Below are 56284 nucleotides of genomic sequence, written 5' to 3' on the forward strand. Positions count from 1 at the left end.
GAGAGCCGGCCGACCTTCTGGTTCGACCGGCCCGCCTATCCGCTGGAGGATGTCGTCGGCCTCCTCGCCTTTCGGCTGCTGCCGGCAGGGCTGCTTGCCGGCCTCGGCTATCTCGCCTGGCGCGCCATCAGCTAAGCGCGGGCGCCCCGCCTTTACTGCGGGTCCAGCACCGCCTCGACCTCGATCTCCACCTCATAGCCGCCGATGAGATCGCCGACGGCAAGCATCGTGTTGGCCGGGCGGATCTCGCCGAAGACCCGGCCATGCACGCGCGATGGACCTTCCCAGGCGCCGACATCCTGCAGGTAGACCCGCGTGCGCACCACATCCTCCATCGAACCGCCGAAGGCGGTGAGCGCGGCGGCGATCTTGTCGAGGATATAGGTGGTCTGGGCCTCGGCATCGCCCGGTGCGACGCAATGGTCGGCGCCATGGGTGGCGGTCGTGCCGGAGACGAGAACCCGGTCGCCGATGCGCATGGCCCGGCTGAAGCCGGCAAGCGGCTCCCAGATGCTGCCCGACGACAGGCGCCAGCGGTTGGGCCGGCCCGGCACCGGCTCCGGCGTGTAGACGCTGGGGATCTGGTCGAGATGGTGGCTGAGGTCGCCAGACGCGGTGAGGAACGGAGGGCGGCGATACTCGTCGCCGCAGTCGCCGGGGATCGGCGTCATCGCCCCGAAAGCATCCTCCAGCAGGGCGCGGTCCTCGTCGTCGAGCGCAAAGCCGAAGAGGCGGAGATTGTCCGCCCGGTGCTCGCGCTCGCCCACCCGCGCGCCGATGATCACGCCGGCGACGGAGGGCGTTTCAAGCACCCAGCGCGTCGCGACATTGGAGAGGGAAACCCCGTGTTTCTTCGCGATACGGTCGAGCGCCGAGAGCAGCCCTTGAAAAGCCTGCCAGCCGCCGGCCGTGTCGATGAAGCGCTTGTATTTCATCCGGCTCCAGTCGGCGATTTCCGTCGGCTCCGGCTTGCCGAGCCAGCGTTCGGACAGGAACCCGCCGCACAGCGTGCCATAGGCGAGAAGCCGCACGCCCCGCTCCTGGCAAAGGGCGGTCAGGGCGCCGGCTGCGCGCCGGTCGACCACCGAGAAGGACACCTGGTTGGACACGATGGGCAGGTTCTCGGCCAGCGCAACGCGCAGATGGCCGGCATCGAAATTGGTAACGCCGATCTCGCGGATGAGCCCTTCCTCGCGGAGCTTCGCAAGATGCTTGAGGGCATCGAGCCAGCCCGGATGCTCGAAGGTCCACCAGTGGAATTGCAGCAGGTCGACGCACGTGACGCCAAGCCGGTCGAGCCGCTCCTGCACGCCGGCCCGCACGACGTCCTCGGTCATCGGTCCCGGCTCCGGGCACCACTTGGTGAAGGCGAGCGGACGCCCCTCCCCCTCGCCGTGGCGCGCCAGCAACCGGCCGGCAACGAGCTCCGCATTGCCGTAGTGGTCCGCCATGTCGAAGGTGGTGAAGCCGGCGGCCGCATAATCGGCAAGGTGCCCGGCTGCCGCCTCCAGATCGACGGGCGTGCCGTCCTTCTCGATGTCGGCGATCTGCCAGAGGCCGGTGAGAATGCGGCTGATCTCCAGGTCGGGGCCGAGTTTCGTCGTATCGGGACGGCTGGTCATGTGCGGTCGGATCCTGTCGTCGCGGCGGGTGTGCCGCGCCATCTGTGAAGGAAAGGCAGGCGGCGACGCGTGCCGCCCGGTTCGGGAAGCAGCCCTTGCGGGCGGAAGAGAAGGATGGCGCACAGGGCGACACCGATGATCACGGTCTGCAGCGAGGCGGCGCGGGCCTGCTCGCCGGCAGGCGCCAAGGCCTCGACCACCGCGGACGATGCCGCCCAGAGCGCCCAGACCAACAGCGCGCCGAGGATGGCGCCGCGATTGTTTCCGGAACCGCCGACGATGAGCATCGCCCAGACCTGAAAGGTCAACATCGGCAGGTAGTTCTCCGGCGCGATGAAGCCGATGAAATGCGCCTGCGCCGCACCTCCAAGTCCCATGATCGCCCCGCCGAGCGCAAAGGCCTCGATCCGGAAGCGGCGCGGGCTCTTGCCGAGCGCCTCGGCCGCCACTTCGTCCTCGCGGATCGCGCGAAGCGCGCGGCCCCAGGGGCTTTTCGCCAGATGCTGGAGCATCAGATAGAGGCCGAACACAACGGCGACGAGGAGCGCCATATTGGCGAGCGAAAAGGCGAGCGAGCGGCCGGCCAGGTCGCCGAAGGGACGCGGGATCAGGCTGATGCCGAAGGGGCCGCCGGTGATGCCCTCGAGATTGAGCACGGCAAGCTGCACGGTAACGGCAATGCCGAAGGTGGAGATCGCCAGATAATCGGCGCGCAGGCGAATGGTCATCCAGCCGATCAGCGCCGAGAGCAGCCCGGATGCTGCGAAGGCACCAAGCCAGCCGACGAGGATCGGCAGCTCGAAACCGCCGAGGCGTCCCTCCACCGCCGGCGACGTCAGCAGTGCCGACACATAGGCACCGACAGCGACGAAGCCGGCGACGCCGACATTGAACAGCCCCGTCTGGCCCCACTGCACATTGAGGCCAAGGACGATCACCGCATAGGTGAGCGCAACGGTGAGGAAAAAGGCGCAGTAGGCCAGAAGCTCCAGGCTCATGCCGCCCTCCCGAACAGGCCGGTGGGGCGCGCCACCAGAACGACCGTGATCACGGCAAAGGCAACCGCCGCCCGCCATTCGGCGCCTATCGTCTGGACCGCCAGCGCCTCGCACAGGCCGACGATCAACCCGCCGAGCATGGCGCCGGGCACGGATCCGATACCGCCGAGGATGACGGCGGCGAAGAGCGGCAGCAGCAGGTCGAAGCCCATATAGGGGCGGATCTGCACCAGCAGGCCCGACATGGTGCCTGCTGTACAGGCCAGCGCGCCGCCGATGATCCATACCGCGCGCACGATCTTCGCCGTATCGATGCCGACGATGCCGGCCAGCGCCGGGTTCTCGCTGACCGCACGCATGGCGCGGCCGAGATCCGTGCGGGTGAGCAGCAGGTGAACGGCGATCACCGCCAGGAACGCAAGACCGATCAGCAACAGCTGGTCCGGCGTGGCACGGATGCCGCCGGGCAGCGGCATGGCAATCTGGAGTTCACGGGAATAGTAGGCAGGCTTCGAGGTGTAGAGGAATTCGAGCAGGCTGCGCAGCGCCATGGACGCACCGAAGCTCGCCATCACCACGATGATCGCCGTTGCCCCGCGCCGTCTCAGCCTGGCGAACAGGAGATGGTCGACGGCAAGCGCCAGAACCGCCGTGAGCGCCATGGCCAACAATCCGGCAAGGATCAGCGCCACCGACACGCTGAACGGATCGAGCGGGGCAAGGCTGGCGCCGGACACCGCACCGATGGCCAGCGACAGGCTGAGCGAGAGATAGGCGCCCCAGCTGAGCAATTCGCCATGGGCGAAATTGGCAAAGCGCAGGATCGAATAGGTCAGCGTCAGGCCGACGGCACCAAGGCCGATCATCGCCCCGGCCAGCAGGCCCTCGAGCAGGATCTGGGCGCTCATCGTGTCCCCTCCCCGGCGGGTGCGGCGCCGTCCGCATGGGCGCCCAGGAACAGGCGGCCGATATCGGGATCGGCGGCGAGATCCGCCGCCGGTGCATCGTGGCGCAACAGGCCGTCGACCAGGATCACGGCGCGCGAGGCAATCGCCAGAGCCGCCCTGACATTCTGCTCGACCAGGAGGATCGGCACGCCGCTGCGGTTGATCTCGACCAACCGCGCGAACATTTCCGCCACCGCCTTGGGCGACAGTCCCGCAGAAGGCTCGTCGAGGATCAGCACCTTCGGCTCGACCAGGAGGGCGCGTGCGGTCGCCAGCATCTGGCGCTGGCCGCCGGACAGGCCGCCGGCAAGCGCGCCCGGCCGGCTTGCAAGATCGGGATAGGCCGCGAGCATCGCCTCGATGCGCTGCTGGCGCTCCGCCTTGGGCAGGATGGCGGCCGCCACCTGCAGGTTCTCCCGGATCGTCAGAGTCGCGAAGATGTTCTCCGTCTGCGGCACGAAGGCCAGCCCCTTGCGCACCAGCGTATGGCGCGGCAGGTCCGTGATCTCCTCGCCGGAGAGATGCAAGGTGCCGCCATGCAGCGGCACCAGCCCGGCAACCGCCTTGACGAAGGTCGACTTTCCGGCCCCGTTCGGCCCGAGCACCGTGACGAATTCGCCCGGCGCCAGGGTGAAGTCGATACCCTTGACGATAGGCAGGTCCGGCTCGTAGCCGGCGACAAGGCCGCGGGTCGCAAGCGGCGCCGACGATGCGGCGGATGCGGCTGTCGTCATGTCGCCGCCTCCGGCACCACCTCGCCGAGATAGGCTTCCGCCACCTCGCGATTGGCCATGATCTCCGCAGGCGTACCGGCCGCCAGTTCCCGCCCGGACGCCATCACGACGATCCGCCCGCACAGGCGGGCGATCATGTCCATGTTGTGCTCGATGAGGAGGATGCTGACGCCCATGCGGTTGATCTCGACGATCCGGTCGATGATGACGTCGAGCAGGGCCGGATTGACGCCCGCCGCCGGCTCGTCGAGCAGGATCACCGCCGGCTCGGCCATCATCACGCGGGCAAGCTCCAGCAGCTTGCGCTGACCGCCGGACAGGACGCGGGCCGGCTGGTCGACGAGATGGCCGAGGGTCACGAAGTCGATCAGCGCCCTCGCCCGCTCGCGTGCCGCACGCTCCTCGGCCCGCACCGTACCGGGCTGCAGGAAGTTGCGCAGGATGCTTTCGCCGGTCTGGTTCTGCGCCGCAGCCATGACATTGTCGAGGATGCTCATGCCGGCGAAGGGCCGCGGGATCTGGAACGTGCGCCCGAGCCCCATGGCCAGCCGCCGTGCGGCTGGCTGTCGCTCGATCCGCTCGCCCTTCAGGCGGATTTCACCGGCATCCGGCACGAGACTTCCGGCGATAAGGCTGAAAAACGTCGTCTTGCCGGCGCCGTTCGGCCCGATCAGCCCGACGATCTCTCCGCCATGGAGGTCCAGCGACATGCCGTCCACCGCCCGGTTGCCACCGAACCGCCGGGCAACGCCCGTCGCCGACAGGACCGGCGGCGACCCGCCGGCCGATACGCGCGCTGCCCCGTCCGCAGTGCTGCTGACTGACTGCAAGGATCCGCTCCTTATCCCGGCGCCTCGGCGGCGGGGTCTTTTCGCCCCTGTCTGTCACGACCTCCAAAAGGCAATCGACAGCCACCAAAGAACCGCCTCGCGATCCGTGATGTTTGATCAAACATATCTTGATCACAGATCGCGTTTGATTGTAAAGATGGAACAGACGGGTTTTTCAGCCGGCTTCGAGGGAAGTGCGACCACCGCCTTGCGAGGCGCTTCGACCGCATTCCGGCACTCTCACGCCGCAAGACCTGCCCCGGAGGGGGAAGCCAAGGAGGAGGCGATGGCTGCAAGGACGGCTGGCGGATTGCTGCGTGTTGCCGGCGCCGTGCCCGATGCCGGCGACAGCGAAAGCGCGCTCGCCCCGCTCAATCCGGTCGGGCGCCGCACGGTGCAGGACAGCGTCTATGACGAACTGCGCCGATCCCTGATCCAGGGCCTGTTCGATCCCGGCGAAGTCCTGCGCATCGTCGACGTTTCCAACCGCCTCGGCACCAGCACCATGCCCGTGCGCGAGGCCCTGGCCCGCCTGATCTCGGAGCAGGCGCTTGAGGCGATGCCCAACCGCTCCGTCCGCGTGCCGCTTATCTCCCGCGACCGCCTGGAAGACCTTGCCCGCGCCCGCGCGATCATCGAGAGCGAGGTCATCGGCCTTGCCATGCCGAACGTCACGGATGCGCTCGTCGATCAACTCGTGCACCTGACCGATGCCTGCGACGCCGTGCTGGCGACCAAGGGACGCGAGATTTCCGGCGAGGCTGCGGACCTCAACCACGCCTTCCACTTCACCCTCTACCGCGCCGCCGGATCACAGGTGATGATCCCGATCATCGAGAGCCTGTGGCTGCAGTCGGGCCCGTATCTGCGCGCCTCCGCCCGCCTCTTCGATCCCGTCACCGACCGATCCGCCACCCACTTTCACCGCGAGATCGTCGAGGCCGTCACCCGGCGCGACACGCCGGCCGCACAAGCCGCGCTCAAGGCGGATATCGGACGTGCCTTCGACATCCTGCGCAAGCATCTGACCGAAACCGGCGAGGAAACCCGATGAGCCACGAGGCGAACGACGACAGCTTCGAGCTCTACGATCTCCGGGTCGAGGCGGTGATGCCGGAAGACGGCGGCAAGGTCTATTGCGGGGCAAAGCCGGGCGATCACTTCGAGCTGCGCGGCGAGATGCTGCACCTGCCGCCTGGCCAGGGCTTCTCGATCTACTCCATCGCGGCCGTCCTGCCGCTGCTGGCGGCAAAGCAGCGCCCGACCCATCCCAACGACTGGATGACCAGCGACGCGGATGTCGCCTGCCCCGATCCCAACTGCGCCAGCCGGCTGCGCATCACGCGACTCAGCCTGCGCCGTTTCTCCCACGCGGCGACCACCGCCGTTCCCCTTCCAGGTGCCGGCGACGACGGCGCAAACGGCGAGTGACCCCGTGACTGCGATGGAAACCCATGTCCTGAAGGACGATCACGTCATCTCCCGCGTCATCCGCGGCGGCTGGCAACTTGCCGGCGGGCACGGCGCCGTCGACCGAGACACGGCAATCGACGACATGATCGCTTTTGCCGATGCCGGCATCACCACCTTCGACTGCGCCGACATCTACACCGGCGTGGAAGAGCTGATCGGCGCCTTCCGCGAGCGCTACCGCGACTTGCGGGGAGAGGAAGCCCTGTCCCGGATCTGCGTCCATACCAAGCTGGTGCCGGATCTCGACCGCTTGATCGGCATAGACCGCGCGCATGTGGAGGAGCTGGTCGACCGGTCGCTGTCGCGGCTGCGCTGCGAGCGGCTGGACCTCGTCCAGTTCCACTGGTGGGACTACAACGCGCCCGGCTGGCTGGACGTTGCCCTGTGGCTCAAGGAGCTGCGCCAGGCCGGCAAGATCCGCAATATCGGCGTCACCAATTTCGACAGCGACCATGTCGCCGCCATGCTGGCCGCAGGCGTTCCTCTCGTCTCGGCGCAGGTGCAGTATTCCCTGCTCGACACGCGCCCGGCCAAGCGGCTCGCCGGCATCGCCCGCGACAACGGCATCTCCTTCCTGTGCTACGGCACGGTCGCCGGCGGTTTCCTCAGCGAGAAGTGGCTCGGCCAGGCGGAGCCAGCCGCCGAGCTGGAGAACCGCTCACTGGTCAAATACAAGCTGATCATCGAGGATTTCGGCGGCTGGGACCTGTTTCAGGCGCTGCTGGCCGCCCTCAAGCAGGTTGCCGACAAGCACGGCACCGACATCGCAAGCGTTGCCAGCCGCTGCGTGCTGGACCGCGATCAGGTCGGCGCCGTCATCGTCGGTGCGCGCAACCGGGCACACCTTCCCTCCAATCTCGGCCTTTGCGATATCGCCCTGGATGCCGACGACCGCGCGAAGATCGCGGACGTGCTCGCCTCCTCACGCGAACTGGACGGCGACGTCTACACGCTGGAGCGGGACCGCCACGGGCGCCACGGCCGCATCATGAAATACAACCTCAACGACGAGAAAGCGGCATGACGGGCGCGGGCGACCTTGGCGCTGCTGCCGCCCGCGAGATCCTCGCCCGGCACGAATTCTTCGTCGACTGGTTCTCCGGCCGGCTTTCCGACAGCGCCTTTGCCGCCTCCCTTGCCGCCTTCGAACCGGACTTCCATCGCATCGACCCGGACGGCGCCCTGCAGGATCACGCAGGCCTCACTGCGATGCTGGCCGCCGCGCGAGGACGGCTTGCCGACGGGTTCGCGATCACCATCGAGGAGATCGCGGTGCTGAGGGAGACCGGCGAGGAGGCCTTGATGACCTATTTGGAACGGCAGGAGCACGGCGGAAGGACCACTTTCCGCCGCGCCGGCGCGCTGTTCTCCAGAAATGCCGACGCCCCTTTGGGAGTGGCGTGGCGCTTCGTCCAGGAAACCTGGATCAATGACCGTACGGACGAACAACCGGCGGCAGAATGACGAGAAGGGGAACAGCAATGAGCAAGTTGAAATGGACTTCCGCGCTTGCCGGCGGCGTCCTCGCCGCATTGGCGGCAGGTCCGGCGGCACAGGCCTGCGAGGTCACCGTCGGCCTCGTCCTCGAACTCACCGGCCCCGCCGGCCAGTACGGCCAGGCCGGCGCCAAGTCGGTCGAGATGGCGTTCCGCGATCTCAACGAGGCCGGCGGCGTTCTCGACGGCTGCAAGCTTGTGACCGACACCCGCGACAGCCAGAGCCAGGGCAACGTCGCCGTCGATCAGGCGACCCAGCTGGTCAACATCAAGAAGGTGCCGGTCGTCATCGGCGGCATCATCTCCTCGGTGTCGATCCCGATCCTGACTTCGGTCACCGCGCCCGCTGGCGTCGTCCAGGTCTCGCCCGCCTCCTCCTCGCCGACGCTGACCCAGCTCGCCCGCGACGGAAAGACCGGCGGCTACTTCTTCCGCACCATCACGTCCGACGCCCTCCAGGGCACCGCAGCGGCGAAATATGCCATCGACCAGGGGCTGAAGAAGCTCGCGATCGTCCATGTGAACAACGACTTCGGCGTGAACATGGTGCGCGAGTTCTCCTCCGCCTTCGAAAAGCTCGGCGGCACCATCACGTCCACGACCCCCTATAACGAGAAGCAGGCGAGCTACTCCGCCGAGGCATCCGCCGCGATGGCGGGCGAGCCGGAAGCGCTCTATCTCGTCAGCTACCCCGTCGACGGCGCCACCATCGCCCGCGCCTGGATCTCGCAGGGCGGACCGCAGACCTTCCTGCTGAACGACGGCATGAACTCCACCGACTTCATCGAGAGCGTCGGCGCGAAGTTCCTCGACAACGCCTTCGGCACGTCGTCCGGCACCACGCCGACCAAGTCGACGGAGTATTTCTACGGCGCCTACAAGGACTTCTCAGGCGGCATCGAGCCGAGCGCCCCTGCCGCCGACCGCTCCTACGATGCCGGCGCCATTGTCGGCCTCGCCATCGCCAAGGCGGGCTCCGCCGAAGCCGACGCGATCAAGGCCGCCATTCCGCAGGTCGTTGCCGCCGACGGCGAGCCGATCTTCGCGGGCAAGGACGAGTTCGCCAGGGCGCTCGAGCTGATCAAGGCCGGCAAGCCGATCAAGTATGAAGGCGTCATCGGACCGGTCGGCTTCGACGAATACGGCGACATCACCGGCCCGTTCCGTCTGTGGCGGATCTCGTCCGGCGAGGTCACGACCGTCGGCCAGATGTCGGCGGAGGACGTGATGAGCCTCAAGGACGAACTGGCCGGCAAGTAAGCCTGCACACGTCAAAAAGAAGGGCCCGTACCGATGCCGGTGCGGGCCCTGCCCCTTTTTGGCGGATCCGCCGGGCGTCAAACGCCCCGGCCGAGCCTCATGCGGCAAGCCCGAGGAGCGCGCGCGCCTCGGCAACGCTCGCCGGATGGCGGCCGTATTGCGGGCAAAGATCGACGACCCGCTGCACCAGGGCGGCGTTCGACGGGGCAAGCCGGTCCTTGTCGAGACGGACATTGTCCTCAAGGCCGGTGCGGCAATGGCCGCCAAGCTCTAGGCTCCAGCGGTTGAGCTCGATCTGGTTGCGGCCGATGCCGGCTCCCGTCCATGTCGCTTCGGGCATCAGCCGCTTCAAGGTCTCGACATAGAACTCGAAGACCTTGCGGTCGGCCGGCATGGCGTTCTTCACGCCCATCACGAACTGGACATGCAGCGGTCCCTTGAGGCGTCCGTCCTTGACCATAGAGGCCGCCTGGAACATGTGCGACAGATCGAAGGCCTCGATCTCCGGCTTGACGTTGTAGGCGAGCATTTCCGAGGCCAGCCAATCTACGAGATCCGGCGGGTTCTCGTAGACGCGCGTCGGGAAATTGTTGGACCCCACCGACAGGGACGCCATGTCGGGAGCCAGCGGCAGCATGCCGCCACGGGCCTTGCCGGCACCCGAGCGACCGCCGGTCGACAGCTGGATGATCATGCCGGGGCAATGCTTCTTCAGCCCCTCGACCAGCCGGGCAAACCGCTCCGGATCGGAGGTCGGCTTGCCGTCCTCCTCGCGCACGTGACAATGAGCGATCGTGGCTCCCGCCTCGAACGCCTCCTGCGTGCTTTCGACCTGCTCGGTAACGGTGATCGGCACCGCCGGGTTGTCCGATTTCTGCGGCACGGAACCAGTTATCGCCACGCAGATGATGCAAGGGTCGGACATGGTACGCACATACCTCCTCTGGAGAAAGATGCGGCTTGAGGCAAGCCGCGCCCCGGCACCCGCCCCTCCCGGACAGGCGTTTCACGGGAACCTCCGGTCTGGTTAGCAGCTTCGCCGGGGCTCGGCAAATGAGTGGATCAGAACACCCCACGCACCGGCGTCACGACAGCCTGCGGGGCCAGGCTGCCGGCCCCGCCTCCCGGTCTGCCGCCGCGCGCAAGCAGGGCCGCAAGGTCGGAGGCCGGCACGGGTGCCCCGAACAAGAACCCTTGCGCCACCCGGCAACCGGCACCTGTCAGAAGCGTCACCTGCTGCTCCGTCTCGACGCCCTCCACCGTCACGCCGATGTCGAGCCGGGCGGCCAGTTCCAGGATCGAGGTGACGATCGACAGGCTGTGACGGTCGGTATCGAGCGACCTTACGAAACTGCGGTCGATCTTGAGTTCGTCCCACTGGAAGCTGCGCAGATACGACAGCGCCGAATAGCCGGTTCCGAAATCGTCGAGCGAGATCGATACGCCCAGTGCCTTCAGTTTCTTCAAGGTGGCGATCGCCCGGCGCGTGTCCTTCATGACCACGCTTTCGGTCACTTCCAGCTTCAGCCGCGATGCCGGCAGGCCGAAGCGCAGCAGCACATCCGCAACGGTTTCCGCAAGATCCTCGCGGGCGAGCTGGGCGACCGACAGGTTGACCGCCACCGGCAGTTCCATGGAAAGGGCGAGCGCGTCTCGGCAGGCCTGCTCCAGGATCCGCTCGCCGATCTCGACGATCCGGCCCGACGCCTCGGCGATGGGGATGAACTCGCTGGGAGGAACCCAACCGAGCGTGGGGTGACGCCAGCGCGCCAGCGCCTCCAGGCCGACGATGCGGCCGGTCAGCATGTCGACCTGTGGCTGGTAGTGGGTGGCGATGTCGCCGTCCTCCAGCGCCTGGGTAATGCCTTCCTCGATCTGGCGGCGGCGCGTTGCGTCCGCGCGCATGGAGACATCGTAGAGCTGCACACGACCCTTGCCGGTTGCCTTGGCATGGCTCAGCGCCAGGTCCGCGTTTTGCAGCATCGACGAGCCGCTCTCGTCGTCCTGCGCTAGGGCAACGCCGATCGTCGCGTTGACCACCACATTGCCACCGCTCAGGGTATGAGCCTCATGCAGGCCGTCGATGAGCAGCTTGCCCCTGGCGACCGCTTCCTCCTCTCCTCCGGACAGCCGGGTCAGCACTGTGAACTCGTCGCCGCCGAGCCGCGAGACCACGTCGCGCGGGCCCCAGTCGGCAACGATCCGGCGCAACCTGTCGGCCACCGAGCGCAGCAGGTCGTCGCCGGACGCATGACCTAGAATGTCGTTGACCGCCTTGAACCCGTCGAGATCCAGCGCAAGCACGGCAAGTCGCCTGCCGTCACGCGGCCTTCCGGTCGATATCGCCTGTTCCAGTGCGTCATGGAAGGCGATGCGGTTGGGCAGGCCCGTGAGCGGATCGTGTCGGGCCGTGAACTCGAACTCCCGTGCCGTCTGCTCCGCCGTTGCCCTGGCCCGGCGCAGCGAACGGGCCTGGAAGGACATGAACAGCAGCAAGATCGCGCCGGTCCCCACCAGCACTTCCACCAGGATGTTCTGGAGCCTCTGGCGCTCGAGCAATGTGGCACGAATTTCGGCGGCCTCGACCAGATTGTCCATCAGCGCCTCGCCGCCGATGCGATCGATGACGCCCACAGCCTTTTCCAGTACGGCATCGATGCGCGCCAACGCCGCCCGATCCGGCAAGGCGGCATAATCGCTCTCGATCGATGCCACATCCCGCGACAGCTCGTCGAGCATCGCCTTGCGTTGCGGCGATACCGAAACGAAGGCGCCGAACGCGCCCGACGACCAGGTCTCGATACGGCTTGCCAGGATATTGTAGAAGAGCCACGCCTCTTCTGCGTCCGATACCCGCCCGGTCGCCGCGTATTGCGAGATGCGCTGGCGTGCCGTTACCGCGTCGACACGCCCGTTGAGCCCCGACATGGCAATGTCGTAGCGCATCGACTTGTCGACGGCTCCCCCGGTCGTCAACACCGCCTCGGCATGCAACAGGACCGCCAGCACCAGAACCACCAGGACCGTAATGGCCAAATGGCGGAAGCGGTCGCCGACGGATGTCGCGCGCTTGAGGAGGATCGACAGGGTCATCGGCTTACTTCAACTTGATGCGACGCAACTGCCAGATCGAGCGGGAGTAATAGAGTTCGTTTCTCAGCTCCGGGAAACGGTCGAAGGGATAGATGACGAAAAGCGGCCCCTTGTCCCGGACGCCCAAATAGGCGCCATCCGCCTTGAAGGCGAGAAGGATGTCATAGGCCGTCGCGTCGGACACAGGGATCTCGGTGTAGAAATTGTTGAGCGCGACGCCCTCGATCATCTCGCCCTTGCCGCCGACCTTCTCCAGAAGGTCCGAAAGGAGGATTCCCTCGAAGGTCACGACCTTGTCGTGCCACGGCGTCGAGGTGGTGACCTTGCTGACGCCCATTGCCTCCAGATCGGCAACGGTGAAATCGCGAGGGGCGCTGCCGTCGATGTTGCCCTCCACCGTCAGGACGACAGGACCGGACGCGTGGGCAGCGGGGACGGCAAGCAACCACGCGCCTGCAATAAGTGACAGAAAGAACCGTGCAAGTGACATGACCGCTCTCCGTTATTTTACCTATTATTCAATCGAAAGTCGCGGATTGTTTCTTGATGCGCGACGTCGCCGCTTCGATTCAGGCCTCACTATAGTACGATACGGAGGCAAATTTTAGATTAATTACTTTGCACTGCTACGGAAGATTTACATTTTGTTAACCATGCCGCTTCTTCAGCACGACGGCGCCGGCACAAACACCGGTTTGTCGGGGATCCTGCAGCGGGTTGAGACGTTCCTCGAAACACCAACAGCCCGGATGGTTTTTCCATCCGGGCTGTTTGCTTTGGGTTGTGTGAGCGGGCGGGGTGTTCCGCCCGTTTCCTGCGTGCGGGCCTTTGCCGGTCCTTCCCGGGCCTTTCGGCCTGCGGTTGCCTTAGCCGTTGAGTTTTGCGACGGCGCGTTTGGCCATGACGGCGACGAGGTTGGCGCGGTACTCGGCCGAGCCGTGGATGTCGGAGATGAGGTCGTCCGCATCGGTCGTGACGGCGGCTGCGGCCTCCGGCGTGAAGCTCTGCGACAGCGCCTGTTCCAGCCCCTCGTGGCGGAAGACGCCGCCCGCGCCCGCCCCCGTCACCGCGACCCGCACGCCGCCGTCGGTGCGCGCAACGAACACGCCGGCCATCGCATAGCGCGAGGCCGGGTTCGGATACTTGGCATAGGCGCAGGCCGCGCAGGCGGGGATCTCGACCGCAGTCACGATCTCCCCCTCCTCCAGCGCCGTCTCGAACAGGCCGGTGAAGAACTCCTCCGCAGCCAATCGCCGCTTGTCGGTGACGATGGTCGCCCCCAAGGCCAGCATTGCCGAGGGATAGTCCGCCGCCGGGTCGTTGTTGGCGATCGACCCGCCGATCGTCCCGCGATGGCGCACATGCGGATCGCCGATATGGCCGGCAAGCTCCGCAAGACCCGGCGCCAGCCGCCGCACGCTCGGTGAGCCGGCAACCTCCGCATGGGTCGTCGCCGCCCCGATCCGCAAGCCCCCACCCGTTTCAGTGATGCCCTTCAGGTCGGCGACATGCGTCACGTCGACAAGGTCGGACGGCGCGGCCAGCCGCTGCTTCATCGTCGGCAGCAGGGTCATGCCGCCAGACAGGATCTTGCCGTCCTCGCAAGCGGCGATCTTCGCCGCCGCATCGGCGACGCTCGTCGCCCGGTGATAGGTCGTCTCGTACATCCCGGTTCTCCCTCGCCCGGCATCCGACCGGGCCTCTTGCTCGTCTGGTGAGGCGCCCCGGGGGCCAAGGGCCGTCCGGGAGCACCGTCCTCAAGGATTGCGCGGCCTGCTCCGCGGCCCTACTCCGCTGCTTGTTGCCGGCGCAGCGCAGATCACTCCGCTGCTCCTATTCAGCCGCTTCTGCCGGCCGGGCCGCCTGCAGCGCCGCCCACACCGCCTGCGGCGTTGCCGGCATCTCCAGCGCGTTGGTCCCGATCGCGTCGGTGATCGCGTTCATCACCGCCGGCGGCGAGCCGATCGCCCCGGCCTCGCCGCAGCCCTTCATCCCCAGCGGGTTGCCCGGACACACCGTCACCGTCGTCATCAACCGGTAGGACGGCACGTCGTCCGCCCGCGGCATCGTGTAGTCCATGTAGGACGCCGACAGCAGCTGCCCGTCCGCGTCATAGGACGCATTCTCCAGCAGCGCCTGGCCGATGCCCTGCGTCAGACCGCCATGCACCTGCCCTTCCACGATCATCGGGTTGATGATCGTCCCGAAGTCGTCCGCCGCAACGAAGTCGACGATCTCGACCTTGCCCGTCTCCGGGTCCACTTCCACCTCGCACACATAGGTGCCGGCCGGGAACGTGAAGTTGGTCGGGTCGTAGAACGCCCCCTCCTTCAGCCCCGGCTCCATGCCGGCGGGCAGGTTGTGTGCCGTATAGGCGGCAAGCGCCACCTGGAAGAACGGCAGCTCCTTGTCCGTGCCGGCCACCTTGAACGTGCCGCCCTCCAGCGCGATGTCCCCTTCCGAGGCCTCCAGCAGGTGCGCCGCGATCCGCTTCGCCTTCGCCTCCACCTTGTCCAGCGCCTTGACGATCGCCGACATGCCGACCGCGCCCGAGCGCGAGCCGTAGGTGCCCATGCCGAACTGCACCTTGTCCGTGTCGCCATGCACGATCGCGACCGTGTCGAGGCCCACCCCGAACCGCTCCGCAACCAACTGCGCGAAGGTCGTCTCGTGCCCCTGGCCGTGGCTATGCGAGCCCGTCAGCACCTCGATCGTGCCGACCGGGTTCACCCTGACTTCCGCCGATTCCCACAAGCCGACGCCCGCTCCCAGCGAGCCGACCGCCTGGCTCGGCGCAATGCCGCACGCCTCGATGTAGCAGGACAGGCCGATGCCGCGCAGCTTGCCCCGCCGCGCCGCCTCCGCCTTGCGCGCCGCAAAGCCCGCATAGTCGATCGCCGACAACGCCGCCTCCAGCGAGGCATCGTAGTCGCCCGCGTCGTAGCACATGATCACCGGCGTCTGGTGCGGGAACGAGCGGATGAAGTTCTTGCGCCGGAACTCGGCCGGGTCCATCCCCACCTCGCGCGCCGCCGTCTCCATCATCCGCTCAAGCAGGTAGGTCGCCTCCGGCCGCCCCGCCCCGCGATACGCATCCACCGGCACCGTGTTGGTGTAGACCGTCTTCACGTTGCAGTGGATCGCCGGGATCGCATACTGGCCGGACAGGAGCGTCGCGTAGAGATAGGTCGGCACCGACGAGGAGAACAGCGACATGTAGGCGCCAAGGTTCGCCACCGTCTTCACCCGAAGCCCAAGGATCCGGTTCTCCGCGTCCAGCGCCATCTCCGCTTCCGAATAGTGATCGCGGCCATGCGCGTCCGTCAGGAACGCCTCCGTGCGCTCGCACGTCCACTTCACCGGGACGCCCGTCTTCTTCGACGCCCACAGGCACACCATCTCTTCCGGATAGATGTAGATCTTCGACCCGAAGCCGCCGCCCACATCCGGCGCGATCACCCTGAGCTTGTGCTCCGGCGCGATGTTGTAGAAGGCCGACAGCACCAGCCGCGCCACATGCGGGTTCTGCGAGGTCGTCCACAGCGTGTAGTGCTCGTCCGCCTCGTCGTACTGGGCAAGCGCTGCACGCGGCTCCATCGGGTTCGGCACCAGGCGGTTGTTGCGGATCTCCATCCGCGTCACCCGCGCCGCCGAGGCGAAGGCCGCCTCGGTCGCCGCTGCATCGCCGATCTCCCAGTCGTAGATCAGGTTGCCCGGCGCTTCCTCGTGCAGCTGCGGCGCCCCCTCCTTCAGCGCGTCCAGCGCATCGACCACGGCGGGCAAGGGCTCGTACTCCACCTCCACCGTATCGGCGGCGTCGCGCGCCTGCGCCCGCGTCTCGGCGATCACCACCGCCACCGCCTGGCCGACATGGCGCACATGCTCGCTCTCCAGCGCCCGCCAGGCGCCCATCTTCATCGGGCTGCCGTCCTTCGAGTGGATCATCCAGCCGCAGATCAGGTTGCCGACCCCGTCCGCAACCAGTTCCTGCCCGCTCAGCACCGCGATCACGCCCGGCATGGCCCGCGCCGCATCCGCGTCGATCGACACCACCTTCGCATGGGCATGGGGCGAGCGCACGAACACCGCATGCGCCATCCCCGCCACCGTCATGTCGTCCGTGTAGCGGCCCTTGCCGGTGATGAACCGCTTGTCCTCGCGGCGCTGAACCCGTGCGCCGATACCTTCAACCGAACCTGCCATCTCGTCCTCCCTCGCAAGGGCCGCGATGCCCGGCATCCTCCCGCCCGGCACCCGCCCTGCATGCGTTCCTCATGTCGATAGCTTCGACGTGCCAATCGCTTCGAACAGTTCGCTTCGAACAGTCTCCCGGCAGGCCCGCCGCATCGCCATCCCCCGAACGGCGGCAGGCCCCTTGCCTGGGCGGCCTGGGCAGCCTGGGCGGCCTGGGCGGCGGCGCCTCAAACCCCGTGCGACGCCCCCTCCGGTCCCCTGTTCGGCGCCCTATTCGGCCGCCGTCTTCATCCCGGCCATCGTCTCGCTCGCGGCCGCGATCGCCTTGACGATGTTGTGGTAGCCCGTGCAGCGACAGATGTTGCCTTCCAGCTCGGCCCGGATCGTCGCCTCGTCCAGCGGACCCCCGCCATGGCGCGCGATCATGTCCACCGCCGCCATGATCATCCCCGGCGTGCAGAAGCCGCATTGCAGACCGTGATGCTCCTTGAACGCCGCCTGCACCGGGTGCAACTCGCCCCCGGACGCCAGACCCTCGATCGTCGTCACGTCGCAGCCCGAGGCCTGCGCCGCCAGCATCGTGCAGGACTTCACCGCCTTGCCGTCCACATGCACCACGCACGCCCCGCATTGCGACGTGTCGCAGCCCACATGCGTGCCCGTCAGGCCGAGCCCCTCGCGCAGGAACTCAACGAGAAGCGTCCGGTCCTCGACCACCCGCGTCACCGTCCGACCGTTCACGACCATGTTCACTTCGGCCATGCAAATCCTCCCTCGTTCCAAAAGGCCTGTTCCAACGCCCCTTCAGGGCAGGCCGGCCATCTTCAAACCTGTTGCTCAAACCTCAGCGCGCCAAGCTCGGCGCGCCAACTTCAACGCATCAGCGCCAGGATCACGATCACAACCGCAAGCGCGGCAAGACCCCACACCATCGGCCCGCCGAGAAAGCCCCGGCCAGCCGCCGTCTCGACCTCGCTCTCCACCTCGCGCGCCGCCTTCGTCACACGCTCTTCCGCCTCAAACACCGCACCCGAGACTGCCTCGCCGACCTCTTCGGGAAGCCGCGACAGCGCCGCGCTCTTCGCCGCCTCGATCTCACCAGCGTCCGGCTCGTCAAGACCAGCAGAGCCCGCAGCCGCAGCACCAGCAGCACCAGCCTCAGCCGCGCCGCCCTCCACGATCTCCTTGAACTTGCCGAAGAACTCGTCCGCCATCTTGCGCGACGTCGACACGATCAGCCGGCTGCCAAGCTGCGCCAGCTTGCCGCCGACCTGCGCCTTCACCGTGTAGCTCAGAACCGTCTCCGCCCCGTCCTCGGCCAGCGACACGTCCGCCGCCCCCTTGGCAAAGCCGGCAACCCCGCCCTTGCCCTCGCCGACGATCGTGTAGCTCTCCGGCGGGTTCAGGTTCTCCAGCGTCACCGCGCCCTTGAACGTCGCCTTCACAGGACCGATCTTCGCAACGACCGTCGCCGTCATCTCCCGGTCCGAAACCTTCTCAAGCTCCTCGCAGCCAGGAATGCACCGACGCAACACATCCGCATCGTTCAGCGCTGCCCAAACCGCACCGCGACCAGCCAAAATCCGATACTCGCCAACCAAATCCATGAAAGCTCCTCCCGGCCCGGCCGCCGGCGGCTAACGCCTGGCGGGCCGTTTGCCCGGTCTCCCGTCCGGACGCTTTCAGGAAAAGGCAGGACCCGGCGCTTGTACACTGTACTTTCGGTCGAAGCCGAACGTCCGCTTGTCACGGGGAAGCGAGCAGCCCTAGACTGAACTGTCGCCGCAGCGTCATCCGGCAGCCGGTCCTTGCCGGCCGGCCGGACCGGGGAGATGACGGGCGGCACGAGGGAGGAAAGCGTGCAGCCGAACGGCGGCATCGAACACGCCTGCGGTGTGATCGCACTCGAATGCGACGATCCGGGCGATGCAGGATACTGGACCCGCGTGGCTGCCGCGCGGGAGCGCAGTTCTGCAGGCTTTGCCCTGGTGTTCTTCTCCTCGGCCCGTTTCGCACCCGGCATGGTGACAAGCGCACTGTCGCAGGCCTGCCCCGGCCTGCGCTATGCAGCCTGCTCGACGGCCGGGGAGATCACCCGAAGCGGCATTTCCGAAGGCAATCTCATCGTCATCCTCTTCCCGGCTGCCCGCTTCCGGATCGCAGCCCATCGCATCAGCGACATCCGCCGTGCCGGCATGGAGCGGATCGTCGCGCAGGTGGGCGAGGCAAAGCGCTCCTTCGTCGCGCCGGGGAGCGCCGTGCGCATATCGAACACCTTCGCCTTGTGCCTGATCGACGGCCTCTCCTTTGCCGAGGAATCGGTCACCGCCGCCCTTCACTGGGGCCTCGACGATATTCCCCTGCTCGGCGGCTCGGCCGGCGACGACATGCGCTTCGGCGAAACGACCCTGATCCTGGACGGCGAACCGGCAAGCGATGCCGCGCTCCTGGTCCTGGTCGAGACGCAGGTCCCCTTCCATATCTTCAAGACCGACAATTTCGTGCCGACACCGGACAAGCTGGTGGTCACACGCTCCGATCCCGACCGGCGCATCGTTCACGAGTTCAACGCAGCACCCGCGGCGCAGGAATACGCCCGCGTGATCGGCATGGACCCGCAAAGCCTTTCGCCGATGAGCTTTGCCTCGCATCCGCTCGTCGTGCGGGTCGGCGGCGAATACTATTGCCGCTCCGTCCAGAAGATGAACCCGGATGGGTCGCTCTCGTTCTTCTGCGCCATCGACGACGGCATCGTCATGACCGTCGCGGAGCCGGCCGGCATGACGCGCACCACCCGCGCCGCCTTCGACGCAGTGCGCGAGCGCATCGGCGGCATCGACTTCGTGCTCGGCTTCGACTGCGTGCTGCGCCGGATCGACGCCCGCAACCGCCAGGTGACGCATCGCATTGCCGCGATCTATCACGAGAACAAGGTCATCGGCTTCAACACCTACGGCGAACAGTATCTGTCGATGCATCTCAACCAGACCTTTACCGGCATTGCCTTCGGTCTCGGCGAGAGCGACAGGAGCGGCCCGTGAGCATTCTCGACATCGACGACGTCGAACGCCTCAAGCGCATCAACGATGCTCTGATCAATCGCGTCGAGCGCGCGATGGACCAGCAGCGCAACGCCTTCTCGCTGTTCCAGACCGCCATCGCGCTGGAGGGGCAGGTCCGCCGGCGCACGGACGAGCTGACCTCCACGCTGCGCAATCTCGAAAAGACCAACGCGGAACTTGCCCGCCAGAAGGAGATATCCGAGCGCGCCGACCAGTCGAAGACACGGTTTCTGGCGGCGGCGAGCCACGACGTGCTGCAACCGCTGCACGCCGCCCAGCTGACCATGTCGGCGCTTTACGACCTGCAGGAGAGCGAACGCGGCCGGGCGATGGTCATGCAGGTCGAGCGCTCGCTCGACACCATGAACGAGCTGCTGCACACGCTGCTGGACATCTCCCGGCTCGATGCCGGAGTGATGGTGCCCAACCCTGCCGCGGTGCCGCTTGTGCCGGTCATCGAGTCCCTCCTGTCCGATCTCCGGCCGATCGCCGAGGCAAAGGGCCTGCGCCTGCAAACCTCCATCACCGGAGACCACGTGCGCTCCGACCGGACCATGCTGCGCCGCGCCTTGCAGAACCTGATTTCCAATGCCATCCGCTATACCGACCGCGGCGGCGTGCTGATCGGCACCCGTCGGCGCGGCAACATGGTGGCAATCGAGGTGGTCGACACCGGCTGCGGCATCCCGCTCGACCAGCGCGAGCTGATCTTCGACGAATTCCACCGCGGGCCGGCGGCCAAGGACCGCGCGGGCCGCGACGGCGACTGTGCTCTCGGCCTCGGCCTTTCGATCGTGCGCCGCCTCGTCACGGCCCTTGGCCACGACCTCAGCCTGACCTCGGAAGTCGGCAAGGGCAGCCGCTTCCGCATCCTCGCCGAACGCTGCGAGCCGCCGTCAATCGGCGAAATCCGGCCGCAAACGGCTCAGCGGCCGATCAGCGATGCGACCCTGGCCGGCCGCCGCGTGCTGCTTCTTGAAAACGACATCGAGGTGACCCGCGCCATGTCGACCCTGCTCGACGGCTGGGGCTGCGAGCACAGGGTGGCGGCGTCGCAGGAAGGGGCAGAAGAGGTGCTGGACGAAGGGTTCATGCCGGACCTGATCATTGCCGACCAGCATCTCGACCACGGCGACCACGGCACCCTGACCGTTGCCGCACTGCTGCGCCGGCTCCGGCGGCGGCTTCCGGTTATCCTGGCGACTGCGGACATATCGGAGCCTGTCATGCGCCAGGCGGCCGATCTGGGCGCGGAGTTCATGGCAAAGCCGCTGAAACCCGCCCAGTTGAGAGCCCTCATGGCGCATATGCTCGCCTCGGCTCCGTAAGCGGAAACAGGCCGCCAGGTCTTCAGTCCCGGCCGCCGACCCCGCCTTTATCATGACCGAAGGGATCGGCGGAACCGAGCCCCGAATTCTGCTCCAGCTTCGACATCTCGATCACCGCCTGGGTGCGGCTGTGAACGTTCAGCTTGCGTAGGATCTCGGAGACATGCGCCTTCACGGTGGTCTCGCCGACCTGCAACTCGTAGGCGATCTGCTTGTTGAGCAACCCGTCGCAGATCATGCCCAGCACCTTGAGCTGCTGCGGCGTCAGGGTCGCGACGCGGCTGATCATGTCCCTGGCATGCGCATCAATCTGTTCGTCGCTGGCAGCGACAAGATTGTCCGGCACGAAGACAGCGCCATTGATCACCTTCTGGATCGCATCGGCAAGGGCTGCCTTCTTGGCCGACTTCGGGATGAAGCCGGCAGCCCCATAGGCGATCACCTGCGAAACGACCTTGGGGTCCTCGTGGCCGGAGACGACCACGACCGGAAGACGCGGGAAATTGGTGCGCAGGTGCAGCAGCCCGTCCATCCCGCGCACGCCGGGAATGCTGAGGTCGAGAAGTGCGAGATCGAAGCCGCCTTCCGCGGCGAGGATGTCGCAGGCCTCCGGCAGCGAGGCGGCATCCTGCGTGTCGGCATCCGGATAGGCCAACGTCACCGCACTGTGCAACGCCTCTCGAAACAGCGGATGATCGTCGATGATCAGGAATTTCGCCATGGCACCGGTTTGAACTGTCATGTCGGCTTCTCCGACCATCGCACCAAATGCGTGATATTCAAAGGCTTTCCCCGGACGAGCCGGCAAGCGCCAGCCTCCTGGCGACAAGTGTCGCCAAGGGACCGCACTCCGGCAAGCGGACTAAAGAACGAGAGAGGGAAACGAAAGCCCTTGAAAGGGCGCTCAGGCGAAGCGGGTGAAGAGCTCCGCCTCGCTGTTGTCCGTGTCGCCGACCGCCTCGAAACACACGACCGGGCCTTCCGACAAGGCCGCATTGTAGGCAAATCCGTCCGCACACAGGCCAGAGAAGATCTCGATCATGCCTGCCTTGCCGATCTTGTGCGGATGCAGTTCCAGCACGATCCGCTTGAGCCCGCTGACACGCAGGTCGCGGAACAGATCGAGTTCGGCCCCCTCGATATCGGCGATGAGCACCGTGATCTTCTTGTCCGCGATGAAGGCGGAGGCGTCCACCGCCGGCACGCGCACCGTCTCGGTCACGCCCTCCTGATCCTGGCCGATCCCAGAGCGCCAGAACTCGCGGTGCAGGGTGAACTCGACGAAGCCCGCCTTCAGGACCTGAGGATCCGAGACGAACGCCGCGTTGATCACCTCGACCCCGGTCACACCATTCTTGCGATGGGTCTCGCGAATATGCGGGATCAGACGAGCATCGGCTTCCACCGCGGCGTAATAGGCCGGCCCGACATTGCGCATCACGCCGGCGGAGATGAATCCAATACCGGCCCCGAGCTCCAGCACCCGGTCCTCCTTGCGCACGAAACGCGAGGCCATGGAGAGTTCGGAGGCCTCATAGCGGCCGCGCCGAATTTCCTCGATGATCCGATCATTGGCAACGGTCTCGTCCAGAGACAGCACCAACCCGCTGGTGCGATGGGTTACCAGTTGCCCCGACATCCGATCCACTCCCGTCCTGTCCGCAATGCCGTGGTGCTGTGACCCGATCCGCAACCATCTGCATCCGCATTTTTATCAATACTCGCATTGCGAGCAATGCTGCACTTCTTGTCGCAAAGCTTCGAGCCTTGCGCAAGAGGCGCAGTAGATCGCGGCAGGGATCTTCAGAGACGCGTCGTATCGGCGAGATCGACGATGGCGGCAACCAGGGCATCGGCTGCCCGGTCTATGTCTCCACTGTTGTCGATGATGCACGCAGGCGCGACCGGCAGCGCTTCCCCGGCCCTGGCGATGCGGGCGGCGATGTCGTCCGCGCTTTCACGCCCGCGCGCGGCAAGGCGCGCGGCCAGCACATCGGGGGCCGCCACGATCTGGATCACGCAGAGCGTCGGGAACCGCTCCTGCATGCCGGCGAGAACCTTGCGCGACCCGTTGACCACGGCAGGACGCCCCGCTGCAAGGTGCTCAGTCAGCGATGCGGGAAGCCCATAGCCGAGGCCATGCGCGCGCCAGCTATAGGCGAATGCACCGGCTCGCTCGGCCTCCTCGAAGGCCTCTGCCGTCATTGGCACATGCGTCTCGGCATCGGCGCTCGCCGGCCGGGTGATCGACCGCTGCACGAAAAGGATGTCCGGACGCCCGGAAAGGGCCGCCCGCGCGCGCGCCAGCAGCGTGTCCTTGCCGACCCCGCTCGGCCCGACAACGGCGATCAGCGGTCCCGGCCTGCCCAATGCTGCCCCCTGCATGGCTCAGACCACCCGGTTGCCTTCGCGCCAGACTGTACGCACGATCGGGATGTGCTCCTCGACGCGCACGCGCACCAGATCGGCACGCTTGCCGATGGCGATCTCGCCCCGGTCATCGAGCCCGGCGGAGCGGGCCGGCGTGCGCGAAACCATGGCAATCGACTCCGGCAGGTCGATGCCGTCGACCACCTCGCCCAGGAAGAACGCGGACTGGATGAGGCTGAAGGGGATGTAGTCCGACGACAGAATGTCGAGCAGGCCGTTCGCGGCCAGATCGCGCGCCGAGACATTGCCCGAATGCGAGCCGCCGCGCACCACGTTGGGGGCACCCATCAGAACCGCCAAACCCTGGGCCTTGGACGCGCGCGCCGCCTCCAGGGTCGTCGGAAATTCCGCGACCCGGATGCCCAGCTCCACGGCCTCGTCGACATGGGCATCGGTGGCGTCGTCGTGACTGGCCAGCATCACGCCGCGGGCCTTGGCGCGCTCGGCGACGATCTTGCGGTTCTTGTCCGACCAGGTCGCCGACTGCGCCATCCGCCGCTCGCAGAAGTCGTTGAACTCCGCGTCGCTCATGCCGCGCTTGCCCTTGTAGTAGACTGCGTAGGCCTCGAGGCTGACGAACTGGCGCTGGCCGGGCGAATGGTCCATCAGCGAGGCGATGCGCACGCGCGGGTCGTTCTCGAAGATCTCGAAGCTCTCCAGGCAGTTGGGCGCAGACACCTCGCAGCGCAGGTGGATGAAGTGATCCGCCCGCAGCCAGTCTTTCGCCATGCCCGCCTCGATGGCGTCGGCCAGCCGCCGCATGTCGACATCGGTGATGTCGGTGTCTTCGTCGAGCCCGACGCGCAGGGCGTCGAAAACCGTGGTGATGCCGCTGGCGGCAATCTGCGCATCATGGGCGCAGACGGCAGCGATCGGGTTCCAGCGAACCTTGGGCCGCGGCGCGTAATGGTTCTCCAGATGGTCGGTGTGCAGCTCGACCAGCCCGGGGATCACATAGTCGCCGCCCATGTCCTGCGCACCCGGCAGCGAGGAGGGACCGCTGTCGATGCCGGCGATGCGGCCGTCGCGCAGGTGCAGCGAACCCTCGACGACCTGGTCGGCGAGCACGATCCGGGCATTGGTGAGTATGGTATCCATCGGTCCGTCTTTCTCGAAGGGAACGGTCTGTCAGCCGCCTGTTCCCGCAAGGGGTGCCTGATGCAGGCAGATGAAGGGAGCGCCCGGAGCCGGTTCGGCAAAGATCGCCAGCCGATCGAAGGCGACCGGGTCCGCCACCAGCGCCTCGAACTGTTCGTCCAAAGCGCGGTGAACGGCCCTCGCCGTCTCCCCGTCCAGCCGGTCGCTGAGCGTCATGTGGAAGCGGAATGCGTCGAAAATATAGGGATAGCCCCAGGTCTTAAGCAGATCCCGCTGGTGCGGCGACAACCTTTCAGGCCGCCGACGCGCAATCTCGGCCTCGGTGAGGGGCGCCCGAAAGGGGTCGAACTGCCGCACCACCGTGGCAGCAAGCGCATCGAGCTCGTCCGCAGGACCGGCCGGCGTCAGCGCGAAAAACCCGTCGAGGTTCGAAACCTTGAGCTGCAAGGGAGAGAGCGGCGCGGTCTCGGCACAAAAACGGTCGAAGGCTGCAGTCAGCTCCGCCTCGCTCCGCCCCGCGGCCAGACGGAACGGCGCCTTCAGCGTACCGTGGAAGCCGTAGCGCACCGCCGAAGCGATCAGCCCGGCACGCGCATCCGACGAAAAGCCGCCGAGGTCGGTCGCCTCCACGCTGCGGCCGAACACGCTGCGGCCGAGCCAGTCCTCGGCCGCACGTACCAGCGGGTGCCCGGCATCGGGCGTGAAGTAGATCGCGTATCGCATGCGTTCCGCTTTTTTTGGAACCAACGGCCGGCGAGGGCGTATGCGCCAGGGGTGGCAACGCCTCGCTCCGGCCCCGGTGACGGGCAGGACTTGCCGGGAAATATCCCGGCAATAAGCCGTCGAACTTACGTCCGTCCGGTCCGTCCGATCAACAGGCCTCTGAGCCATCCCGACAGGCTATCCATCGCCATCACCATCAGGACGATGAGGATGATGTAGTAGCTGACTTCCTCCCAGTCCTTCTGGGTGATGATCGCCTGGGTGAGCAGCAGGCCGATGCCGCCGCCGACGATGGCACCGATCACGGTGGCGCTACGGGTATTCGATTCCAGATAGTAGAGCACCTGGCTGAGCAGCACCGGGACGATCTGCGGCATGACGCCGAAGCGCGCCTGCTGGATCGGCGAGGCGCCTGTCGACTGGACGCCTTCCACCTGCTTGCGGTCGATGTTTTCCAGCGTCTCGGAGAACAGCTTGCCGAACGAACCGGTGTCGGTCATCAGGATCGCCAGCGATCCGGTGAGCGGACCGGGTCCGAAGGCCCGGCTCAGGATTATCGTCCAGATCAGCCCGTCGACGCCCCGGACGAAATCGAAGAAGCGCCTGAGCACGAAGCGCAGGCTGCGCGCCGGCGTGAAGTTGGACGCTGCGAGGAATGCGAGCGGCAGCGCCACGACCGCCGCTCCCATCGTCCCGAGGAAGGCCATCAGGACCGTCTCGAACAACGCCCATGCCACATCGCCATGCCGCCACATCTGATTGTTCCAGAAGTCCGAGATCATGTGAACGACGTTCGGCCGCGCCGGGTCGATACGCTCGCCGGAAATGGCAAGGTTCGCCAACTCGGGGAAGGACAGTCCGCTGAACGGGCTGTCGAGCGTGAAGAAGAACAGCTCCCAGCCCGGTTCGTAGCGAAACGTCTCGGTGCGATTGCGCGTCATCGAGAAGCGGCCCTCGGGCGTCGTCACGGTGACGCGCGCGGAAGACGCATTGATCCAGTCCGGAATGTCGCCTTCGGGCAGGTCGAGGCGAATGCCCCGCCCTTCCGGTTCGACCCGGACCACGCCGTAGTCCGGGATGGTGAAGCGCGCGCCCTCGCCCTCGTAGACGACCTCGTAGCCCTTGCCGAGGTCGATGCGCGTGATGCCATCCTGCATGCCCACCCAGTCGGGCAGACGGCCGGGCGGATAGGTCCCCTTGTTCTCGCCTTCGATGGCGACGGTGACGGCGCCGGAGCGGTTGTCCCGCGTCACATGCGTCTTGTGGCTCCAGAAGTCGGACAGGAGGATTGCGACATTGTCGGTCCTTGCATTCGCGGCAATGCCGGGAATGTCGAAGGCAAAGAATACGTAGGTCAGATAGACGAGAACCACCGCGGGAACAGCGAAGGCGACTCTCCGCTTGCGGTCGAAAGCAGCCACCGCCGCATCGCCAAGCGTGCCGGCGGGCGTCGTGGAGATCATGGCGGTCATGTCAGTGCCCCTTCACCAGCTTGTGCCGGAAATGGCTCGACACCTGGTCGATGACGACGATGGTGGCGAAGAGCAGCAGGAAGATCGCGACGACCTGATCGTAACGGCCCTGCCCCCACTGCATCGCCGTCTTGAGGTCGTAGCCGATGCCGCCCGAGCCGACGAAGCCGAGAATTGCGGAGGCGCGCACGTTGATCTCGAAGCGCAGGAGCGCATAGGAGAGCCAGTTCGGCGTGACCTGCGGCAGCACGCCGAGCCACATGGCCTGGCTCCAGCTTGCGCCCGCAGACGACAGGCCCTCGACCGGCTTGCGGTCCGCATTCTCGCTCACTTCCGAAAACAGCTTGCCGAGCGCTCCCGTCGTGTGGAAGGCGATGGCGATCATCGCCGGCACCGGCCCGCCGCCGAGGATGAAGATGAGCACCAGGGCGATGACGATCTCCGGGATCGCACGCATGGCATCCATCGTCCGCCGGAACAGCGGAATGAGCCTGGGGAAGCGGGCAAGGCCGCGCGTCGACAGCAGCGACAGCAGCGCCCCGCCGCAGGCGCCGATCAGCGTGGCGACGCCGGCAATGTTGACGGTCTCGATCAACGAGGGAAGAAACTTCCACATCAGGCCGGGCAGGTTTGCGGCCTTGGCCACGGCTTCCGAGACCACTTCGGAGGGGAAGTCGAAGAATTGGTGAATACCGGTCCAGAAACCGCCAGCATTTCGGGCATCGGCAAGCTGAAAACCCGACACCATCAACAGCACGAAGACGAGCAGCAGGATGCCGCTGTACATCTGCCGTTGGCGGGCATGGGCGAGATAGTCGGCGCGGATATCGCCCGGCCTGGCGGAAGCCGTGTCCGTCATGAAGTCCTGCTGCAGGTGCCTGTGGCCAAAGCGCACGGGCGGGACCGAAGTCCCGCCCGGCAATCAAGAAGATCGTTCGATCAGTTGCTCTTGGCCTTGCGGACCGCGATGATCGACTCGTAGGCATCGTGGGTGATCGGGGCAAAGCCCGCGGTCTCGCCGGCCGCCACGTTGTAGGCGCACTCCGGATCCTTGCCGTGCATGTCCTTCAGCAGGGCGGTGACCTTCTCCTTGACGTCGGCCGGCAGGGCACGGCGCAGGACGATCGGACCTTCCGGGATCGGCTTGGAGCGCCAGATCTCGACCAGGTCGTTCATGTCCACGAGACCGGCATCGACCGCCTTGCGCAGAGCACCGGAATTGTAGCCGTCGATCCACTCGCCCTGGCCGTCGGCCCAGGTCACGCCGCCGTCGACATCGCCGTTCTTCACGGCGACGATGGTCTGCTCATGACCGCCGGTGAAGACGACCTCGCCGAAATAGGCGCCGTTCTCCATGGAAGCGCCGGTCTGCTGCGGGATCTCGATGGACGGGATAAGGTAGCCGGAGGTCGAGTTCGGGTCGCCGAAACCGAACTTCTTGCCCTTCATGTCTTCCAGCGAGGCAATGCCGCTGTCCTTGCGGGCAAAACCGATGGAATGATACGAGAACGAGCCGTCGAGATTGGTCTTGACCAGGACGACGTCGACCGCTTCCGGGTTGGTCAGGTAGGTCTTGGCATAAGCCGAGGCACCGAGCCAGGCGAGATCGATCGAGCCGCCGAGCAGGCCCTGGATGACGCCGTCATAGTCGGCGGGGGTGAAGATCTTGGTTTCGACGCCGAGCAGGTCCTGGACATAGGCGCGCAGGCACTCGTTGGAGGCCAGACGGTCCTGGGCGTTTTCGCCGCCGAGCACACCGATGCGGAACTCGGTGATGTCCTGCGCCGCAGCGCCAACGGACATGGTCGCAACCGCAGTGGCGGCCAAGAGAAGCTTCTTGAGCATGTGACGTCTCCTGAAAGAGTCGTTGGATGATTCTTGTGTTTGACCGCGCGCGGACACCGCGCCGGATCCTGCGGCTCAGGCGGAGGCGGAGGCCGTCCGCAGCAAGGCCGGGGATGGGGTGGTCACCGCCGCCGGCACCGGCCGGGCGTCGATGCTTGTCGAGGTGATGGCCTCGGATATTTCATTGCCGTCGCCGTCGGTCCCGTAGATCTCGCGCACCGCGTCGGCCGTCAGTTCGTCCGCCGTACCGTCGAACACGACCCGCCCCTGCGACATGCCGATGATCCGCTCGCAATAGGTGCGTGCGGTATCCAGCGTATGCAGGTTGGTGATGACGGTGATGCCCTCGCGTTCGTTGATGTCCTTGAGCGCATCCATGACGATCTTGGCGTTCAGCGGATCGAGCGAGGCGATCGGCTCGTCGGCGAGCAGCACCTTCGGCGACTGCATCAGCGCCCGCGCAATCGCCACGCGCTGCTGCTGGCCGCCCGACAACGCCTCGGCGCGCTTCAGCGCATGCTCGGCAACGCCCAACCGCTCGAGAATGTCGATGGCGCGCAGGATGTCGGCCTTGGGAAAGAGGTTGAAGACGGTCGCGAGCGTCGAGCGGGCATTCAGCGTGCCGTGCAGCACGTTGGAAACGACGTCGAGGCGGGGAACGAGATTGAACTGCTGGAACACCATCGCGCAGTCGCGCCGCCAGGAGCGCAGGGCAGCTCCCGACAGGGCCGAGACCTCGGTGTCGCGGAACATGATCCGCCCGCCGTTCGGATCGACGAGCCTGTTGAGCATCCGCAGCAGCGTGGATTTCCCCGCACCCGAACGGCCGATGACACCGACCATCTGTCCGTCCGGAATGTCGAGCGTCACGGCATCCACCGCGGTCAGCAGTCCGAACTTTCGCGTCACACCGTCGAGCTTGAACATCTGCGCCTCAATCCTGATGATTGAAGCTTGCGTACTCGGTATAGATGACAGGGAATCTGCGGTTTTATGACAGTTCCCTGACGTTTGCCGGATACAGCGCAGTAATTCGACGGCTCACGACTTCACTGGCCAGTCTCGTAACGCTCCAGGAACGCTTCCGCATCGAGACTTCGGAAGTCTTCGAGCGTTTCGCGCAAGCGTTCATGGCTCCAGTCCCACCAGGCAAGCGCCTGCATTCGCGCGACGGTTTCCGCGGAAAATCGCTCGCGGATCAGCCGCGCCGGGACACCTCCGACGATGGTGTAGGGCGCGACGTCCCGCGACACGACGGCCCCCGATCCGATCACCGCGCCATTGCCGACCGACACGCCGGGAAGGATGGTGGCACCGTGGCCGATCCAGGCGTCATGGCCGATCCGGACCCTCAAGGCCCGCCGCCGCCGGAAGAAGTCCGCTTCCTGGTCCGCATCGTCCCAGTAGTCGTTCGCCCGATAGGTGAAATGGTGCAGCGTTGCCCGCTCCATCGGATGGTGGGTGGCATTGATCCGCACGCAGGCAGCGATGTTTGCGAACTTGCCGATCTCGGCATTCCAGATCATCGCGTCGCGCATCACGTAGGAGTAGTCGTCCATGCGGGTCTCGCTGATGCTGACCCGCGCATCCACCTCGGTATAGCAGCCGAACTCGCAGTCGCTGACCTCGGCGGTCGGATGGATGAACGGAGTTTCGGAAAGTCGTGCCATGCCCCGTTCCTCAGGCTGCGCGCGCCGGCGCGAAGCCGCGCACGTCGATGATCCGGTCTGCAACGGCCTCGCGCACTTCCTCGTCGTGGAAGATGCCGATCTGCGCCACGCCCCGCGCCTTCTTCTCCGCGATCATTTCGATCACGACACGCCGGTTGGCCGCATCGAGCGAGGCCGTCGGCTCGTCGAGCAGCAATACCGGGTGATCGGTGATGAAGCCGCGAGCGATGTTCACGCGCTGCTGCTCGCCGCCCGAAAAGGTCGCAGGCGGCAGCTGCCAGAGCCGTAGCGGCAGATTGAGCCGCTCGAGCGTTGTTGCAGCCCGCTCCCGCGCGACATCCGCGTTGATACCGCGCGCCACCAGGGGCTCGGCAACCACATCGATTGCCGCGACACGCGGAACCGTGCGCAGAAACTGGCTGACATAGCCAAGGGTCTCGCGGCGGATGGCCAGTACAAGCCGCGGCGAGGCCGTGACGAGATCGACCATTGTCTCGCCGTGACGGATCAGGATCTCCCCGCCGGTTGCGGCGTAGTTGCCGTAGAGCATCTTGAGGATGGAGCTCTTGCCCGCGCCCGAAGGACCGCCGAGCACGACGCACTCACCAGCGTGCACCTCGAAGGACGCCTCCTCCACCACCGGCAGTTCGAGGCCGCCCTGCAGGTGCATGCAGAAGGACTTCGACAGAGCACTCGACCTTACGGCAATGGCATTTCGATTGACGGGATCGGACATGATCACCCCTGCAGAATGGAAGAGACGAGAAGCTGGGTGTAAGGCGCCTGCGGATCGTCGAGCACGCGGTCGGTCAGCCCTTCCTCGACCACGCGGCCATCCTTCATCACGATCATCCGGTGCGACAGCAGCCGGGCGACCGCGAGATCGTGGGTGACGACGATGGCAGCAAGGCCGAGGTCGTTGACAAGACCGCGAAGCAGGTCGAGCAGACGCGCCTGCACCGAAACGTCGAGCCCGCCGGTCGGCTCGTCCATGAAGACGAGACGCGGCCCGGTCACGAGATTGCGGGCGATCTGCAATCGCTGGCGCATGCCGCCGGAGAAGGCGCGCGGCTGGTCGTCGATACGATCCGCGGCGATCTCAACCCGCGACAGCCAGTGGGTGGCCGTGTCGCGAATGCGCCCGTAGTGCCGCTCGCCGACGGCCATCAGCCGCTCGCCGACATTGGCACCGGCCGAGACGGTCATGCGCAGCCCGTCGGCCGGGTTCTGGTGCACGAAGCCCCAGTCCGTGCGCATCAACAGGCGCCGCTCGGCCTCGCTCATCCGGTAGAGATCGCGGCTTTCGCCGTCCCGCATGCGGTAGCTGACGCTGCCAGCACTCGGCTCCAGCCGGGTCGAGATGCAGTTGAGCAGCGTGGTCTTGCCCGAGCCGCTCTCGCCGACAATGGCCAGAACCTCGCCCGGATAAACCTCGAACGAGACATCCCGGCAACCAACCCGTTCGCCGTAGTAGCGCGACAGTCCCTCGACACTCAGAAGCGGCGTTTCATCCAGCATCGTCATCACACCGCCTCCCCTTCGGTCTTGCCATGGCCCATATAGGCCTCGTCCGGCGACAGACGGCCGCGGTGACCGTCGGCCCGGCGGCTCTCGCAATGGTCGGTATCGGAGCAGACGAACATCCGCCCGCCGCGGTCGTCGAGGATCACCTCGTCGAGATAGACACCCTCGGCACCGCACAGGGCACAGGGCTCGTCGAATGTCTGGATCTCGAAGGGATGGTCCTCGAAGTCGAGACTGACGACCCTTGTATGCGGCGGAATGGCGTAGATCCGCTTCTCGCGACCGGCGCCGAACAGCTGCAGGGCATCGCTCATGTCCATCTTCGGATTGTCGAACTTCGGCGTCGGCGACGGGTCCATCACATAGCGACCCGACACCAGCACCGGATAGGCATAGGTGGTCGCGATATGGCCGTGGCGGGCGATGTCCTCGTAGAGCTTGACGTGCATCAAGCCGTATTCCTCGAGCGCATGCATCTTGCGGGTTTCCGTCTCGCGCGGCTCCAGGAAGCGCAGCGGTTCGGGGATCGGCACCTGGTAGACCAGCACCTGCCCGGCCTGCAGCTTTTCCTCCGGGATGCGGTGGCGCGTCTGGATGATCGTCGCCTCGCGCGTCTTCGTGGTCACCGCGACATTGGCCACCTTCTGGAAGAACGCACGGATCGACACCGCGTTGGTGGTATCGTCCGCCCCCTGGTCGATGACCTTGAGGACATCCTGCGGCCCGATGATCGAGGCGGTCACCTGCACGCCGCCCGTACCCCAGCCATAGGGCATCGGCATCTCGCGGCTGGCAAAGGGCACCTGGTAGCCGGGAATGGCGATGGCCTTGAGGATCGCCCGGCGGATCATCCGCTTCGTCTGCTCGTCCAGATAGGCGAAATTGTAGGTGGCGAGGTCCTCGCCAAGTGCGGTTGCAGCGCTCATTCGGCGGCCTCCTGCGTGTCGCTTTCGCTTCCCCGCCGCGCCTCGAATTCCGCTCGCATCCGGCGGACGAGATCGAGTTCCGCCTGGAAGTCGACATAGTGCGGCAGTTTCAGATGCTCGACGAAGCCCGTCGCCTGGACGTTGTCGGCATGGGAGATGACGAATTCCTCGTCCTGCGCCGGGGCGACGCGGTCTTCGCCCAACTCGCCCGCGCGCAGCGACCGGTCGACCAGCGCCATCGCCATCGCCTTGCGCTCCGATTGGCCGAATACGAGGCCATAGCCGCGGGTGAACTGCGGCGGGAGCTTCGCCGAACCGGCGAACTGGTTGACCATCTGGCATTCGGTGACACGGATGCGGCCGAGCGAAACGGCAAAGCCGAGTTCCGGTACGTCCATCTCCACCTCGACCTCGCCGATGCGGATCTCGCCGGCGAAGGGATGCGTGCGTCCGTAGCCGCGCTGGGTGGAATAGCCGAGAGCCAGCAGAAAGCCCTCGTCGCCGCGCGCAAGGGCCTGAAGACGCAGATCGCGCGCCATCGGGAACTCCATCGGCTCGCGCGTCAGGTCGCCGGAGGGTTCCTGCGGCATCTCGGCCGGGTCTCCCGCATAGGCCCGCTCGATCAGGTCTTCCTGCGCGAGAATGTCGGCGACGCGGGTCAGCGGCTCGCCTTCGCTGTCGCGCGCCGGGGCAGGCTCCACCGCCTCGTCGCCGGCAAGCGCAGGATCGAGCAGGCGGTGCGTATAGTCGAAGGTCGGACCGAGAACCTGCCCGCCCGGCAAGTCCTTGTACGTGGCCGAAACCCGCCGCTCGGCGACCATCTCGCCGGTCTCGACCGGCAACGAGGCACCGAAGCGCGGCAAGGTCGTGCGATAGGCGCGCAGAAGGAAGATCGCCTCGATCATGTCGCCCCGCGCCTGCTTGACGGCCAGCGCGGCAAGCTCGGGCGCATAGAGAGAGGCTTCCGCCATCACCCGGTCGACGGCCAGAGCCAGCTGCTCGACGAGCTGTTCGACGGTGATCGAGGGAAGGGACCGGTCGCCGCGGCGGCGGTCGGCCAGCATCTTGTGGGCGTTGGCGATGGCCGCCTCGCCGCCCTTGACTGCGACATACATCAGCCCGTCTCCGTCTCGTTGGCATGCCTTGCGACCGTGCTGCGCGGCAGCGCCATGATGCGCAGTCCGGCGACGAGCACGATGTCGACCCCGCGCGGAAAGAGCGCCCGGTTCGCAGTGCGCTGCGCCGCGAAATCCTCAGGCAGGCCGGCTGGGCTCACCACCCGCTGCCCGTCGATGCCGGGACCTTCCAGGATCAGGTGCGCGCCGCCCTCCAGCGCATCCACCTCGACCACCAGCGTCGTCGAGCGGTCGGGATATTCCTGCGTCCCCAGGGCAAGGGCGTCCAGCGCCGGCATGGCGACGGCCCGCGCGAAAGCGAAGGTGGACTTGTCCGCCTCCTGCACCACCGGCGCACCGCACTGGAAGGACAGCCAAGCCCGCACACCCTCGCTGTCGGCGCCATCGCCCAGCCAGACCGGCGTATCGGGATCGCACATCGACACCGCGATGGCGCCCGAGCCCGACCCCAGGGGAGCGGGCGGTGCGACGGAGACGGGAAGATCGTGAAGGGTGCCGGGGCGTGCGGTCGCATCCATCAGGGCGCGGAAGACGCCCTGCGCCTCGAACACCGGATCGTTGAAACCGCCGGACACGGCGAGCGTGGAAAGAACGGCTTCGGACATCAGTCGTCTCCGCGAACCATGGTGAAGAAGTCGACGCGCGTTGCGGCGGCCTCGCGCTTGACGCGGGAGACCTCATCGGCGCGGGCGGCGGCCAGCGGCGCCAACACGTGCGCCTCGATGTCGTCGCGGCGCGCGCCGTCGCTCCACATGGCCGCAAGCACCGCAGAAAGGCGCGCCTTTGCCCTGTCCTGTCCCAGCGCATAGGCGTGGCCGACGGTGCCGCCGGCGAGCCGGACGGTGGCCCGCGTCACCGCCGCCTCTCCAAGGTTGAAGGGAGCACCGTCGCCGCCGATGCGGCCGCGCACCATGACCAGCCCGATCTCGGGTCCGCGCACCGGCATCGCCTCCGGCAACGCGCCGAGCGCCGCCGCGCAGGCCGCGATCTCGCCGCCGGGAGAGGCCGCCAGAACGTCCATCAGCCGCTTGAGGCCAGGCCCCGCCTCGCTTTGCGTTTCCGCTTCCCTCATGTGCCGCTCCGTTTTCAGTTTCGCACTCGCCCGGGAGGCTCTCATGCCCCGCAATGGCAGCAGCCACCTTCGCGCCCAGTGTCCCTACACCTGCCGTCTATATTTGTCTAGTATTATAGACAACCGACAATACAGACCCTACAAGCTCCGCGTGACGGCGGCATGACAGGGCAAGCCCCACCCCACCGCTCCCCGGTCAGCGAAACCCGGTCGCTTCGGCTCCGCTTCTGTTGGCTGTCGACCTCCTGGCTTGCTAGAAGGGCTAGGTCGTGGACTCATAATTGTGCCGGAAACGGCGTTTGGCCCGGCAATGATGTGCCAGGAGGAGCGTGATGGCCGGGGCAGCCCCCCCCGCCCGAGCGGCCCGACGCCGCAGATCGAAGTCGGGCCGACGCCCTCCGGGTCTGCGCGAACCTGCCGGCAACGGCGTCGCAAGACCTTGAAAACCGGACGGTTTCCTGCGGGCTTGCTCCTTGTATCCGATCAGGTTCGCGCAGACCGTTTCTCGCCAGAATTATGAGTTCACGACCCAAAGCCGAAGCGGCGGCGAAAGGACACGCATGAGTGGAATTGAACGGCAGACGGGGGTCGCCCTGTGGCGGCAGATCGCCGACGAGATTCGCGCCGGCATCGGCAATGGCGATCATGACGACACGGGACGCCTGCCGACCGAGGCCGTGCTGGCCGCGCGTTTCGACGTCAACCGCCACACGGTACGGCAGGCCCTGGCGGCGCTTGCCCGGGAAGGCGTCGTGGAGACCGTGCAGGGGCGCGGCACGACCATCGTTCCGCGCCGCCGCGTGACCTATCCGATCGGCACCCGCACCCGCTTTTCCGCCGGCCTCGGCGGTCAGGTGGCCCAGGCCGTCACACGACTGGTCGGCGTCTCGCAGGAAAACGCGACGCCCGAGCTTGCGGCGCAGCTGCGGCTGGCTGCCGGCGCTCCCCTGCTTCGGCTCGAAACGCTTGGCGAGGCGGACGGCGTTCCCCTGTCCCGTGCGGTCCACTGGTTCGACGCGGACCGGTTCTCCGGGTTGCCCGAGGCCTATCGCCGGGAAGGCTCGATCACACGGGCGCTGGCGGCCTGCGGCGTGGCGGACTACGTGCGCCAGTCGACGGAGATTTCGGCAGCGCCGGCAACCGCCTCCGACCGGGTGGATCTTGCCCTGCAGCCGGGGGCCGTGGTGCTGCTCACCCGTTCGCTGAACGTCGACGGGCAGGGATATCCCATCCAGGCCAGCCACAGCCGCTTTGCGGCGGACCGCGTCAGTCTTTCGGTCGCAACCGAGCCCAACGGCTGAAATTGACGTTACGTTAGAATTTGCCGCACCTTGCGAAAGATCAATGCGTTGCATTTTTATATTCGATAATTAGAAATAAATAATAAACTCGGCGCAGCGCCGCGTGCTGCTGCCTTCATTGGGACGAGAGGACAGGCCTTGCTTGCAAACAGACGACAGTTTCTCGCCCTTGTGGCCGCGGCTTCGGCCGCAGCGACACACAGCGGGCCGATACAGGCCCAGCCCGTACCGACCGGCGCACGTATCGTCATCCTCGGCGCCGGTGCAGCCGGAACCGCGCTTGCGAACCGCTTGACGGCCCGCTTGCCGGGCGCGCGGATCACACTCCTCGACCCGCGTCAGGCGCATCTTTATCAACCCGGCTTCACCCTGATCGCCGCAGGCCTCAAGCCCGCCTCCTACTCGGTCTCGATGACGGCGGAGTGGTTGCCCCGCAAGGCGGAATGGATCCAGGAGGCAGCTGCAGAGATCGATCCGGAAGCCAGACGTGTCGTCACCACGTCGGGCCGCGCGCTTACCTATGACTTCCTCGTGGTCGCAACCGGCCTGAAACTCGACTACGAGGCCATCGAAGGCATGTCGACCGATCTCATCGGCAGCAACGGCATCGGCTCGGTCTATGCAGGGCCCGACCAGGCGGCCGCCACCTTCGCCGAAATGAGCCGCTTCGTGGAAAAGGGCGGCACCGCTCTCTTCACCCGGCCGGCAACCGAAATGAAATGCGCCGGCGCACCGCTCAAATACGCCTTCCTCACGGATGACGCCGCGCGTCGCAAGGGCACGCGCGACAAGGTGAAGATCATCTATGCGGCCCATTCGGGCGCGTTCTTCTCGGTGCCGATCGTCAACGAGAAGGTCCGGATGCTGTTCGAGGACCGAGGCTTCGAGACGGTGAAAAACCATGTGATGGTGGCCATCGACCCAGGCCGCCGCATCGCCACCTTCGACACCCCCGAGGGGCGCAAGGAGGTCGGCTACGACTTCACCAACGTCATTCCGCCAATGCGGGCACCCGATGCCATCCGCTTCAACAGTCCGCTGTCCTGGCAGCAGGGACCATTCGCAGCGGATGGCTGGCTCGAGGTCGACAAGCACACGCTGCGCCATCTGCGCTATCCCAGTGTCTTTGCGCTTGGCGACGTGGCAGGCGTGCCGAAGGGAAAGACGGCCGCCAGCGTGAAGTGGCAGGTGCCGGTCGTGGAAGACCAGCTGGCTGCGCAGATCGCCGGCCGCGAAAGCACCGCCCGCTACGACGGCTACACCTCCTGCCCGCTGATCACCCGGGTCGGCCGGGCCATGCTGGTGGAGTTCGACTACAAGGACAATCTCGTCCCGTCCTTCCCCGGGCTCATCGCTCCGCTGGAGGAACTCTGGGTGTCCTGGCTGATGAAGGAAATCGCCCTCAAGGCCACCTATAACGCAATGCTGCGCGGACGCGCCTGACAGGAGGACGCCATGAAGGAAATGACGCTTTCCACCCTGCTGGCCGTGTTCGAGGAAATGTTCGGCACCGGCCTGTTCTGGACCCTCGTCGCGGCGGCCGCGCTTGTCACCGCGGCATTCCTCTTCGTTCTGCTGCGTGAACGGCGGCTCGTCGGCCGCTGGCTTCTGCGGGCAGAATTACTGGCACCGGTCGGCGCCATCGCCGCGATCTTCTTCGTGCTGACGATCACCAACTCGGGATTTTCCGACCTGGGAGGCCCCATCGACGTGATCGTCATGATCCTGATCGGCGCCGCAGGGGCGGTCGGGCTGACGATCCTCGCCTATGTGATGCAGGCACTGCTGCTCGGCCACAGGCAACGGTAAGCCGCGCTGCCAGTCCGGGCGCGTCTACTAGGAAACCGTCAACCGCCCGGCCAGCCGCTCCAGCATCGCAAGGCACGCCTGGAGCTGATCGAGCGACACGAACTCGTCCGGCTTGTGCGCCTGCGCAATCGAGCCCGGGCCGCAGACGACGACCGACATTCCAAGCTGCTGGAAAAGGCCCGCCTCGGTCCCGAAGGAGACCACATCGGCGCTGTTGGCGCCCGTCAGCTCGGCGACGATGCGGCGCGCCTCGTTTTCCTCGACCGGCTCGAGGCCAGCGACCTCGCCCACCACCTCGCGGCGGATCAAGGCCTGCGGATGCACGCTGCGCATGGCCGGCAAAAGCTCGTCGTGGACATAGGCGTCGATGGCCTCGCAGACGAAGGCCCGGTCGGCCTCGGTGACCGGGCGCATCTCCCAGTCGAGGCTGGCGAGGCCGGGGATGACGTTGTGCGCCACCCCTCCCATCAGCCGCCCGAGCTGCAGCGTCGTCCAGGGCGGATCGAAGCGGCTGGCGGCCGGCGCCCTCCCCTTCAACTGTTCCTTCAGCTCCATCAGCCGCATGCCGTAGCGCAGCGCGTATTCCACCGCATTGACGCCTGCATCGGGAACCGAGCCGTGCCCCTCCAGGCCGCGAAAACTCGTGGTGTATTCGCAGCAGCCCTTGTGCCCCTCGATGATCCGCATCTCGGTCGGCTCGCCGATCACCGCGAGTGACGGCCGCACGCCCATTCCGGGCAGCTCGCTCACCAGCTTGCGCGCGCCAAGGCAGCCCACTTCCTCATCGTAGGTCAGGCAGATGTGGACCGGCCGCGACAGGTTCGCCGCGGCAAAGAGCGGGGCCGTCGCCAGCACCGCGGCGATGAACCCCTTCATGTCGCAGGTGCCGCGCCCGTAGAGCAGCCCGTCCGCCTCGCGCATGCGGAACGGGTCGGAGGACCAGTCCTGGTCCGCCACCGGCACGACATCGCTATGGCCGGACAACACGATGCCGCCATCCTCGTTCGGACCGATGGTCGCGAACAGGTTGGCCTTGCTCCCGGTCTCGTCGACCATCACCCGGGTCTCGGCGCCGAGGTCTCCCAGCCGGTCTGCGGCCCAGGCGATGAGCTCCAGGTTGCCGTCGCTCGAAACGGTGGCGAAGGAGATCAGCTCCCCGAGCAGGGTCTTGGTGTCGTCGATCAGTGCCATGCCGGTCCGTCCCGCCGCCTCAATCCTTGACGAAGAGCGCGCGCGGGCGGTTGCACAGGCACTCCGCCGGCCCGTCTTCGCGGATCAGGATGCTCTCGGTGATCTCGAGGCCCCAATTGTCCATCCAAAGGCCCGGCATGAAGTGGAAGGTCATCCCCGCCTCCAGCACCGTGTCGTCGCCCGGACGCAGCGAGATGGTCCGCTCGCCCCAGTCCGGCGGATAGGAAACGCCGATCGGATAGCCGCAGCGCGCCGCCCGGTCGATGCCGGCCCGCTCCAGCGGAGCGCCCAGCGCCTGCGCGATGTCGCTGGCCCGGTTGCCGGCGCGCGCTGCCTCAAGACCTGCCTCCAGTCCCTCGACCAGCGCCTTTTCCGCGTCGAGCAGATATTGCGGCGGCTTGCCGAGATAGACCGTCCGGCAGAACGGCACGTGGTAGCGCCGATAGCAGCCGGCGATCTCGAAGAACGTCGCGGTGTCGGCGGCGATGTGGCGCCCGTCCCAGGTCAGGTGGGGAGCGGCGGCATCCGATCCGCTCGGCAGCAGGGGAACGATGGAGGGATAATCGCCCCAGGCATCCTCCGTGCCGCGGATCGCATCGGCATAGATGTCGGCGACGAGGTCCGTCTTGCGCATGCCGGGGTGGATCCGGTCGAAGATGCCGTCGATGATCTTCTCCGAGATCCGCGCGGCCCGGCGCATGAACACCAGTTCCTCGTCGGACTTCACCGCACGCTGCCAGTTCACCAGCGCCGTCGCATCGACAAAGGTCGCCTGCGGCAGTTCCTCCTGCAAGGTCAGGAAGGCCTTGGCGGAAAAATAATAGTTCTCCAGCTCCACGCCGATCCGCGCGGTGCCGTGGCCGGCCTCGCGGATCAGCTCCGCCAGGGTCTGCATCGGGTGGCGGACGGTCGACTGCACATAATGGTCCGGATAGAAGGCGACCCGCTCGTCCGGCATCCAGACCGTGCGCACGGCACCATTGGCGTCCTGCCGGCGCCCCCACCAAACGGGATCGGCATCGTGGAAGACGAGCACTCCCTGGTGGACGTAGAAGGACCAGCCGTCATAGCCGGTCAGCCAGGACATGTTGGCAGGGTCCTCGACGAACAGCACGTCGATGTCCCGCTCGCGCATTGCCTTGCGCACCTTTTCAAGTCGCCTTGAGAATTCCGCGTCGGAAAACGGAAGTTCAGTCGCCGGCATTCCTGTCACTCCCCAACGGCCGGATGCTCGCATGGCGACCCGGCAAATCATCGGTGCACTCTGCACGCTCTCCCCACCATTTGAAAACCCGTCAGAATAAGGCGTCCCGGCCGCAGCTTGAACGCTGCGGCATCCTCTGGCAGATGGACTCTCCTGCCCCAATCCCGCTATGACGCCTGCATGATCCGCCTCGACGACCGCGACATCGCCATCCTGAAGGTTCTTTCCCGCGAGGGCCGCCTGTCCAAGGCGGAGCTGGCGCGCCGGATAAACCTCAGCCCGACCCCCTGTTGGGAGCGCCTGAAGCGGCTCGAAAAAGCCGGGGTCATCGAGGGCTATCGGGCCGATGTCGCCCTGCGAAAGACCGCGCCCCATGTCACGGTCTTCGTCACCCTGGAGCTGGAAAACCACAGTTCCGCGGCCTTCCAGGCCTTCGAGCGGGCCGTGGAGGCCTATCCGGAGATCGTTCAGTGCTGGGCCCTTGGCGGCGGCTTCGACTACCTGCTGCAGGTGGTCACGCGCGACGTCGACAGCTATCAGCGGCTGATCGACCGCCTGCTCGACCAGGGCCTCGGGCTCGCCCGCTACTACACCTACATCGTCACCAAGCCGGTGAAGACGGGGCATGCCCCTCCCTTCGATCTGCTGCTCGGCAAGGGAGACTGATCGGTCTGCCGGCCAGCCGCAAAAAAGACGAATCGTCTACACGGGCGGCCCGCTTCAGACGCTTGTTCCCCCTTTTTTGCCCCATCCTCTCCCTGTCGCGGCCCCATGCTGCGCACTGACCCCAGTCATATGCGGGAGACGGAACATGACGGCACCGAACACCAGGTCGGCGGAACGGACCGCCCCCCTTCTCGACGACGCCCGTCTGCTCAGGCAGTTTTCCTACATTGCCGGCCGCTGGTCCGCGGCAACGGACGGCCGCACCTTCCCGGTGCGCAACCCGGCCGACGGCAGCCGGCTGGGCGACGTGGCGAGCCTGTCCGCCGACGAGGCGCGCGCCGCCATCGATCCTGCCCATAAGGCCTTCTCCGTCTGGTCCGCCCTCCTGCCGCAGGAGCGGGCGCAGTTGCTGCGCCGCTGGTTCGAGCTCATCTGCGACAACCGCGAGGATCTCGCCCGGCTGATGACGCTGGAGCAGGGCAAGCCGATTTCCGAAGCGCGCGGCGAGATCGATTATGCCGCCGCCTTCATTGAATTCTATGCCGAGGAAGCCCGCCGGCCCGACACGCAGAGCGTCACCTCGCACCTGCCGGATGCGGAGATGGAGACCTGGCTCGAGCCGGTCGGCGTCGCCGCTCTCGTCACGCCCTGGAACTTCCCTTGCGCGATGATCACCCGCAAGGCCGCAGCGGCCCTTGCCGCCGGCTGCACCGTCCTTGTCCACCCCTCGCACGAGACCCCGTTCTCGGCGCTTGCGCTGGCGGAGCTGGCCGAGCGCGCCGGCTTTCCGGCAGGCGTGTTCAACGTGGTGACCGGCGATGCGGCGACCATTGTCGGCGCCTGGATGGACGATGCTCGCGTGCGCGCCGTGTCCTTTACCGGCTCCACCGAGATCGGGCGGCTGATCTACCGGCAGGCGGCCTCGACGGTGAAGCGCCTGGTGCTGGAACTGGGCGGCCATGCCCCCTTCCTCGTCTTCTCCGATGCGGATCTGGAGCGCGCGGTCGCGGAAGCGGTCAAGGCAAAGTTCGCGACCTCCGGCCAGGACTGCCTCGGTGCGAACCGCTTCCTCGTCGCCCGCCCGCTCTACAAGGCCTTCTGCAAGCGCTTCGCCGAGGCGAGTGCCGCACTCACCGTCGGACCGGGTCTTGAGGACCCGGCCATCGGTCCCTTGATGAACGAGCGCGCGGTCGCCAAGCAGGAGGCGCATGTCGCCGATGCGCTGGAGCGCGGGGCAAAGCTTCTCGCCGGTGGCAAGCGCCTTCCCGCCGGCCCGCTGTTCTACGCACCGACCGTGCTGTGCGACGTGCCCGATGACGCGCTGATCATGCGCGAGGAGACCTTCGGCCCCGTCGCAGCGATCCGCCCCTTCGACAGCGAGGAGGAAGCTGTCAGGATCGCCAATGACAGCGAGTACGGCCTGATCGCCTATGTTCACAGCGAGGACCCGCGCCGCATCTACCGCCTGTCGCGGGCCCTGCGCTACGGCATGATCGCCGTCAATCGCACCAAGGTGACCGGCGCGCCGATCCCCTTCGGCGGCATGAAGCAATCCGGCATCGGCCGGGAGGGCGCAGCAGACGGCATGCGCGCCTTCATGGACCTCAAATATGTCTGCCGCGACTGGGCCTGATGCCCGCCGGCCTCAACCAAGGGAGCTATCCATGCTGACCAACGACCAGCTCGACAAGTGGGACCGGGAGAACTTCTTCCATCCCTCCACCCATCTGGCGCAGCATGCGCGCGGCGAAAGCCCCTCGCGCATCGTCACCGGCGGTGACGGCGTGTTCATCCAGGATCGCGACGGCAATCGCCTCCTCGATGCCTTCGCCGGGCTTTACTGCGTCAATGTCGGCTACGGCCGCACGGAGATCGCCGAAGCCATCGCCGCCCAGGCGAAGGAACTCGCCTACTATCACGCCTATGTCGGCCATGGCACCGAGACCTCCATCACGCTGGCGAAGATGGTCGTGGAACGCGCGCCTGCGAACATGTCGAAGGTCTATTTCGGCCTCGGCGGTTCGGATGCCAACGAGACCAACGTCAAGCTGGTCTGGTACTACAACAACATCCTCGGCCGGCCGGAGAAGAAGAAGATCATCTCGCGCTGGCGCGGCTATCACGGCTCCGGCCTGATGACCGGCTCGCTCACCGGGCTTGAGCTCTTCCACAAGAAGTTCGACCTGCCCTTCGCCCAGGTGCTCCACACCGAGGCGCCCTACTATTTCCGCCGTCCCGACCTCGACATGAGCGAAGCCGACTTCACGGCCCACTGCGTCGCCGAGCTGGAAGAGCTGATCGCCAACGAGGGCGCCGACACCATCGCCGCCTTCATCGCCGAGCCCGTCCTGGGCACCGGCGGCATCGTGCCGCCGCCCGCCGGCTACTGGGAGCAGATCCAGCGCGTCCTGAAGAAGCACGACATCCTGATGATCGCCGACGAGGTGGTCACCGGCTTCGGGCGCCTCGGCACCATGTTCGGCTCCGATCACTACGGCATCGAGGCCGACATCATCACCATCGCCAAGGGCCTCACCTCGGCCTATGCGCCGCTGTCCGGCTCGATCATCTCCAAGAAGGTCTGGGAGGTGCTGGAGCGCGGCACCGACGAGAACGGACCGATCGGCCACGGCTGGACCTATTCCGCCCACCCGATCGGCGCTGCTGCCGGCGTCGCCAATCTCAAGCTGATCGACGAAATGGGACTCGTGGCCAATGCCCGCGAGACTGGCGCCTATTTCAACGAGGCTATGCGTGCGGCCCTTGCCGACCATGCGAAGGTCGGCGACGTACGCGGCGAAGGCCTGCTCTGCGCGGTGGAATTCGTCGACGACAAGGCCTCGCGCCGCTTCTTCGACGCATCCGCGAAAGTCGGCCCGGCGGTTGCCAGCGCCCTCTTGAAGCGCGGCGTCATCGGCCGCGCCATGCCCCAGGGCGACATCCTTGGCTTCGCGCCGCCGCTCTGCCTGACCAGGGCCGAGGCCGACAGCATCGTCGAGGCGACGCGCGCCGCAGTTACCGAGGTCTTTGCCTGAACCGGCAAACATCCATCGCGATACAAGAAGGGCCGGAGCACACGCTCCGGCCCTTTTTCTTTTTTGAAAGGCGGATCAGGCGGAAAGGCCCGCTTCCGTAGGTCCGTTGCCCGTTCCCCCGCCCGGCTCATCCGGCTCCAGCAGGTCGGCAACCGTGTGAAACGCGCGGATGATCGATGCCTGATCCTCGGTGCTCATCGCCGCCATGCCGGAGAAAAACCGCTTGTGAATGAGCGGCGGAGCCTCGGCGAGAACCCCCTTGCCGGTTTCCGTCAGTTCCGTGTGGACGATGCGGCGATCCACGGTGCTCCGGCGCCGGGTGATGAGACCACGCAATTCGAGCTTCTCCAGGATCGTTACCGTCGTCGGCGGGCTGATATTCGCAACGCGCGAGATCTCCGCCGTCGTCGCCGCCTCGAAATCGCGCACGGCGTTGAGCACGACGATCTGCGGGATCGTCAGCCCCGTCTCGCGTGCCACCCGCTTCGACCGGACATCCATCGCCTGCACGATCCGCCGGATCGAGCGAATGACATCGCTTGCATCCTTTTGGGCGGCTGCGCGTTCATCCGTCACGGGTCTCTCCTTGCGTTGGGCCTTGTCCAGCGGCTTGCACAGATAATTACACCACAAAAGATTTGATTTCAAATGATTTGTACTCTAACTAATGACCCAAGCCAGCCACCGGATGCGGTGGGCCCTGTGCCCGCCCCGATGGCAGAAGTCATCCGCAAGCCCCGGAAAACCGGACCTTGCGGCAACACGATATGCAGCAAAGGGGCTTCCTTTCATGTGCGGTATTGCCGGCGAATTTCGCTTCGATGGACAATTTGCGGATGCGGAGGCGGTTGCCCGGATGACGGAGCGTCTGGCGCCGCGCGGTCCCGACGGATCCGGCGTGATGGCACAGGGGCCCGTGGCGCTCGGCCATCGGCGGCTGAAGATCATCGACCTGTCGGAAAAGGCGTCCCAGCCCATGGCCGATCCGGCGCTGGAGCTGTCCATCGTCTTCAACGGCTGCATCTACAACTACCCGGAGCTACGCAAGGAGCTGGAGGCCAAGGGCTACAGCTTCTTCTCGCATGGCGACACGGAGGTGATCCTCAAGGCGTTCCACGCCTGGGGCGCCGACTGCGTGAAGCGCTTCCACGGCATGTTCGCCTTCGCCATCCATGACCGCCGCGACGGGTCGGTCACGCTCGCCCGCGACCGCTTCGGCATCAAGCCGCTCTATCTTGCGGAAAAGGGCAAGCGCCTTCGCTTCGCCTCCACCCTGCAGGCGCTGCTGGCCGGCGGCGACGTCGACACCGGTATCGACCGGGCGGCGCTCACTTGCTTCATGAGCTTCCATGCGGTGGTGCCCGCTCCGCGCACCATCCTGTCGGGCGTGCGCAAGCTGCCGCCGGCGACCGTGCGCCGGATCGAGGCCGACGGGCACTCCAGCGAACACCGCTACTGGAACGCGTCCTACACCCGCCGCGAGGAAGACAGCGGCCTGTCCGCCGACGACTGGCGCGACCGGGTGCTGGAAGCGCTGCGTCTCGCCGTGCGCCGCCGCATGGTCTCGGACGTTCCGGTCGGCGTCCTGCTGTCGGGCGGCGTCGACAGCTCGCTGATCGTCGGCCTGCTGGCCGAGGAGGGCCAGAAGGACCTGATGACCTTCTCCATCGGCTTCGAGGAAGCCAATGGCGAGAAGGGCGACGAGTTCGTCTATTCCGACCTGATCGCCGAGCGCTTCGGCACCGATCACCACAAGATCTTCGTGCCCTCGGCCGATCTCATGACCTCGCTCCCGGACACCATCGCCGCCCAGTCGGAGCCGATGGTCTCCTACGACAATATCGGCTTCTTCCTGCTCAGCCGCGAGGTGTCCAAGCACATCAAGGTGGTGCAGTCGGGCCAGGGCGCCGACGAGGTGTTCGGCGGCTATCACTGGTATCCCCCGCTGGCCGGCTCCAACGATGTCGTCGCCGACTATGCCCGCGTCTTCTTCGACCGCTCGCGCGCGACGATGGGCCGCCACCTCTCGCCCGAGTGGATGGCGGACAAGGACGAGGCCCTCGACTTCGTCGCGGCTCACCTGATGCAGGGCGGGGCTGAAACCCCGGTCGACCGGGCACTGCGTCTCGATGCCGAGATCATGCTGGTCGACGACCCGGTCAAGCGGGTCGACAACATGACCATGGCCTGGGGCCTGGAGGCGCGCGTTCCCTTCCTCGACCACGAACTGGTCGAGTTGGCCGCGCGCATTCCGCCGGAGCTGAAGCTGGCGCAGGGCGGCAAGGGCGTCCTCAAGGAAGCCGCCCGCAAGGTCGTCCCGCATGAGGTGATCGACCGCAAGAAAGGCTACTTCCCCGTGCCCCAGCTGAAATACATCCAGGGCCCCTATCTCGACATGGTGCGGGATGCCCTGACCTCCGCTCCGGCGCGGGAACGCGGGCTGTTCCAGAAGGACTATCTCGACAGCCTCTTCACCGATCCGACGGCCCACATCACGCCGCTCCAGGGCTCCGAGCTCTGGCAGGTGGCCCTGCTGGAACTCTGGCTGCAGACCAACGACATCTGAGGACACGACGATGACGGCAAGCAAGACCGGCGGCTCCGGGGGGAAGCGCGGCGAAGGATCGGGGCGAACGCCCCGTGAATCCCGCCAGAAGGACGCACGGCACCGGGACGCCTATTCGCATCGGCTCAAGCGCATGCGCGAGCACGGCCTCAAGCCGCCGATCGACAACCAGCCGAGCGATGCGCCGGCGGTCACCGCCAACTGCGCGCTCGACCTCGGCTGGGGACGCCTGATGTTCGGACAGACCTTCTCGGAGCCCGAGCGGCTCGTGGCGACGCTGGAGGGCGAGTTGCCCGACCGCCGCGACATCGCCGTCTATGTGCGCGATCCGCATGTGCTGCTGGCCAACGCCCCGCAGGAGATCTTTCTCGATCCCTCTCATACGTTCCGCCTCGACCTCTCCACCTACCGGGCGTCCAAGCGGGCGCCCTCCGGCTTCTTCCTGCGCCGGCTCACCTCGCAGGCGGATGCGGACGAGATCAACCGCATCTACGCTGGTCGCGGCATGGTCCCCGTGCCGCCGGACTTCTTCTGGTCCAAGCGCGATGCCCGGTCGATCTGCTATTTCGTGGCGGAGGACGAGGTCAGCGGCGAGATCCTCGGCACCGTGACCGGGGTCGATCACCTTCGCGCGTTCAACGATCCCGAGCGCGGCGGCTCGCTGTGGTGCCTTGCGGTCGACCCGCAGGCGCGCCATCCCGGCGTCGGCCAGGCCCTCGTACGTCATCTGGCGGAGTATTTCGCGGCGCGCGGCCTTGCCTATCTCGACCTGTCGGTCATGCACGACAACGAGCAGGCCATCGCGCTCTACGAAAAGCTCGGCTTCCAACGAGTGCCCTATTTCACCGTCAAGCGGAAGAACCTCATCAACGAGACGCTCTACACCGGTCCGGATGTCGACGATGCGCTGAACCCCTATGCCACGATCATCGTGCGCGAGGCGCGCCGCCGCGGCATCCGCGTCGAGGTGACCGACGCCGAACACGGCTTCTTCTCGCTGTCCCAGGGCGGTCGCACGATCCGCTGCCGCGAGAGCCTCAGCGAGCTGACCAGCGCCGTGGCCATGTCGATCTGCGACGACAAGACCGCGACGCGAAAGGTGGTCGAGGGCGCCGGCGTGCATGTGCCGGCACAGATCCTCGCGAGTGCCGGCGACGACGCGCTGGAAACCTTCCTGCGCGAACACGGCAAGGTCGTCGTCAAGCCTGCGCGCGGCGAGCAGGGACGCGGCGTTGCCGTCGGCCTGACCTCCATGGACGACATGCGCGCTGCCATCGATGAGGCCCGCCAGCTCTGCGACACGGTGCTGGTGGAGGAGTGCGTCGAGGGCCAGGACCTTCGGCTGATCGTCATCAACTACCGGCTGGTCGCCGCCGCCGTCCGCCGCCCTCCGACCATCGTCGGCAACGGCCGCAGCACCATTCGCGAGTTGATCGAGGCCCAGAGCCGCCGCCGCGGCGCGGCAACGGGCGGCGAATCCCACATTCCGCTCGACGCGGAGACCGACCGCACCATTGCCCAGGCCGGCTATACGCTGGACGATGTCCTGGACAGCGGCACCCAGCTGCAGGTGCGCCGGACCGCGAACCTGCATACGGGCGGCACGATCCACGACGTCACCGACATCGTCCATCCGGCGCTTGTCGAGGCGGCGGTGCGCTCGGCCCGCGCCATCGACATTCCGGTAACCGGCATCGACCTGATGGTCGCCTCCCCCACGGAGGCCGACTACCGGTTCATCGAGGCGAACGAACGGCCGGGCCTGGCAAACCACGAACCGCAGCCGACGGCAGAGCGCTTCGTCGACCTGCTGTTCCCGCTGTCCATGCCGGCCACAGCCCGCCAGGTCGTCGCCGACCAGCATGCCAACCAGGGGGCTACATGACACGACTGAGCATCGATACGGACTATCTGGCCGAGACCCTCAAGGCGCTGCTCGCGATCCCGAGCCCCACCGGCTACACGGACACGGTGGTGCGGTATGTCTCGGCCCAGCTGGAACAACTGGGGCTGCCGGTCGAGCTGACACGCCGCGGCGCCATCCGCGCGATCCGACGCGGCCGCCAGGACCGCGGCGCCCGGGCGCTCGTCTCGCATCTCGACACGCTCGGTGCCCAGGTAAAGTTCGTCAAGGACAATGGCCGGCTGGCGCTGGTGCCCATCGGCAACTGGTCCGCACGCTTCGCCGAAGGCGCACGCGCGACGCTGTATTCCTATTCCGGCGCCTATCGCGGAACCATCCTGCCGCTCAAATCCTCCGGCCATACCTTCAACGAGGAGATCGACACCTCGCCCATCGGCTGGGATCACGTGGAGCTGCGCGTCGATGCCCTCGCCTTCGGCCGTGCCGACCTGGATCGCCTCGGCATCGAGGTCGGCGACATCATCGCCATCGACCCGCAGCCGGAATTCCTGGACAACGGCTTCATCATCTCCCGGCATCTCGACAACAAGGCGGGCGTTGCAGTCATGCTCGCCGCGTTGAAGGCCATGACCGAGGCCGAGGCGGAAACGCCCGTCGACATCCATTGGCTGTTCACGATCGCCGAGGAAGTCGGCGTCGGCGCCTCCTCGATCATCACCCACGACGTTGCCTCGCTGGTTGCCGTCGACAACGGCACCACGGCGCCGGGTCAGAACTCGAGCGAATTCGGCGTCACCTTCTCGATGGCCGACCAGACAGGCCCGTTCGACTACCATCTGACGAAGAAGCTGGTGGAGCTGTGCCAGGAGCACGACATCCGCTACCAGAAGGACGTCTTCCGCTACTACCGCTCGGACTCCGCCAGCGCCATCGAGGCCGGTGCCGACGTGCGCACCGCGCTGATCACCTTCGGCGTCGACAGCTCGCACGGCTACGAGCGCATCCACATGCATGCACTGCGCTCGCTGGCCGAACTGATCACCGCCTATGCCTCCAGCCCGGTGGAAATCCCCCGCGACTACGAGGAAACGGCCGGCGTCTCCGGTTTCACCCGCCAGCCGACAGCCGAAGCGGAGCAGACACTGACGCCGGACGCGGAGAACACCGACCTGCCGCAGGCCTGAGCCGCGGCAGATGCCTCAGAGCGTCAGTCCGCAAGTCTCGAAGGCGGCGCGGGTCGCCTCCCGCTCCGCATCGGTCAGCTGCAGCAAGGGCGGGCGCACCGGCCCGCCGACCTGGCCCAGGAGCTCCTGCCAGTATTTCTGGTGCGCCTGCGGCTTGCCGCCGGGCCGCGTGCCGCGCAGCGCCTTGCGCACCGGATCGAGGCTGGCGCTGACCGCCTTCGCCCGCTCCGCATCGCCGGCAAAGGCCGCCTGCGTGTAGTCGTGCATGCGCCGGTCCTTCGCGGTCTGCAGCAGATAGGGCGGCGAGGAACACAGGTAGAGCTGCCAGCCGAGCTCGAGAATATTGTCGAGCCACTCCTCTTCGGAGGCGGTGGAGACGAGAATCTTGTCGCCGACCATTTCCGTCAGCTTCACATACATCGGCCGCGGCACGCTGTACTTGATGGCGACGATGTTCGGCAGCTCCGCCACGCGGGCGCACAGCTCCGGGCTCATCAGATAGCCCGAATCCGGGTGGCTCCACATGGCGATGCCGATGTTCACCCGCTCGCAGATCGCCTTGTAGTACTCGTAGACCGTGTCGTCCTGATCGCTGATGAAATGCAGGATCGGCGCATGCACCACGATGTAGTCGGCGCCCACCGCTTCCGCGTGCCGGGCAAGCTCGATCACCGTGTCGAAGTTCTGGTCCGAGCAGGACATGATCGTCCCCGCCTTGCCCGCCGTCTCCTCCACCGCGATCTCGAAGTTGCGCTTGCGCTCGGCGAGCGACATGGAGAAGAACTCGCCCTGCTTGCCGGCGATGAAGAGCCCGGCGATGGCAAGATCGTCCACCCAGTGGCGGATGTTGGACCGCAGGCCGTCCTCGTCAAAGGAGAAATCCTCGCGGAACGGATTGAGCGCCGCTGCCCAGATCCCCTTCATGTTGGCACGGGCATAGGCCTTGGCGTCGAGCCTCGAATAATTCATTTCGGTCACCTCGTTGGAGCCGAGCGCAGGGCGCGCCACAGCGCCTCGGCGGTCAGCGGCATGGACTGGATCGCGGCGCCATGGGGGCGCAGCGCGTCGTTGGCGGCATTGAGGATCGCGGCCGGGGCACCGATGGTGCCGGCCTCGCCGACCCCCTTGGCGCCGAGCGCGTTGGCGGGCGATGGCGTGGACATCTTGCCGATGGAAAGGTGCGGCATGTCGGAGGCACGCGGCAGCGCGTAATCCATCAGCGAGCCGGTCAACAGCTGACCGTCGGCGTCATAGACGATCCGCTCCATCAAGGCCTCGCCGATCCCTTGCGCAAAGCCGCCCCGGATCTGGCCCTCGACCATCATCGGGTTGATCACCGTGCCGATGTCGTCGCAGCAATGCGCCTCTTCGATGGTCGGCGTTCCGGTGTCCGGATCGATGGTCAGAAGAACGAGATAGGCGCCGTAGCCCCAGGCCTCGCCCTTGGCCTCGTAAACCACCTCGGCACTCACCGGCTTGCCGCGGTCCGCGCCATCCGCAAGCTTGCCCAGAACGGCATCGCAGGCCTCGGCGAGCGCGCTTCCGCCGATCGGCGTGCTGCGGCTGGCCAGGGCGCCGATGCCGGTCGGGCAGTCTTCGGTGGACCCGTGCAGCACGCGCACCCGCTCAAGCGGCAGGGACAGCCGGTCGGCCGCAATCTGGGCGAAGGCCGTTTCGCGGCCGTGCCCCTGGCTGCTACCACCGCTCGCCACCTCTGCGCGCCCATCCGGATGCAGCGTCACCCTCGCGCTTTCCCAGCCCGTCCCGCAGGGCTCGACATAGAAGGCAAGGCCGAGGCCGGCGACGCCGCCCTCTGCCCGGATCCGGTCGCGCCGCCCCTTCAGCCGGTCGTAGTCCGCATCCCCTGCCAGCTTGTCGAGAAGTTCGGCATAGCGGCCGGAATCGAGCTTTGTACCGGTCGGCCCCGCATGCGGCAGCCGGTCAGGTGCCAGCAAATTGCGGCGGCGGATTTCCAGCGGATCGATACCGCTGGCGCTTGCCGCCTCGTCGACGAGCCGCTCCATCAGGCAATTGGCCTCCGGACGCCCCGCACCGCGATAGATGCCAACCGCCGCGCTGTGCGTGAGCTTTGCTCGGGAATGGATATCGACCGCAGGAATGTCGTAGCCGCCCGGCAGGATCCGCCCTGCATTCCAGGCCGGAATGCCGGCGCTGTTGGGCAGCCAGTGGCCGAGCGGGCAGTCCACCTCGGCCGCCAGCGCCAGAAAGCGGCCCTCGGAGTCGAGCGCCAGCCGCCCCCGGCTGCGCGCCCCGCGGCCGTGGGTTGCCGACATCAGGTCCTCGCTGCGGCTCGACGCCCAGCGGATGGAACGGCGAAAGCGGAAGGCGGCCCAGACGGCGAATACCTCCTCGGGATAGAGCGAGGCCTTCATGCCGAAGGCACCGCCGACATCCGGCGCCCGGACCGCGATTCGCGCCTCTTCGATGCCGAGTATCCGGCAGAGCTCACGCCTCGCCCGGTGCGGTGTCTGGCTCGAATACCAGACCAGCGCACGATCCCGCTCCGCGTCGTAGTCGACGGCAATCGCACGCGGCTCGAGAGGAGACGGCGCAAGACGCGGATGCTGCACCTCCACCTCGACCACAAGGGCGGCCGCGGCAAAGGCTGCGTCAACGTCGCCGCTGGACCAGTCGCCGCGAAAGCCCGGCACATCCGCGCCGGAATAGTCCGGCGCCGCGCCGTCCTCATCGATGTCGACGCCGACCAGGTCCGCGGCATCCTGCGCAAGGGAACGCCCGCTCGCGAGAACCGCCGCAACCGGCTGGCCGACGGCCGCAACAAAGCCGCGCGCAAGGACAGGAAATTCGGCCTCGCCCTCGAACGGCAGGACCGGATTGACGGCGAGCCTGCCGAGGGCATCGCCTTCCCGCGGACCAAAGCCGGAAAGATCCTCGCCCGTCACCACATGGGCGACCCCATCCATCTCCCGCGCGGCCTCGACATCGCAGCTCAGGATCGCGCCGCGCGGCAAGGGGCTGCGGACGAAGGCGATATGCAGCGCATCATGAAGCGGAATGTCGGAAACGTAACGGCCCTGCCCGGTCACAAGGGCATCGTCCTCGCGGCGGCGCACGGCACGCCCGACGAGCGCATTGGCGGCGGATTCGTCCTCGTCCCGCACCGTCTGCGAAGCGTGCCCGGTCTTCATCGTCACGGCTGCCACCCGTCCTCCCACGGCCTGCCCTCATAACGGGCCGGCATCTGTCTTGGCGGAGAGTGGCGTCGTTCAGATATCGCAGCAAATATCATGTTTCAAATCTGCTATCTGGATATTGGATAGCAAACCGTCTGCCGATCACGCAGGATGGGCGACAGGATATCCTTCGGAGTCTTGCATGAAACACGTCGCGATCATCGGCTACGGTGCCATCGCCAGCCACGTCATCCGCGCCATTTCCGCGTCCTCCGCCGTACAGCTCGGCGGCGTGATCGGCCGCGCCGGACGCCTGGCCGCAGCACGGGAGGCCGCCGGCCCGAACATCGCCGTGGTCGATAGCATCGACGGCCTCGCGACCCGTCCCGATCTGGTGCTGGACTGCGCCGGCCATCCGGGCCTGATCGCCCATGGCGCCGCCATCCTGGAACGCGGCATCGATCTCGTCAGCGTCTCCGCCGGTGCGCTGGCCGATGAGGAGCTTTATGAAACGCTGGCAAAGGCGGCCTCCGCCTCCGGCGCCCGCCTTCGCATCGCCTCCGGCGCCATCGGCGGTCTCGACGTCCTGTCGGCGGCGCGGCGCGGCGGGCTCGACCGGGTGACCTATCGCGGCCGCAAGCCGGTCGCCAGCTGGCGCGGCACGCCGGCCGAAACCGTGCTCGACCTCGACAGTCTCGCGGACGCCCGGATCCATTTTCGCGGCACGGCGCGCGAGGCCGCGCGCCTTTACCCCAAGAACGCCAACGTCACCGCCAGCGTCGCCCTTGCCGGCATCGGCTTCGACGCGACCGGGGTGGAGCTCGTCGCCGATCCGGCCTGCACCTCCAACTGCCACGAGCTGGAGGCGGAAGGCGCTTTCGGCAGTTTCTCGCTGCGCCTCAATGGGTACCAGCTGGCCGACAATCCGAAGTCGTCGGCCCTCACCGCCATGAGCATGATCAACGCCGCGCTCTCACTCGAAGAGCCGATCCTGGTTGCGTGAGCCCGGTCGATCAGGTACCGGCTGAAGGCGCGCCTCTCGCGCAAGGACGGCCGATGAGCGAACCGACACCGAAGCATTTCCGCATCGTCGAGCGGATCCTGACCCGGCTGAAGCTGAAGCAGCTTCGCCTGCTGGTGGCGGTCGAGCGGCACAATTCGATCCTGCATGCCGCACGCGAGCTGAACCTGTCGCAGCCGGCCGCCACCAAGCTGATCAAGGATCTGGAGACCGACTTCGGCGTCATGCTCTTCGAGCGGACCAACCGGGGCGTCGTCCCGACCATCTACGGCGAGGCGCTGGCCCGCCACGGCAAGCTGATCTTCGCGCAGATCTCTCATGCCGCGCAGGAGCTCGACGACCTGTCGGAAGGCTCAAGCGGCCGGATCGTCGTCGGCACGCTGCTGGCCGCCTCGGCCTTGCTTCTGCCCCGCACCATCGCCCGGGTCCTCGCCGAAAAGCCCAACCTGTCGATCAAGATCCAGGAAGGCACCAACGAGGTGCTGATGCCGGCGCTGCGGTCCGGCGAGCTCGATCTGGTGGTCGGACGGCTGCCAACGCACCGGCACCGGGACGAGCTGCTGCAGGAACGGCTCTACGAGGAGAAGGTCATCGCCGTCACCCGCGTCGGCCATCCGCTGCAGGAGCGCAAGAAGGTCACCTTCGCCGACATGATGGAGTACGGCTGGATCCTGCCGCCGCCGGAAACGACCCTGCGCCGGCAGATCGACATGGTCTTCCTCGATCACGGCCTGTCCTCGCCGATCAATGCGGTGGAATCGGTGTCGTTCCTCGCCAATCGCAGCCTGCTGGTCAATTCCAGCATGATCGGCGTCCTGCCGAGCCACGTCGCCGAGCAGGACATCGCCGCCGGCATCCTCGCCCGTGTCCCCTGGGACGTCCCGATCCCCATCGGCCCGGTCGGCGTCTCCTACCGCAAGGGCCGCAGCCTGACGCCGGCCGCGAGCTTCTTCCTGGAGCAGCTGCGCCAGGTCGCCGCGACCTTCTGAACGGGTTTCAGCGGATCAGCACTGTCGAGATCGACGGCGCCCAGCTCAGCAGCAGCAGCACCGCGGCAACCGCCGCCAGGAACGGATAGAGCGCGCGGAAGATCGCCATCGGCTTCGCCCCGCTCATCGCCGAGGCGATATAGAGCCCTGCTCCCACCGGCGGGGTCAGCAGCCCCAGCACCAGGTTGAGGCAGACGATCACCCCGAACTGGAACGGGTCGATGGCATAGTGGGTCTGTGCGATCGGCAGCAGGATCGGCACCACCAGGATCACCGCGGCGATGCCGTCGATCACCATGCCGATCAGGAACAGCGCCAGGTTGACGATCAGCAGGAAGACGAAGGGATCAGAGGTAAGCGTGGTGATCTGCGCCGCCAGCTTCTGCGGGATCGCCTCGTAGATGATCACCCAGCCGAAGACATTGGCCGAGGCGATCAGGAAGATCACGAGACTGGAATTTGCGGCGGTGCGCACGAACAGCGCGCCGAGCCGGGTGATCTTCAGCTCGCCATAGACGAAGCGACCGATCACGAAAGCCACCAGCGAGGCGACCGCCGCCGACTCCGTCGGTGTCGCGATGCCCAAGAGAATGCCGCCGACGATGGCCAGCGGAATGAGCGCGGCCGGCAGGCAATCGCGGATCGCGGCGAGCGCCACGCCCGGCGACATCCACTCGCCCTTCGGGAACTGCTCCTTGAGGCCGACCAGCGCAACGATGACGAAGAAGCTCGCCGAGAGGATCAGCCCCGGCAGGATACCGGCCATGAACATGTCGCCGATGGGGATCTGCGCCAGCACACCGTAGATGACGAACAGCATGGAGGGCGGAATGATCGGCGACAGCAGCCCTCCGGCCGCCGTCGTCGCGGCGGCGAACTCCCGTCGGTAGCCCTCCTCCTCCATCGCCGGCACCATGGCCCGCGACATCACCGCGATCTGCGAGGCGGCCGAGCCGATGATCGCCGCCATGAACATGTTGGCGAGCAGGTTGATATAGGCAAGACCGCCGCGAAACCCGCCGACGAAGACCCGCGCTGCCTGGATCAGCCGCTGGGTCAGGCCGCCCTCGTTCATCAGCTCGCCGGTGAGCATGAACAGCGGGATCGCCAGCAATCCATAGCTCTCGACACCGGCGAAAAGCTGCTGCGCAAAGCTGGAATACAGCACCTCGTTGCCGCTCGCCTGAATATACCAGACCGCCGACAGGCACAGCACGAGGCTGATCGGCACGCCGGCGAAAAGCAGGACCAGAAAGACGACGCCGGTCATTCGCCGCTCCTGCCTGCTGTTCCGAGCGCGGGAAGCGAACGCGACAGGTTCGCCGCCGCATGCAGCAGGAAACCGAAGGTGAAGAGGATCATGATC

54 protein-coding genes (2 of these 54 only partly in view) are annotated in these 56284 nt (G+C 66.6%); 19 read left to right on the forward strand and 35 right to left on the reverse strand.

Annotated elements, in window-relative coordinates:
• A protein-coding gene (locus tag GH266_RS07955) for a glycosyltransferase domain-containing protein (protein ID WP_158193414.1) crosses the window boundary here: on the forward strand, positions 1–135 show its 3' portion. The gene continues 783 nt to the left of window position 1, outside the view; the window shows 135 of its 918 coding nt (coding positions 784–918); the start codon falls outside the window, past its left edge; the stop codon is at positions 133–135.
• A gap of 17 nt (positions 136–152) precedes the next feature.
• Here the strand turns inward: GH266_RS07955 and GH266_RS07960 are convergent, their stop codons facing one another.
• From GH266_RS07960 to GH266_RS07980, 5 genes are read right to left on the reverse strand one after another with little or no spacing between them, the layout of a single operon-like run.
• Positions 153–1622, reverse strand: coding sequence for an aldo/keto reductase (locus GH266_RS07960; RefSeq protein ID WP_158193415.1), 1470 nt, complete (start codon positions 1620–1622; stop codon positions 153–155).
• The gene (locus tag GH266_RS07965) at positions 1619–2620 is read right to left on the reverse strand and encodes a branched-chain amino acid ABC transporter permease (protein WP_158193416.1); all 1002 of its coding nucleotides are present in this window, start codon (positions 2618–2620) and stop codon (positions 1619–1621) included. Before GH266_RS07965 ends, GH266_RS07960 begins: the two co-directional genes overlap by 4 nt.
• Positions 2617–3528 (reverse strand): branched-chain amino acid ABC transporter permease, encoded by a 912-nt coding sequence (locus tag GH266_RS07970; protein WP_158193417.1) that lies wholly within the window; start codon positions 3526–3528, stop codon positions 2617–2619. Before GH266_RS07970 ends, GH266_RS07965 begins: the two co-directional genes overlap by 4 nt.
• Positions 3525–4301, reverse strand: a complete 777-nt coding sequence (locus GH266_RS07975; RefSeq protein ID WP_158193418.1) for an ATP-binding cassette domain-containing protein — start codon at positions 4299–4301, stop codon at positions 3525–3527. Before GH266_RS07975 ends, GH266_RS07970 begins: the two co-directional genes overlap by 4 nt.
• Positions 4298–5131 carry an ABC transporter ATP-binding protein gene (locus GH266_RS07980; RefSeq protein WP_244953793.1) on the reverse strand — a complete coding sequence of 278 codons (834 nt, stop codon included), beginning with the start codon at positions 5129–5131 and terminating at the stop codon, positions 4298–4300. Before GH266_RS07980 ends, GH266_RS07975 begins: the two co-directional genes overlap by 4 nt.
• A gap of 286 nt (positions 5132–5417) precedes the next feature.
• Here GH266_RS07980 and GH266_RS07985 point away from each other — a divergent pair, with 286 nt between their 5' ends.
• The 5 genes from GH266_RS07985 to GH266_RS08005 are packed head-to-tail and all read left to right on the forward strand — an operon-like array spanning position 5418 to position 9360.
• Positions 5418–6185: a GntR family transcriptional regulator gene (locus tag GH266_RS07985; protein WP_158193419.1), complete on the forward strand. Its 768-nt coding sequence runs from the start codon at positions 5418–5420 to the stop codon at positions 6183–6185.
• Positions 6182–6562: a TIGR04076 family protein gene (locus GH266_RS07990; protein WP_158193420.1), complete on the forward strand. Its 381-nt coding sequence runs from the start codon at positions 6182–6184 to the stop codon at positions 6560–6562. The genes GH266_RS07985 and GH266_RS07990 overlap by 4 nt, the downstream gene beginning before the upstream one ends.
• A gap of 13 nt (positions 6563–6575) precedes the next feature.
• Positions 6576–7628 carry an aldo/keto reductase gene (locus tag GH266_RS07995; RefSeq protein ID WP_158196107.1) on the forward strand — a complete coding sequence of 351 codons (1053 nt, stop codon included), beginning with the start codon at positions 6576–6578 and terminating at the stop codon, positions 7626–7628.
• Positions 7625–8068 carry a hypothetical protein gene (locus tag GH266_RS08000; protein WP_158193421.1) on the forward strand — a complete coding sequence of 148 codons (444 nt, stop codon included), beginning with the start codon at positions 7625–7627 and terminating at the stop codon, positions 8066–8068. Before GH266_RS07995 ends, GH266_RS08000 begins: the two co-directional genes overlap by 4 nt.
• A gap of 17 nt (positions 8069–8085) precedes the next feature.
• Positions 8086–9360: an ABC transporter substrate-binding protein gene (locus GH266_RS08005; RefSeq protein ID WP_158193422.1), complete on the forward strand. Its 1275-nt coding sequence runs from the start codon at positions 8086–8088 to the stop codon at positions 9358–9360.
• 97 nt (positions 9361–9457) lie between these two features.
• On the opposite strand, the gene GH266_RS08010 is transcribed toward GH266_RS08005, so the two are convergent.
• The 7 genes from GH266_RS08010 to GH266_RS08040 all read right to left on the reverse strand — a co-directional run bounded on the left by GH266_RS08010 (position 9458) and on the right by GH266_RS08040 (position 18254).
• Complete coding sequence (locus GH266_RS08010; RefSeq protein WP_158193423.1) at positions 9458–10285, reverse strand: 3-oxoadipate:acetyl-CoA acetyltransferase; 828 nt, start codon at positions 10283–10285, stop codon at positions 9458–9460.
• A gap of 137 nt (positions 10286–10422) precedes the next feature.
• A complete protein-coding gene (locus GH266_RS08015; RefSeq protein WP_158193424.1) occupies positions 10423–12453 on the reverse strand; it encodes a putative bifunctional diguanylate cyclase/phosphodiesterase in 2031 nt (676 codons plus the stop codon).
• 4 nt (positions 12454–12457) lie between these two features.
• Entirely contained in the window at positions 12458–12943 is a 486-nt protein-coding gene (locus GH266_RS08020; protein ID WP_158193425.1) for a putative pterin-binding protein, read from the reverse strand.
• Positions 12944–13319: 376 nt separating this feature from the next.
• Positions 13320–14120, reverse strand: coding sequence for an FAD binding domain-containing protein (locus GH266_RS08025; protein WP_158193426.1), 801 nt, complete (start codon positions 14118–14120; stop codon positions 13320–13322).
• A 166-nt stretch (positions 14121–14286) separates the two neighbouring features.
• Entirely contained in the window at positions 14287–16656 is a 2370-nt protein-coding gene (locus GH266_RS08030) for a xanthine dehydrogenase family protein molybdopterin-binding subunit (RefSeq protein WP_158193427.1), read from the reverse strand.
• A 261-nt stretch (positions 16657–16917) separates the two neighbouring features.
• Complete coding sequence (locus tag GH266_RS08035; RefSeq protein ID WP_158193428.1) at positions 16918–17409, reverse strand: (2Fe-2S)-binding protein; 492 nt, start codon at positions 17407–17409, stop codon at positions 16918–16920.
• A 110-nt stretch (positions 17410–17519) separates the two neighbouring features.
• Entirely contained in the window at positions 17520–18254 is a 735-nt protein-coding gene (locus GH266_RS08040) for an SRPBCC family protein (protein ID WP_158193429.1), read from the reverse strand.
• A gap of 225 nt (positions 18255–18479) precedes the next feature.
• Here GH266_RS08040 and GH266_RS08045 point away from each other — a divergent pair, with 225 nt between their 5' ends.
• Complete coding sequence (locus tag GH266_RS08045) at positions 18480–19688, forward strand: FIST N-terminal domain-containing protein (RefSeq protein WP_158193430.1); 1209 nt, start codon at positions 18480–18482, stop codon at positions 19686–19688.
• Complete coding sequence (locus GH266_RS08050) at positions 19685–21037, forward strand: ATP-binding response regulator (protein WP_158193431.1); 1353 nt, start codon at positions 19685–19687, stop codon at positions 21035–21037. The genes GH266_RS08045 and GH266_RS08050 overlap by 4 nt, the downstream gene beginning before the upstream one ends.
• Before the next feature lie 22 nt (positions 21038–21059).
• Here GH266_RS08050 and GH266_RS08055 read toward each other — a convergent pair whose 3' ends face one another.
• The 16 genes from GH266_RS08055 to phnG form a co-directional block, all read right to left on the reverse strand.
• A complete protein-coding gene (locus GH266_RS08055) occupies positions 21060–21779 on the reverse strand; it encodes a response regulator (RefSeq protein WP_158193432.1) in 720 nt (239 codons plus the stop codon).
• Positions 21780–21941: 162 nt separating this feature from the next.
• Positions 21942–22676 carry an FkbM family methyltransferase gene (locus tag GH266_RS08060; RefSeq protein ID WP_158193433.1) on the reverse strand — a complete coding sequence of 245 codons (735 nt, stop codon included), beginning with the start codon at positions 22674–22676 and terminating at the stop codon, positions 21942–21944.
• Between the two features lie 164 nt (positions 22677–22840).
• The gene (gene phnN / locus GH266_RS08065; RefSeq protein WP_244953794.1) at positions 22841–23407 is read right to left on the reverse strand and encodes a phosphonate metabolism protein/1,5-bisphosphokinase (PRPP-forming) PhnN; all 567 of its coding nucleotides are present in this window, start codon (positions 23405–23407) and stop codon (positions 22841–22843) included.
• 18 nt (positions 23408–23425) lie between these two features.
• Positions 23426–24565 carry an alpha-D-ribose 1-methylphosphonate 5-triphosphate diphosphatase gene (locus GH266_RS08070; protein ID WP_158193435.1) on the reverse strand — a complete coding sequence of 380 codons (1140 nt, stop codon included), beginning with the start codon at positions 24563–24565 and terminating at the stop codon, positions 23426–23428.
• A gap of 30 nt (positions 24566–24595) precedes the next feature.
• Positions 24596–25288 carry a DUF1045 domain-containing protein gene (locus tag GH266_RS08075; RefSeq protein WP_158193436.1) on the reverse strand — a complete coding sequence of 231 codons (693 nt, stop codon included), beginning with the start codon at positions 25286–25288 and terminating at the stop codon, positions 24596–24598.
• Positions 25289–25413: 125 nt separating this feature from the next.
• Positions 25414–26760 (reverse strand): phosphonate ABC transporter, permease protein PhnE, encoded by a 1347-nt coding sequence (gene phnE / locus GH266_RS08080; RefSeq protein ID WP_158193437.1) that lies wholly within the window; start codon positions 26758–26760, stop codon positions 25414–25416.
• A 1-nt stretch (position 26761) separates the two neighbouring features.
• Positions 26762–27619 carry a phosphonate ABC transporter, permease protein PhnE gene (gene phnE / locus GH266_RS08085; protein WP_158193438.1) on the reverse strand — a complete coding sequence of 286 codons (858 nt, stop codon included), beginning with the start codon at positions 27617–27619 and terminating at the stop codon, positions 26762–26764.
• 80 nt (positions 27620–27699) lie between these two features.
• On the reverse strand, positions 27700–28605 hold the full coding sequence (phnD, locus tag GH266_RS08090; RefSeq protein WP_158193439.1) for a phosphonate ABC transporter substrate-binding protein: 906 nt from the start codon (positions 28603–28605) through the stop codon (positions 27700–27702).
• Positions 28606–28680: 75 nt separating this feature from the next.
• Positions 28681–29532, reverse strand: a complete 852-nt coding sequence (gene phnC / locus GH266_RS08095) for a phosphonate ABC transporter ATP-binding protein (protein WP_158193440.1) — start codon at positions 29530–29532, stop codon at positions 28681–28683.
• A gap of 122 nt (positions 29533–29654) precedes the next feature.
• Positions 29655–30275 (reverse strand): DapH/DapD/GlmU-related protein, encoded by a 621-nt coding sequence (locus GH266_RS08100; protein WP_158193441.1) that lies wholly within the window; start codon positions 30273–30275, stop codon positions 29655–29657.
• A 10-nt stretch (positions 30276–30285) separates the two neighbouring features.
• Positions 30286–31011, reverse strand: a complete 726-nt coding sequence (gene phnL, locus GH266_RS08105) for a phosphonate C-P lyase system protein PhnL (RefSeq protein ID WP_158193442.1) — start codon at positions 31009–31011, stop codon at positions 30286–30288.
• Between the two features lie 2 nt (positions 31012–31013).
• Positions 31014–31790: a phosphonate C-P lyase system protein PhnK gene (gene phnK / locus GH266_RS08110; protein ID WP_209001629.1), complete on the reverse strand. Its 777-nt coding sequence runs from the start codon at positions 31788–31790 to the stop codon at positions 31014–31016.
• 8 nt (positions 31791–31798) lie between these two features.
• Positions 31799–32725 carry an alpha-D-ribose 1-methylphosphonate 5-phosphate C-P-lyase PhnJ gene (locus tag GH266_RS08115; RefSeq protein WP_158193443.1) on the reverse strand — a complete coding sequence of 309 codons (927 nt, stop codon included), beginning with the start codon at positions 32723–32725 and terminating at the stop codon, positions 31799–31801.
• Positions 32722–33840, reverse strand: coding sequence for a carbon-phosphorus lyase complex subunit (locus GH266_RS08120; RefSeq protein WP_158193444.1), 1119 nt, complete (start codon positions 33838–33840; stop codon positions 32722–32724). The genes GH266_RS08115 and GH266_RS08120 overlap by 4 nt, the downstream gene beginning before the upstream one ends.
• Positions 33840–34466 (reverse strand): phosphonate C-P lyase system protein PhnH, encoded by a 627-nt coding sequence (phnH, locus tag GH266_RS08125; RefSeq protein WP_158193445.1) that lies wholly within the window; start codon positions 34464–34466, stop codon positions 33840–33842. The genes GH266_RS08120 and phnH overlap by 1 nt, the downstream gene beginning before the upstream one ends.
• Positions 34466–34933: a phosphonate C-P lyase system protein PhnG gene (phnG, locus tag GH266_RS08130; protein WP_244953795.1), complete on the reverse strand. Its 468-nt coding sequence runs from the start codon at positions 34931–34933 to the stop codon at positions 34466–34468. The genes phnH and phnG overlap by 1 nt, the downstream gene beginning before the upstream one ends.
• A 560-nt stretch (positions 34934–35493) precedes the next feature.
• On the opposite strand from phnG, the gene phnF reads away from it, so the two are divergent.
• The 3 genes from phnF (at position 35494) to GH266_RS08145 (ending at position 38043) form a co-directional block, all read left to right on the forward strand.
• A complete protein-coding gene (gene phnF / locus GH266_RS08135) occupies positions 35494–36234 on the forward strand; it encodes a phosphonate metabolism transcriptional regulator PhnF (protein WP_158193446.1) in 741 nt (246 codons plus the stop codon).
• A gap of 138 nt (positions 36235–36372) precedes the next feature.
• Entirely contained in the window at positions 36373–37677 is a 1305-nt protein-coding gene (locus GH266_RS08140; protein WP_158193447.1) for an NAD(P)/FAD-dependent oxidoreductase, read from the forward strand.
• 12 nt (positions 37678–37689) lie between these two features.
• On the forward strand, positions 37690–38043 hold the full coding sequence (locus tag GH266_RS08145) for a DUF5368 domain-containing protein (protein ID WP_158193448.1): 354 nt from the start codon (positions 37690–37692) through the stop codon (positions 38041–38043).
• Between the two features lie 27 nt (positions 38044–38070).
• Here the strand turns inward: GH266_RS08145 and argE are convergent, their stop codons facing one another.
• Together argE and doeA are read right to left on the reverse strand one after the other, a co-directional pair.
• A complete protein-coding gene (argE, locus tag GH266_RS08150) occupies positions 38071–39234 on the reverse strand; it encodes an acetylornithine deacetylase (protein ID WP_199270473.1) in 1164 nt (387 codons plus the stop codon).
• A gap of 19 nt (positions 39235–39253) precedes the next feature.
• The gene (gene doeA / locus GH266_RS08155) at positions 39254–40438 is read right to left on the reverse strand and encodes an ectoine hydrolase DoeA (RefSeq protein WP_158193449.1); all 1185 of its coding nucleotides are present in this window, start codon (positions 40436–40438) and stop codon (positions 39254–39256) included.
• A 180-nt stretch (positions 40439–40618) separates the two neighbouring features.
• Here doeA and GH266_RS08160 point away from each other — a divergent pair, with 180 nt between their 5' ends.
• The 3 genes from GH266_RS08160 (at position 40619) to GH266_RS08170 (ending at position 44139) form a co-directional block, all read left to right on the forward strand.
• The gene (locus tag GH266_RS08160; RefSeq protein ID WP_199270474.1) at positions 40619–41104 is read left to right on the forward strand and encodes an Lrp/AsnC family transcriptional regulator; all 486 of its coding nucleotides are present in this window, start codon (positions 40619–40621) and stop codon (positions 41102–41104) included.
• A gap of 145 nt (positions 41105–41249) precedes the next feature.
• A complete protein-coding gene (locus tag GH266_RS08165; RefSeq protein ID WP_158193450.1) occupies positions 41250–42737 on the forward strand; it encodes an NAD-dependent succinate-semialdehyde dehydrogenase in 1488 nt (495 codons plus the stop codon).
• A 31-nt stretch (positions 42738–42768) separates the two neighbouring features.
• Positions 42769–44139 carry an aspartate aminotransferase family protein gene (locus GH266_RS08170; protein WP_158193451.1) on the forward strand — a complete coding sequence of 457 codons (1371 nt, stop codon included), beginning with the start codon at positions 42769–42771 and terminating at the stop codon, positions 44137–44139.
• A 75-nt stretch (positions 44140–44214) separates the two neighbouring features.
• On the opposite strand, the gene GH266_RS08175 is transcribed toward GH266_RS08170, so the two are convergent.
• Entirely contained in the window at positions 44215–44787 is a 573-nt protein-coding gene (locus GH266_RS08175) for a MarR family winged helix-turn-helix transcriptional regulator (RefSeq protein WP_199270475.1), read from the reverse strand.
• A 142-nt stretch (positions 44788–44929) separates the two neighbouring features.
• Here GH266_RS08175 and GH266_RS08180 point away from each other — a divergent pair, with 142 nt between their 5' ends.
• From GH266_RS08180 to GH266_RS08190, 3 genes are all read left to right on the forward strand, one after another.
• Positions 44930–46705, forward strand: coding sequence for an N-acetylglutaminylglutamine amidotransferase (locus GH266_RS08180; RefSeq protein ID WP_158193452.1), 1776 nt, complete (start codon positions 44930–44932; stop codon positions 46703–46705).
• 133 nt (positions 46706–46838) lie between these two features.
• Positions 46839–48590 (forward strand): N-acetylglutaminylglutamine synthetase, encoded by a 1752-nt coding sequence (gene ngg / locus GH266_RS08185; protein ID WP_158196113.1) that lies wholly within the window; start codon positions 46839–46841, stop codon positions 48588–48590.
• Positions 48587–49753: an osmoprotectant NAGGN system M42 family peptidase gene (locus GH266_RS08190; RefSeq protein WP_158193453.1), complete on the forward strand. Its 1167-nt coding sequence runs from the start codon at positions 48587–48589 to the stop codon at positions 49751–49753. The genes ngg and GH266_RS08190 overlap by 4 nt, the downstream gene beginning before the upstream one ends.
• A 15-nt stretch (positions 49754–49768) precedes the next feature.
• Here GH266_RS08190 and GH266_RS08195 read toward each other — a convergent pair whose 3' ends face one another.
• The gene (locus tag GH266_RS08195; RefSeq protein WP_158193454.1) at positions 49769–50722 is read right to left on the reverse strand and encodes a dihydrodipicolinate synthase family protein; all 954 of its coding nucleotides are present in this window, start codon (positions 50720–50722) and stop codon (positions 49769–49771) included.
• 5 nt (positions 50723–50727) lie between these two features.
• Entirely contained in the window at positions 50728–52923 is a 2196-nt protein-coding gene (locus tag GH266_RS08200; protein ID WP_158196114.1) for a xanthine dehydrogenase family protein molybdopterin-binding subunit, read from the reverse strand.
• 187 nt (positions 52924–53110) lie between these two features.
• On the opposite strand from GH266_RS08200, the gene GH266_RS08205 reads away from it, so the two are divergent.
• Together GH266_RS08205 and GH266_RS08210 are read left to right on the forward strand one after the other, a co-directional pair.
• Positions 53111–53911, forward strand: coding sequence for an aspartate dehydrogenase (locus GH266_RS08205; protein ID WP_158193455.1), 801 nt, complete (start codon positions 53111–53113; stop codon positions 53909–53911).
• A 53-nt stretch (positions 53912–53964) separates the two neighbouring features.
• Positions 53965–54918: a LysR substrate-binding domain-containing protein gene (locus GH266_RS08210; protein ID WP_158193456.1), complete on the forward strand. Its 954-nt coding sequence runs from the start codon at positions 53965–53967 to the stop codon at positions 54916–54918.
• A 7-nt stretch (positions 54919–54925) separates the two neighbouring features.
• Here the strand turns inward: GH266_RS08210 and GH266_RS08215 are convergent, their stop codons facing one another.
• Entirely contained in the window at positions 54926–56188 is a 1263-nt protein-coding gene (locus GH266_RS08215; RefSeq protein WP_158193457.1) for a TRAP transporter large permease, read from the reverse strand.
• Positions 56185–56284, reverse strand: the end of a protein-coding gene (locus tag GH266_RS08220; RefSeq protein WP_158193458.1) for a TRAP transporter small permease. Its footprint extends 449 nt past the window's final position; only the last 100 of its 549 coding nucleotides appear in the window; the start codon falls outside the window, past its right edge; it ends in the stop codon at positions 56185–56187. Before GH266_RS08220 ends, GH266_RS08215 begins: the two co-directional genes overlap by 4 nt.

Origin of the sequence: Stappia indica (assembly GCF_009789575.1) — a bacterium.
Taxonomy (GTDB): Bacteria; Pseudomonadota; Alphaproteobacteria; order Rhizobiales; family Stappiaceae; genus Stappia; species Stappia indica_A.

What these genes read in the sequence shown, in the direction of transcription:
- GH266_RS07960 (WP_158193415.1), bottom strand. Translation starts at nt 1,622, where the DNA reads ATGACCAGCCGTCCCGATACGACGAAACTCGGCCCCGACCTGGAGATC.
- GH266_RS07965 (WP_158193416.1), bottom strand. Translation starts at nt 2,620, where the DNA reads ATGAGCCTGGAGCTTCTGGCCTACTGCGCCTTTTTCCTCACCGTTGCG.
- GH266_RS07970 (WP_158193417.1), bottom strand. Translation starts at nt 3,528, where the DNA reads ATGAGCGCCCAGATCCTGCTCGAGGGCCTGCTGGCCGGGGCGATGATC.
- GH266_RS07975 (WP_158193418.1), bottom strand. Translation starts at nt 4,301, where the DNA reads ATGACGACAGCCGCATCCGCCGCATCGTCGGCGCCGCTTGCGACCCGC.
- GH266_RS07985 (WP_158193419.1), top strand. Translation starts at nt 5,418, where the DNA reads ATGGCTGCAAGGACGGCTGGCGGATTGCTGCGTGTTGCCGGCGCCGTG.
- GH266_RS07990 (WP_158193420.1), top strand. Translation starts at nt 6,182, where the DNA reads ATGAGCCACGAGGCGAACGACGACAGCTTCGAGCTCTACGATCTCCGG.
- GH266_RS07995 (WP_158196107.1), top strand. Translation starts at nt 6,576, where the DNA reads ATGGAAACCCATGTCCTGAAGGACGATCACGTCATCTCCCGCGTCATC.
- GH266_RS08000 (WP_158193421.1), top strand. Translation starts at nt 7,625, where the DNA reads ATGACGGGCGCGGGCGACCTTGGCGCTGCTGCCGCCCGCGAGATCCTC.
- GH266_RS08005 (WP_158193422.1), top strand. Translation starts at nt 8,086, where the DNA reads ATGAGCAAGTTGAAATGGACTTCCGCGCTTGCCGGCGGCGTCCTCGCC.
- GH266_RS08010 (WP_158193423.1), bottom strand. Translation starts at nt 10,285, where the DNA reads ATGTCCGACCCTTGCATCATCTGCGTGGCGATAACTGGTTCCGTGCCG.
- GH266_RS08015 (WP_158193424.1), bottom strand. Translation starts at nt 12,453, where the DNA reads ATGACCCTGTCGATCCTCCTCAAGCGCGCGACATCCGTCGGCGACCGC.
- GH266_RS08020 (WP_158193425.1), bottom strand. Translation starts at nt 12,943, where the DNA reads ATGTCACTTGCACGGTTCTTTCTGTCACTTATTGCAGGCGCGTGGTTG.
- GH266_RS08025 (WP_158193426.1), bottom strand. Translation starts at nt 14,120, where the DNA reads ATGTACGAGACGACCTATCACCGGGCGACGAGCGTCGCCGATGCGGCG.
- GH266_RS08030 (WP_158193427.1), bottom strand. Translation starts at nt 16,656, where the DNA reads ATGGCAGGTTCGGTTGAAGGTATCGGCGCACGGGTTCAGCGCCGCGAG.
- GH266_RS08035 (WP_158193428.1), bottom strand. Translation starts at nt 17,409, where the DNA reads ATGGCCGAAGTGAACATGGTCGTGAACGGTCGGACGGTGACGCGGGTG.
- GH266_RS08040 (WP_158193429.1), bottom strand. Translation starts at nt 18,254, where the DNA reads ATGGATTTGGTTGGCGAGTATCGGATTTTGGCTGGTCGCGGTGCGGTT.
- GH266_RS08045 (WP_158193430.1), top strand. Translation starts at nt 18,480, where the DNA reads ATGACGGGCGGCACGAGGGAGGAAAGCGTGCAGCCGAACGGCGGCATC.
- GH266_RS08055 (WP_158193432.1), bottom strand. Translation starts at nt 21,779, where the DNA reads ATGACAGTTCAAACCGGTGCCATGGCGAAATTCCTGATCATCGACGAT.
- GH266_RS08060 (WP_158193433.1), bottom strand. Translation starts at nt 22,676, where the DNA reads ATGTCGGGGCAACTGGTAACCCATCGCACCAGCGGGTTGGTGCTGTCT.
- GH266_RS08070 (WP_158193435.1), bottom strand. Translation starts at nt 24,565, where the DNA reads ATGGATACCATACTCACCAATGCCCGGATCGTGCTCGCCGACCAGGTC.
- GH266_RS08075 (WP_158193436.1), bottom strand. Translation starts at nt 25,288, where the DNA reads ATGCGATACGCGATCTACTTCACGCCCGATGCCGGGCACCCGCTGGTA.
- phnE (WP_158193437.1), bottom strand. Translation starts at nt 26,760, where the DNA reads ATGACCGCCATGATCTCCACGACGCCCGCCGGCACGCTTGGCGATGCG.
- phnE (WP_158193438.1), bottom strand. Translation starts at nt 27,619, where the DNA reads ATGACGGACACGGCTTCCGCCAGGCCGGGCGATATCCGCGCCGACTAT.
- phnD (WP_158193439.1), bottom strand. Translation starts at nt 28,605, where the DNA reads ATGCTCAAGAAGCTTCTCTTGGCCGCCACTGCGGTTGCGACCATGTCC.
- phnC (WP_158193440.1), bottom strand. Translation starts at nt 29,532, where the DNA reads ATGTTCAAGCTCGACGGTGTGACGCGAAAGTTCGGACTGCTGACCGCG.
- GH266_RS08100 (WP_158193441.1), bottom strand. Translation starts at nt 30,275, where the DNA reads ATGGCACGACTTTCCGAAACTCCGTTCATCCATCCGACCGCCGAGGTC.
- phnL (WP_158193442.1), bottom strand. Translation starts at nt 31,011, where the DNA reads ATGTCCGATCCCGTCAATCGAAATGCCATTGCCGTAAGGTCGAGTGCT.
- GH266_RS08115 (WP_158193443.1), bottom strand. Translation starts at nt 32,725, where the DNA reads ATGAGCGCTGCAACCGCACTTGGCGAGGACCTCGCCACCTACAATTTC.
- GH266_RS08120 (WP_158193444.1), bottom strand. Translation starts at nt 33,840, where the DNA reads ATGTATGTCGCAGTCAAGGGCGGCGAGGCGGCCATCGCCAACGCCCAC.
- phnH (WP_158193445.1), bottom strand. Translation starts at nt 34,466, where the DNA reads ATGTCCGAAGCCGTTCTTTCCACGCTCGCCGTGTCCGGCGGTTTCAAC.
- phnG (WP_244953795.1), bottom strand. Translation starts at nt 34,933, where the DNA reads ATGAGGGAAGCGGAAACGCAAAGCGAGGCGGGGCCTGGCCTCAAGCGG.
- phnF (WP_158193446.1), top strand. Translation starts at nt 35,494, where the DNA reads ATGAGTGGAATTGAACGGCAGACGGGGGTCGCCCTGTGGCGGCAGATC.
- GH266_RS08145 (WP_158193448.1), top strand. Translation starts at nt 37,690, where the DNA reads ATGAAGGAAATGACGCTTTCCACCCTGCTGGCCGTGTTCGAGGAAATG.
- argE (WP_199270473.1), bottom strand. Translation starts at nt 39,234, where the DNA reads ATGGCACTGATCGACGACACCAAGACCCTGCTCGGGGAGCTGATCTCC.
- doeA (WP_158193449.1), bottom strand. Translation starts at nt 40,438, where the DNA reads ATGCCGGCGACTGAACTTCCGTTTTCCGACGCGGAATTCTCAAGGCGA.
- GH266_RS08160 (WP_199270474.1), top strand. Translation starts at nt 40,619, where the DNA reads ATGATCCGCCTCGACGACCGCGACATCGCCATCCTGAAGGTTCTTTCC.
- GH266_RS08165 (WP_158193450.1), top strand. Translation starts at nt 41,250, where the DNA reads ATGACGGCACCGAACACCAGGTCGGCGGAACGGACCGCCCCCCTTCTC.
- GH266_RS08170 (WP_158193451.1), top strand. Translation starts at nt 42,769, where the DNA reads ATGCTGACCAACGACCAGCTCGACAAGTGGGACCGGGAGAACTTCTTC.
- GH266_RS08180 (WP_158193452.1), top strand. Translation starts at nt 44,930, where the DNA reads ATGTGCGGTATTGCCGGCGAATTTCGCTTCGATGGACAATTTGCGGAT.
- ngg (WP_158196113.1), top strand. Translation starts at nt 46,839, where the DNA reads ATGCGCGAGCACGGCCTCAAGCCGCCGATCGACAACCAGCCGAGCGAT.
- GH266_RS08190 (WP_158193453.1), top strand. Translation starts at nt 48,587, where the DNA reads ATGACACGACTGAGCATCGATACGGACTATCTGGCCGAGACCCTCAAG.
- GH266_RS08195 (WP_158193454.1), bottom strand. Translation starts at nt 50,722, where the DNA reads ATGAATTATTCGAGGCTCGACGCCAAGGCCTATGCCCGTGCCAACATG.
- GH266_RS08200 (WP_158196114.1), bottom strand. Translation starts at nt 52,923, where the DNA reads ATGAAGACCGGGCACGCTTCGCAGACGGTGCGGGACGAGGACGAATCC.
- GH266_RS08205 (WP_158193455.1), top strand. Translation starts at nt 53,111, where the DNA reads ATGAAACACGTCGCGATCATCGGCTACGGTGCCATCGCCAGCCACGTC.
- GH266_RS08210 (WP_158193456.1), top strand. Translation starts at nt 53,965, where the DNA reads ATGAGCGAACCGACACCGAAGCATTTCCGCATCGTCGAGCGGATCCTG.
- GH266_RS08215 (WP_158193457.1), bottom strand. Translation starts at nt 56,188, where the DNA reads ATGACCGGCGTCGTCTTTCTGGTCCTGCTTTTCGCCGGCGTGCCGATC.